The organism is Streptomyces sp. NPDC050528, assembly GCF_044457795.1.
Classification (GTDB): domain Bacteria; phylum Actinomycetota; class Actinomycetes; order Streptomycetales; family Streptomycetaceae; genus Streptomyces.
The window spans coordinates 1-57671 of sequence record NZ_JBITHH010000009.1; the positions used below are offsets into that span (position 1 = coordinate 1).

Below are 57671 nucleotides of genomic sequence, written 5' to 3' on the forward strand. Positions count from 1 at the left end.
GCGCTACAAAGCACCACCCCCGCAGAGGCCACTCAGAAGAACTGCGAAGTCCCAGCCCACAAACCCCAAAGCAACGCAGAAAAACCGAGCGGCGATACCGGGTGGGCCGGTTCTACACGTCCGCCCGCCGTCACCCCTGGGTGCTGGGCAAGGTCGCCGACTGGAAGATCCCCCTCGGCCCGTACACACCCGCGCAGATCGCGGTCGCCGTCGTCGGCGGCTTCCTCCTCGTCAAGACCATCAGCTGGTGGTCGTGGATGGGACCGGTCCCGATCGCGGCCTGGCTGCTGACGGTGTGGGCGGTGCGCCGGCCGAAGGTCGGGGGCCGTGCGCCGATGCAGGCCGCGTTGGGCTGGCTGATGCTCGGCTGGCAGCCGCGCGGGGGACGGATCGGCGGGCGGGCCGCTCGCGACCGTACTCCCCACCCGCTGCTCGGCGGCTTCACCATCGAAGACGCGCCCACACCCGCTAGGGCCCGCACGCCTCGGCGTGCCTCTGGGGCCTCTGGGTCCTCTGCCGACCGGACACCTCGGCGCAGCCCGGTCACGCCGCGCTCGACTCCGCGCCGTCCTACGACGGCGGCTGCCCCGTCGGCGCCGGTCCGTCCGGTGTCGGGTGTCCAGCAGCTGCTCGCCCTCGCCGCGCAGAGCGGGGATGTGCGATGAGGGTGCCGATCCGTCACATCGCCGGACACCTCCTCTGGTCGACGCACGGGAGCGTGTGGGCGATCTACCGGCTCCACCCCGGCCCGGACGCCCGCGGCCGCAGCGAGGAGACCGTCCAGGGCACCTACGTGCCCGCCGCGGTCCGCGACGAACAACTCGCCAGGATCACCCACCTGGTCCGGTCCCTGACGGGTGCGCCCCGGCTGATCGGGCTGTGCGCGCAGGTCGATCCGGGAGAAATCGCCCTGCGCATGATCGCAGGCATCGAGCCGGCCGAGAACATGCCGGTCGACGGCGGGCATCCGTGGGTGGAGAACGTCGAAGCCACCCTGGATCTCCTGGACGGTCAGGAGATGCACCGCCGCACCCTGTGGCTGGCGGTACCGCTGCAAACCGAGAGCGCCGGCCTGCAGGTATCAGCGTCGCTCGGCGCGGCGTGGGCGGAGCTGTCCCCTCTCCGGCCTCTCGAGCCGTAACCGAGCACCTGACCGGCCCCCTCGGCGTCAAAAGCGTCCTGGACCACGGCTGTGGCCGCAGCGCCGACATTGTCCACTACCGCTCGGCGGACCTGGATGCCGAAGGCTTCGACCCGCACGACGACTTCGGCTGGCCCCGCCCCGAGCGGACCGGCTTCGACCTGGTCACCTCGATGTTCGTCCTCAACGTGCTGCCCGACCCCTGGCAGCGGATCCAGGCACTCAAGGACGCGGCGTCCTTCGCCCGCCCCGGTGGCCATGTCGTGGTCGTCACCCGCTCACCGAAGGAGATCACCAAGGCTGCCGCAGACGGCGGCTGGACGGCCCACCAAGACGGCTTCTGGTCCAGCCAAAGCAAGAGGACCTTCCAGCGCGGCATCGATCCAGGCGAGATCACCGCCCTCGCCCGCCGGGCCGGCCTCGCCCCCGCTGCCGGTGCCCCCGTGCTGCCGCTGCCCGGGGCCTGCCATGCCGTCCTGGCCAAGCCCCGGACGTGAATCGCGTACCAACCAACGTCCCCAAACGTCCCCAGTCGCGTACACAGTTGTGCACGAAGTCGTGTACCAACTCTTCGCTGAGGACGGCTTGCGGTCAGCAGTTGCCCGTCCAAACGATCCGGTCGGCGAAGCCGCCCCGCTCACTCGCCTTGGTCTCACGGATCTTCTCCAGCTGATCCGCGTCGACCCCCAGGTCCGCGGCGAGAGCGCGCACGACCTCCAGCACGTCCGCGAGTTCCTCCAGCGCCGAGTCCCTATCCGCCTCAAGGAACTCGGCGACCTCCTCGCCGAGCTTGTCCCTCAGCCGACTGCGGTATTCCTCCCGGCCAGCTGTATAGGTGACCGGCTCGGCCCCGTCTTCCCGGATGATCTGCGGAATCCGGTCCCGCACCAACTTGCCGTGCCTGCTGTAGGGCTCCACCCGTGCTCTCCCGCGCTGTCTTCGTGAGGCGGTCGCCGGACGCCGCCCCTTCATGCCGCCGCAGCCTAGAGAAGTCGCCTCACAACTCGCCATGCGAACCGCCAATCCCACCCGCTCGGAGGACCCCATGTCCCCTCGGCCGTTCGCCACCGCCGTCCCCGCGCCAAAAGCGGGCGGCGGGTCCGCCCGCCGGAAGGGGCGGCCCGCTGCTGCGGTGGGGTGGTGGGCAAGGCCGCGAAGCCCAGAGCGGCATCCCTCGCGGTGAAGGCCTCATCCCGTTCGGCCAAGGCCTCGGCCCGTTCCCTCGCCAGCTGCTCGATCGTGACCGCGTAGGTGTCCGCTCTTGTGCCGGGCGGCCTTGAACTCCGCCTGATGCTTGGCCATGACCCGTGTGTTGCCGCTGCCGGATCGTCCTCCGAAGCAGCAACAGTGGTGCTTGGCGCGGGCCGGTCTCGGCCTCTCATGTCACCGCACCGCTGCTCGGACGGCCGCAGGACAGGCTCTTCGGGCTCCGGACATTTCGCAGGGATGGTCGGCGGGTCTTTCATCTTGTGTGCGGAGGGCGCCCGTGAAGCAGCGGACTGCTTAGCTTGTTCTTTATCAACGACGGTCGAAGCCTCTGTTGCTGTGGTGGTGTTCAGCGAGGCGGGTCCAGGTACGCGTCGTGCTCGGCATAGTGGATGACTGCCTGGCATTTCTCCAAGGGGCTGGGCCGGGCTCCGTGCCGCCAGGACGACCACACTTCGAGGACGTCCTGGGCCAGTACGACTTCGAGTAGATAGGCAAGGCCGTGCGGCGGCGCGTCGAATGCTGCGGCGACCGCGTCTGAGGCAGCCGTCCATGGCTTGGCCGCGTAGATGACCGCTTCGGCAGGTTGTTGTTCAAGGGACTGCAGAAGGTCCAGGAGAGAAGGCACGCAGAGAGAGTAAGGCGCTCGCCTCGAACTGCTCCCCGAACGAGGTCACCCACCTGGGGATTCGCCGGACGTGCTGGCGGCCTTCGTCTGATCATGTGCTCCGACCAAGGTGCAGGTGACCGAGACGAAGGCCGTGATGGGGAGTCTGCTGCCCGATGCTGTCCGGAAGGAAGCGTTCGTGGAGGCGTCACGCTTCCGGGGTGCCTTCTACGCATGTCTGACCGCCCGGCGCGATGAATTGTCCGAGTTGGTGGACGCGGTGCTGTGCGCGGACGGCCCGGTGAAGTCGCCGGTGGATCTGACGCTGGTGCCCGAACACCGCCGTGGGCACGGCGCGTTGTACGGCGCTCTCAACCGAGGCGGGATTGATGTCGACCGTCTACGGACGGCGCTGGCCGGGTTGCCGCTGCCACGTTTCGAGGGCGGGCGCCTGGTGCTCGCGGTCGATGTGTCGCCGTGGCTTCGCTCTGACGCTCCGTGCTCGGACCAACGGCTGTTCAGTCATGTCTACGGACGGGCGAAGTCCGCGTCGCAGTTCATCCCGGGCTGGCCGTACTCGTTCGTCGCGGGCGACCGCCCAAGCACGGGCCGGAGTTCCGCTTCGCCAAGCCCGAGACGTGGCCCGAACCCTCCGCGACCACGGCTACCGACACCACCAACTACGGCAAGGCCCAAGCCCAGGCATGGGACCGGGTCCACCCGAGGCTGACCCACCGCTCGGCCTGGCTGGAGCACGACGGTGAACTCCCCATCGTCGAGGGCACCTTGGTCCGTCTCAAAGTCGAGCACCTCTCCAAGGAGCGGGAGGCGCCGCCGGTATGGCTGTGGTCCTCGAAGACCAAAGCCAACCCGGCGGACGTGGACCGCTGGTGGCAGGGGTTCCTGAGGAGATTCGACCTGGAGCACACCTTCAAGTTCGGAAAGCAGACATTCGGCTGGACCACCCCGAAACTGCGTACACCCGAGGCCGCGGACCGCTGGACCTGGCTCCTGGTCGTCGCGCACAGCCAACTCAGGCTCGCCCGGACGCTGGCCGCCGACCTCTGTCGGCCCTGAGAGAAGCCGACCAAACCCGAACGCCTCACACCGGCCCGGGTCCGCCGGAGGTTCAGGAACATCCGAGCCCACCTGCTGTGCCCGGCCCGTGTTCCCCAACCTCGCGGCACCGGTCCCGGACGGCCGCCCGGGACCAAGAACCGCCGTCCCGCACCCCGCTACGACATGGGCAAAACCGTCAAACGTCCCGAGGCCCTCAAGGCCATCGGCAGACCCGGAAGATCCTGGTAGATAAAGAACAAGCTAAATCTGCAGCACAGAGCCTGCCTGCATCCCAACCACCTCAGGAAGCCCCAGGCCAGATCCATGCCACACCACAACAACAGATCCTGAAACGATCACTAGGTATGCATGTCAGCGCACTATTTACCTAGTGATCGTTAGCTGATTTGTCACAGAACCAAAGCGAAGCCGACCAAGTGATCTACATCCGTACCAGCCAGACTCCTCAGTCGCAGGTTTGGGGAGCAGCCCCCCCATTACCGTCTTCGTAACCCCGTTGCGGGGTTACGAAGACGGTAATGGGGAGGGGGAGCGGCGGGCCCGGCTCCGTCTCCGAGCTTCTCCACCGAAGCGGCACCGTGGTGGTCATCGCCAAGGGCGAGCCAGTTGAGGACGACATCTTGGGCCAGGTGCCGATGGGGGCCGACAGGCGCCGCAGGGTGTGTCAGAGCTCTGCCCTACGCTTCACCCACCGGTCACAGGGCCGGTCGGCCGTGCAGCGGCCGTGCCCTTGGGGGGTCAATTCCCGTGCGTATCCGCACACTTCCGGCTGCCGTCGCGACGGCAGCCCTCTTCAGTTCCGTACTGCTCGGCGCCGGACCCGCGGCTGCCGACTCCAGCGTGCCGATCAGCGTCGGCGACGTCCGCGACACGGTCGTCGACGGCGCGCACCAGCGCCTCTTCATCAGCGGCGACAGCGTGATCACGGTCGTCGACTACACCGGCAAGGTGATCCAGACACTCACCGGCCTGTCCGGGGTTTCGGACCTGGTGCTGAGCCCCGACGGCGGCACGCTGTACGCCGCGGTCACCGGCGCCGACACGGTCGTCGCCTTCGACACGGCGACGCTCACGCAGAGCGCCGAGTACCCGACCGGCGCCGGAACGGCCCCGCGCCACATCGCGCTCACGCAGGGCCGGATCTGGTTCGGCTACGGCGACCAGTGGGATTCCGGGCTCGGCGAGGTGGACCTGACCGCGAGTCCGGCCACCGTGACACTCGACCTCGCCGGCGGCCACGACTTCGCCAGCACGCCGATGCTGTACGCCGACCCGGCCAACCCGGACACCCTGGTCGCCCTGGACGGCGGAATCAGCTCCGGGCCGATCGTCGTCTACGACGTCTCCTCCGGCACACCGGCCATCCGCGTCACCAAGGACGAGGGCGGCTTCTACGGGGACGCCGCGTTCACTCCGGGCGCGCAGTCGATCGTGGTGGTCGGGCAGGGGTACCGGGCGGTCACCGAATACCGGCTCTCCGACCTCGCCAAGGTGCACGAGTATCCGGTCAGGGACGAGCCGGAGACCGTCACGGTGGCCCCGGACGGCACCATCGCAGCGACCACGCTGGACACCGAGAACACCGGCGACACCTACGTCTTCCCCGGCGGCGCCGACGCCCCGGCCAGCGTCCGCAACCTGTCGAACGCCTGGATGCCCTGGGGCGGCCATTCCACCTCCTGGTCCGCGGACGGAACCAAGCTGTTCGTGCTGACCGGATCATCCGGCTCCATGCAGTTCCAGACGGTGAACGAACCACGCAAGTACGTCACCACACTCGCCGTCAACGCCCCGGCCACCGCCCCGCGCGCCAAGACCCTCACCGTCAAGGGCACCCTCACCGCCAGTCTCCTACCGCCTGCCGGGACACCCGTGAACGTCATGCGCACCGACCTGCTCTCCCCCACAGGCAAGTCCCTGGGCACCACGGTGCTGGGCGCCGGCGGCGCGTTCTCGTTCACCGACGTGCCCCCGGCCGGCGGCACGGTCCGCTACACGGTGACGTATCCCGGGGACGCCGCGCACACCCAGGCGTCCGCCTCGGACACCGTCGCCGTCTCCCGCACCAAGCCGGCCGTGACGCTCACCAACAACAAGAAGACGTACACCTACGGCAAGAAGGTCGTCTTCACCGCTCACCTCGGCGCCACCTACACCAACCGCACGGTGGAGATCTGGGCCGACCCCTACGGCCCGGACAAGCCCAACAAGCTGATCAAGAGCGGCAAGGTGGACGCGCACGGCAACCTGACGGCGACCGTCACCATGTCCCGCGACACCGCGGTGAGCGCCGTCTTCAAGGGCGATTCCCGCTACAGCCCGCGGACCGTGAAATCCACCGCGTACGCGCACGTCAAGACCGCCAGCTCGCTGTCCAAGTACTACCGCACCGGCACGATCGGCTCGACCCGCTACCGCTACTACCACAAGAACACCGACGCGATCCTGACCACCACGATGACGTACTACAAGAGCCGCAAGGAACGCCTGGACCTCCAGGTCTACTCAGGCGGCAAGTGGTACACGACCGACTCGGAGTACTTCGCCCTCGGCACGAACGGCAAGAGCAGCGTCAACCTCGGCCACCCCGGAACCACGGGCGTCCGTGCCCGGGTCCGCGCGTCGTACGTCGATCCTGCCTCCGGCGACAGCGTGAACACCACGACCTACGGCGCCTGGCAGTACTTCTACTTCACCAGCTGACCCACGCAGCCCCCGGGTCGGGCGGTGACGCGGAGACGTGTGTCCGTTTCCGTTTCCGTCACCGCCCGACACCCCGCGCACGCCACGCGCACACCGGCTTAGACCTGCACCGATACCGGGTGGCGGTGTGACTTACCGCCCGCACGGGTGAGGTGACGACGGATCACCGGGCGTGGCGGAAGCCGGGCCCGCTACGGAGATCACAGCCATGCCTGCGATCTCCGGAAGGATCCTCGTGCACCCCATCCGCACGGCACGCGCCGTGGCAGTTGTCCTGTCAGCCGTCACCGCCCTGCTCTCACCCGCCAGCGCTCACGTAGCCGAACCCGCACGTGCCGCCGCCCCCGGCGACACCGTGACCCTGCCCGTCCGCGACGCCCTGCCCGCCCTGCCCGTCCAGAGCGAGAGCCGCACCGGCTACGAGCACACCAAGCTCAAGCACTGGACCGACGCCAACCACGACTCATGCAACACCCGTTTTATCTGCACGCTCAGATCGGGGCAGAGCACACCCTTGGTGCATATGGGTCTTAGCGTGGTGACGTCCTTCGAGGCATGTGAGGCACAAGGGGCTCGACGGCAAGAGGGCTAGTGCTCGATTCCTCAAACACTTGGCATGTGAGGACGCTCGTCGAGTGCGGCACCTCCGACGACCTCTACAGCCTGGCGGCGCCCACCTTCACTGGTTTCCACCGCCTGCGGATCAGCTGGGAGATACGCGACGACATCCACGAAGCCTTCCTCACTCTCGGATGCGCACTGCTCTGCCGGCGACGGCTCAACTCAGCTGTCGCCCGCTAGTTTTTCTGCAGTGCGCGGGTGACACCCGCGATGACGGCGGTCGTCAGCACCCAGCCGAAGGCGATCAGCAGGTAGGCCAGCCACTGGAGGCTGCCATTCGACCAATACCAGGCCGTGCGCTGCCCCAGACCACCGATGGGGACCAAGAGGTCGAGTGTGTAGACCAGGGGCTGGAACGGGACGCTATCGCCTTGTTGGACCGGGTTGGGGGTGTGCACGCTGAAGGTCAGTGTGCCCAACAGGGTCAGCGCGAGGAGCCAGACGCCGGCCAGCCAGGGACGGTAGCCGTAGCCGACGGTCACATCGAGCAGATGCCCCCACGCCCGCGTCACCGGATGCAGCGTGCGGCGGCGGTGACGCTGTTTGGCCAGGAGCACTCGGCGGGCATCGTTGTCGTGGCCGGCCTTCCGGTACCAGCTCGCCAACTGCTCGTAGGGCTGGGGGCTGTAGCCGGGGCTGCGTCGTATCCACTCCACACGGCATACGGCAGACTGCCGACGCCCCGTTGCCTCCCCCCGTTCGCCCGCCTCGACCGCCTTGATGGAGCCGTAGACGAAGCCGTCCAGCTCCACCACGTCCGGCCAGCTGTGCTCGCTGTCGTGAAGATAGGACACCTGCGCGCCCCGCAGGTCCACGGTGCCGGACGGCGGTCGGGCGAGGGTGAAGTCGAAGTCGGCTACCTGCATCAGGAGGCCGGCCAGGGCCGGGCCGTCACCGTCGGGTGCTGCGTTAAGGACGGCTCCTTCGAAGGTCAGGCTGTCCGAGACCCGGGCGCCCCGCAGCCTCACCGTCCCGTCCGCGGTGAAGCCCCCGGAGAGGTTGAGCGTCGACGCCACCACGTTGTCCAGGGCCAGGGCCAGCCCTCGCGGACCAGGGCGCCCCAGCGGCACGGGGCACTCCAGGTGTGCACCCTGCATGTACAGTCCACCCGGCAGCTGCGCTCCCAGCAGGCGTATTCCGCCGCGGGCGGTGAACCCGTGCATGCAGAAGACGCCGCCCCCCATGTCAAGGCCGTCCGCGATCACGGACCACCCTTCGGACACACGCACCCGCGTGCCATTCAGCACCAACTCGCCTGCCACCGAGGCATTCAGAAGATCCAGGCACCCCTCCACGCGCGACCGCGACAGGTCGAGGTGCCCCTCGACACGCACCAGAGCGATGTCGAGGCCGGGCAGCCAGCTGTCCACCATGCGGATCGTCCGGGTCGACGCGCCCTGGAGCTTCGGCGCGTTCTCGAACCAGCACTCCTCGATCCGGAGAGCCTGACCGAGCTCCACGTCCGACAGATCCAGACAGCCATTTATCCGTGCGCCGGAGAGCTTCAGGCAGGCGGCGACGCCTTGTTGCGTGGCGTTCGCACCCGAAAGCAGCGCTGCGATCACGGCAGCTCGAACCGTCCGCTCGGGGCCCCACTGCCCACCCTCGACGACACGGTCGTCCTCCGCTACTCCCGTGCGCAGGTCCACGCGGCGTCCCTCGGGGAACGCGTCCCACAGCTCACGCTCCGGTGAAGTCAACTCGTCGTATGAGAGCACTCATGCAGAGTAGTGATCTTCCCTCGCGCTCGCCTTGCCCAACCGCTCGCCGATCGTAGGGGGGTGTCGTGCGCTGCCACCTGCTCTTGCCGCACACGCCGGCGAAGACGAAGCCACGGGGTTCAAGTATCCGCCGCCGAAGCCGAGTTACTCGGCCCATCGAATGGCAGTCTCCTTGAAAGCTGACACAGCCTCAGGCCCAGATCTCGCCGAAACCTTGCCTTTTTCTTACGACTTGAGTGGATTTTCCGTCAAACGTTGATCAAGAAGGCGGCCCACCGGAATCAGGATGGGGCAGCTGCCGGCGATCGCACGCCAGCACGGAATGTCCAACTTTGCAATGATCATCAAAACTGCCACCAAAGCTGAGCCTGGACCCCCTTTGGGGAGATATTGCCCCCGCTTTGCCGTGCGCACAGCGACCACACAAGCCCACGTAAGGGTGATGTAAAGATCTGCTGCTCATAGCTTCACCAGCGGAAAGATCACGGGGTTGTCCGTGCACAGCAGATCAAGATCCCATAGAACCACCAGATCGAGGCGGTCTCGCCGGTCCCGTATACGGGCGATCGGCATGGTGGCCGCCGCCGTCCTGTTCGCCGAGTCGGCTCTGGCTCTCGCCGACACCGGCGCGGCGGTGGCCCTCCCGGGCAGCGTGGCCTCGGACGCCACCACCGCTGCTTCCGCGTCGGCGCAGCAGTACGGTGCCGCCGAGGCGAAGGACGCCACCTCCGCCCTCCTGATGGCCCGGTTGCAGAACCGGAAGATCGAGGTCTTGTCGGAGCGGACCACGGATTCGACGACCTATGCGCTGGCCGACGGCAGCATGCAGACCGAGGCCTACGCCGGCCCGGTCCGGGTCCAGCAGGACGACGGCTACTGGAAGGACATCGACACCGATCTGTCCGATGTCGGCGCCGACTTGGAGCCCCAGGTGGCCGCTGCGGACGTCGCGGTGTCGGACGGCGGTGACACCGATCTCGCCTCGGTCGCCAAGGGCGGCAAGTCCTTCGGCCTCGGGTGGGAGGACAAGCTCCCGACCCCGACGGTGAAGGACGCGACCGCCTCCTACGACCTGGGCGACGGGCAGAGCCTGTCGGCGACCGCGCTGGCGCAGGGCTTCTCGGAGAACATCACGCTGGACAGCCGGCCCACCGACTCCGCCGTCAGCTACCGCATCCCCCTGCACCTCAAGGGTCTGACCCTGTCTCAGGCCGACTCCGGGCACCTGCTGCTGAAGGACACCGCCGGCAAGCTGGTGGCCGAGGCACCGGCCCCGATGATGTGGGACGCGAGCAAGGACACCGCCTCCGGTGAGTCCGCGCACCAGGAGCAGGTGACGACCAAGGTCGAGACGGCCGACGACGGCACGCAGACCCTCGTCCTCACCCCGGACGCCACCTTCCTCGACACGGCCACCTACCCGGTCACCGTCGACCCCACCTCCACCCTCGCCGTGACCACCGACACGTGGGTGCAGACGCCGGACTACACCGACTCCCAGGTCTCCTCGCAGGAGTTGAAGTCCGGCACGTACGACAGTGGCAGCGACATCGCCCGCGCCTATCTGAAGTTCGACGTGTCGAAGTTCGCGGGCACGGACATCACCTCGGCGACGATGAAGCTGTACAACTACTACTCGTCGACCTGCTCGACGTCCGGAGCGGCCACCCAGGCCCGGCGGATCACCTCGTCATGGTCCTCGTCCTCGGTCACTTGGAGCACCCAGCCCTCGACGACCACGACCGGGGTGGCGACCAACACCGGCCACTGGGGCTACTCCTCCTCCTGCCCGGCGGCCTGGTCGAACTGGAACCTGCAGAGCATCGTGCAGGCGTGGGCGGACGGCTCCCCCAACTACGGCCTCCAGCTGCGCAGCGCGGACGAGAGCGACTCGACGACCTGGCGGCGCTTCCGCTCGGCGAACTACACCACGTCCGGGTACGCGCCGATGCTGGTCGTCACCTACAACTCCTACCCCTCGAAGCCGACTTCGGCGGCCGTGTCGCCGTCCGCGGTCAACGCCTACAGCGGCAAGCGGTACGTGACGACCTACACGCCGACCCTGTCCGCGAAGGTCTCCGACCCGGACGGCTCCACCGTCAAGGCCCAGTTCGAGATCACCAACGACCCGGCCTACTCGGGCGAGACCTCGTACTCCTACACCGCCACCTCGTCCTCGGTGTCCTCCGGCGGCACGGCCACGCTGGCCGTGCCGAGCGCGAGCCAGCTGGTCGGCGCGCATCTGCGGCTGCGGGTGCGCGGCTACGACGGGACGGACTACGGAGCCTGGTCGTCGTACGTCTCCTTCGTGCCGAACGTCGCCAAGCCCGCCGCACCCACGATCTCCTGCTCCCCTTATACGTCGGGGAGTTGGACGGACAAGTCGAGCAGCGGCGCGACCTGCACCCTGTCCACCACGTCCAGCGACGGCGCCGGTTACCAGTGGGGCCTGGACGACAAGACCGTCCCCAACAAGGCACTCGACACGACCGACGGCAACGGCGGCGAGTCGCAGACGATCACCGTCAAGCCGGGCAACGGCTGGCACACCCTGTACGCCCGCACCATCGACTCCGGCGGCAACATCTCTACCGCCACCACGTCCTACGCCTTCGGCGTGGGCAAGGCGGGGCTCACTTCCCCGGTCACCGGCGACACCACGGACGACGACGTGACCTTGTCGGCCACCCAGTCCGGCGCGTTCACCGGAGTGACCTACCAGTACCGGATCGGCGCCGCAGATCCGTATGGCTGGCAACCCATCCCCGTGAACTACGTGACCAAGAAGGACGGTACGGCGCTCTCCTCCTGGCCGTTCGCCTTCTCCTCGTCCACGAACCCGGACGACCTCACCTGGGCAGCCACCGACCAGGTCTCCGACGACGGACCGGTGCAGGTTCGGGCTCTGTTCACGGACGGCACCAACACCTACGGCACCGACACGGCCACCGTCACAGTCGACCGCAAGGCCGACAACGCGCCCAGCAGCGCGGTCGGTCCGGGCTCGGTCAACCTGCTCACCGGTGACTTCGGCCTGTCGGCCACGGACACCTCCGCGTTCGGCGCGACCGTGACCCGCGCGTTCTCCTCCCGCAACCCCCAGGGCGGCGCCGGACAGGTGGGACAGGTCGCCATCTTCGGACCGAACTGGACTTCAGGCATCACCGCGCCGACGTCCGACTGGACCTACCTCAGGCAGACGTCGAGCACGTCGGTGTCGCTGCTCGACTCGACCGGGTCGGCCACCGGCTTCACCCTGCTCGACGCGACCGCAGGCACCTGGACCCCACAGCCCGGTTCGGAGGACCTGACGCTGACCGGCTCACCGTCCGGCAGTTCCTTCACCCTGAAGGACTCCTCCGACGGCACGGCCTCCACCTTCACCAAGCCGAACGGGAACTCCACCACCTGGCAGCTGGCCACCACCGCCACCGACGACGACTCGGCGAACACCACCACCGTGGTCTCCAACGCCGTACAGGTCTCCGGGAGCAGCGATTTCCTGGCCGAACCCGAGTACGTCATCACGCCCACCAGCGCGGTCTCCGCCGCCACCTGCAAGGACCATCCGAGCACGGCGGGCTGCCGGGTCCTGGAGTTCGTCTACGCCCCCGCGACCACCGCGACCTCCTCGGCGCTCGGTAACTACGCGGGCCAGGTCAGCCAGATCAAGCTGTGGACCACCACCCCCGGCGACTCGGCCGCGACCGCGACGGTCCTTGCCCAATACGCGTACGACACCTCGGGCCGACTCCGCGAAACCTGGGACCCGCGCCTGGACACCCTCCTCAAAACGGCATACACCTACGACAGCGCGGGCCGGATCGCCACGCTCACCCCGCCCGGACAGCTGCCCTGGACGTTCGCCTACGACACGGACGACGGCAAGCTGCTGTCCGTTTCCCGGGCCACGCTGAAGCCCGGGACCACAGCAACCACGGACGGCACGGCGACCACCAGCGTCGTCTACGACGTGCCGGTCTCCGGCTCCGCCGCCCCCTACGACCTGTCCACCGCCGCCACCGCCAAGTGGGGCCAGAGCGACATCCCCACGACCGGCACCGCCGTCTTCCCGCCGACCTCCGTACCATCCGGCAACGACGGCAGCACGCTGGGCTCCGGCGACTACACCAAGGCCGCCGTCACCTACCTGGACGCTGCCGGACGCGGCGTCGACACGGGCGCCCCGGGCGGTCGTATCGCCACCACCGAGTACGACGCCATGGGCAACACCGTCCGTGAACTAACCGCTGCCGACCGTGAATTGGCCCTGGGGACCACCACCAGCGCCGACCCACTGCTGACCGGTGCCCTGGCGAACACCGCGAGCAGCGCGGACGCGGCCGAACTGCTCTCCACCGTCACCGACTACACGACCGCCGACGACGGCTCCGAGCAGATGACCGACGTCTACGGCCCGCTGCACACCATCACCCTCCAGCACGCCCTCTCCGGTGGCACCAGCGGCGCCGATCTGGCGGCGGGCACCGAGACTCTCGCCCGTACGCACACCGCCTACGCCTACGACGAGAACCGGCCCAGCGACGCCGTCGTCTCCGACGAGCAGACCTCGACGACCACTGGCGCCACCGTGACCGGCTACCCGGCCGACGCCGACCGGCACACCACCGCCACCACCTACGACTGGACCGCCGGCCTGCCCCTGAGCACGGTCACCGACCCCAGCGGTCTGGCCGCCACCACCGGCTACGGCTACGACAGCGACGGCAACCTGACCAAGGAGATCCAGTCGGGCTCCACGGGCAGCGACGCGAAGACGACGCTGACCACGTACTACTCGGCGACCGGCAGCGGCGACTGCCAGGGGCACCCCGAATGGTCCGGCCTCGTCTGTCGCACCGCACCGGCGGCGACCATCACCGGCGGCGGCTCCAACCCCGCCGAACTGCCGACCTCGACGTACACGTACGACCGGTACGGCCAGGTCCACACCCTCGCGGAGACCGCAAACTCCACCACTCGCACCACGACCTACACCCGTGACGCGATCGGCCGCGTGCTCACGCAGTCCGTCTCCGGCGGCACCGGCACAACCACCCCCGACATCACCTACACCTACGACACCACCACGGGCGCCCCGGCCAAACAGACCTCGAACGGGACGACCATCACGGTCACCCAGGACGAACTCGGCCGCCAGGCGACGTACGACGACGGCACCGGCGACACCACGACGACGGCGTACGACAGTTCCGACCGCCCCGTCACCGTCACCGACTCCGCCCCCTCCACCACCACCTACACCTACGACGCCACCACCGGCCTGACCGCCACGGTCACCGACTCCGTCGCCGGCACCTTCACCGCCACCGGCCACGACGCCGACGGCAACCTCACCGCCGAGACCCTCCCCGGCGGCTACACCCTCACCCAGTCCTACGACCCCTCAGGCCACACCACCACCCGCACCTACACCGACTCCGGCGGCACACCCGTGCTGACCGACACCGCCGACTACACGGCCGGCGGCCTGCGAGCGGGCCACAGCGAGAACAACGGCACCACCACGGCGAGCACCTACACCTACGACAACGCCGACCGCCTCACCCAGGCCGCCGACGACACCGGGAACTCCTGCACGACCCGCGCCTACACCTTCGCGTCCGCCACCAGCTGGAACCGTACGAAACTCGCCACCGACACGAGCTCCACGGACTGCGCCGACACAACGACCACGACCACCACGACCGCGACCCACATCTACGACAGCGCCGACCGCGTCAGCGACACCGGCTACACCTACGACGCCTTCGGCCGCACCACCGCCACCCCCGACGGCACCACGCTCGCGTACTACACCAACGACCTGGTCCGCCAGGAGACCACCGCGACCACCCGGCAGACCTGGAGCCTGGACGCACTCCAACGCCCGGCGAGCTGGACCACGCAAACCCTCTCCAACTCCACCTGGACCACCACGGCGACGAAGACCAACCACTACGCCGACAACACCGACCTGCCGGCCTGGACCACCGAGGACACCTCGGGAACGATCACACGCGACGTGGACGACCTCACGGGCACCCTCGCCGCCACCACGGACGCAACCGGCAACGCCGTCCTGCAACTGTCCGACCTGCACGGCGACGTCACCGTCCAGCTGACCATCGCCTCCACCGCGGTCGCCAGCCACAGCTACGACGAGTTCGGCAACTCCACCTCGACCGCCCGCTACGGCTGGCTCGGCGCCCATCAGCGCTCCGCGGAGACCCCGACCGGCCTGCTGCTCATGGGCGTCCGCCTCTACAGCCCGGCCGACGGCAGGTTCCTGCAGACCGACCCGGTCCCTGGCGGCAGCCAGACCGCGTACGACTACGCGGGGCAAGACCCTGTGAACACGTCGGACGTGATGGGGACGAGCTTCAAGTACAAGAACGACGGCTGGCAGTGCGGTCACGCCGGCTGCGTCCACCTGACCCGCAGGTGCGCGGAGCCGAGCGGCTACTGCTCCATCTTCTGGGCCGCGAAACTCACGGGCCACTGGCGCTCTGCCTACTACGTCAACCTGTCCTTCACCATCATGGTGGAAGGCCACACGGTGAGTGCATGGCACGAGTACGGCCACCCCGAGGCCGGCGACTACAACTGGCACAGCAGGTGGGGCGAGCACGAGGGGAGCGACCGCGGACGCTACCGCTACGACCTGATCTTCCACGGCCATCTGGAGGCCTACAGCACCGTGGAGATCGACTTCTCGGCCCCTGTGATCATGCCTGGCGGGAAGAGATACACCCTGTTCGGCTACGGAAAATGGGACTAGTGAGGCCGTGATGGATCTGAGAACGGGAAAGATGCACGTCATGGCAGGCAACAGCCTCGGCGACTTCGTGGCCGTGGCGCTGACGCGGCCACACGACGGAGGCCCACAGGTGTCCACCGTCGTGCTGGTCGGCAACGAGGGCCAGGTCGTGCGCGAGATCGTCGGCGCCCGGGCGGGCGGAGAGGACGGCGTCATACACCTGCCGCCCGCCCTGCTCCAAGAACTCCCCCCGGACCTTGACTGGGTCCAGGCGGCACAGGAGACACCACTCGAACTGGTGCTCCTGGACGCGGAGTTGCCTACCAAGGCCGCCCACGGCGTACTGGCCGCGCTCCTGCGGGAGCGCAGCAACCCGGGTGTCGAGGTGGTGTCGGTCGGCGGCCCGTACCGCTGCGCATGCGGGGCGCAGCCCCGGCTCATGCCACCTGGCAGGTCCGGGGACGCCGTAGAAGCGCTGCTGCCGCTGCTGGACGACGTCACCGTCTGTCTCGTGGGCGCCGGGGACGGTTCCGCCGAATCCGCCGCGCGCTACTGGGAGTTCGTGTCCGGGCTGACCTCGGCCCGGGAATCGAGCATCGAGGAGGCCGCCGCCCACGAGTTCGCCACCGTCGTCGTGCAGGACTGCTCGGACGTGCTGTCACTGGCCTGCGCGGGAGCGCTGGGGTTCGAGGGGTACGTGGCGACCTTTCCCGACGGCGAGATCGCGCGGGCGGACCGGAGTTCGGCCGGGGTGGTCCGGTTCACGACCACTGACGAACCCTTGGCACTGGCATCGCACGAGTGCCCTGGAGGTAAGACACTCGAACGGCTGACGTACCCAGGAGCGTCTGAGCACGCTCCGGACGCGGTGACCTGGCGACGACTGGCCCAGACCATGGGGCTGACCGGCCCAGAGGCGGTCGCGCAGGCTGCCGACACGCTGCGGAACTCAGGAGAAAGACTGATCGCTTTCCCCGTCCACAGAGTGTGAAGCTCGCCGAGAACAGACTCTGCGGGTATGCCCGCCGGTAGTCAGGAGGCATGCCCGCAGAGTCTGTTCGGCATTGAGCCCTGGCCCTGGCGCCCGAACAACGGTCTCCGTCCCGCGCAACGCGCGGGACGGAGACCGCTTTGCGTCCGGCGTCGCGAACAGGGCCGTCTGCCGGCGAATTTCGTCGGCGCACCATATGTCCAGCCCGTGGCTGTGACACGACGAAAGTGGTTCCGCCCCGCAGCTTTCCCCCTGGCGGCGGGCCGGAGTCGCGCTCTGCGGGCGACGGTGACGGACATCGGCCGGTCGGGGCAACCTGCGAGCCAGGCCATCCGTACCGCCGTACTCCGGCCGCAAGCGATCTACAGGGTGATGCCGCTCGCGGCGTCGTCGACGGCCACCCCAAATATCGAAGGGCGGCAGGCCCGTCCGCAGCAGGACCACCAGGACGTCCACCGCCAGCTCCCGTGCCGCTCCTTGGAATGCAGAGCCGTCAGGGCTGACCCGGCCGACGTCGTACTCCGCCCTCCCCGCCACCAGTCACTGTGGTCTGCGGCTACTCCTGCTCCTCCCCGCCTGCCGTACAACACGGTGCCACCTCAGGCGAGTTCTTTGACGACTCAGCCCGGAAGCGTGCGGGATGGAGGTGGGACCTGAGTCAGGTCTACAGACGCTCCCTCCAGGAATGACGAGAGCTCCCTGCGGAACGCCCTGAAGACCTCTCTGAGTTGTTCGTGCTCGCTGAGGGAGCGGCGCCGCTGATGTTGCGCATCCCGCGCCAGATTCTCGGCCAGGTCGAAGTAGGTGCCCATCCCTCGTATCAGCCTGTGTGCTTGATGCGCCACGGCCGGCGGACCGACCAGGCGGACAACTTGGGTGAGATCGAATTCCTCCACGTACTGGCTCCGAAATCGGGCGACGAATGACGCCAAATCCTCACCGTCAGCGGCTGGCAGGATCGGCTCCGGGGCACCTTCCACCAGCGAGGCCGATATCTCTTCGAAGACGCGCCCGAACCTGCTGTACTTCTCTGCCGTGATCAAGCAGTCGATGTACGACTGACGACGTAGATCTGCATGCCACTGCCAGCGTGCGAGAGCGAACTTCAGCTCCTCGCTCCGGTCTTGGTAGGCCGCTTGACGGTCGAGCGCCTCAGCTTGGCTTCTGCGCTGCACCTGCGCTTGCACCACCCCGACGATCCCCGCGACGGCCGCACCTACAGCTGCCCCTGCGACGCCCAGCCAAGACGTGTCCATGCTCCATTTTGACGGGAGTTGCTCCCGCGCGGGATCGCCGGTTGGCCAAACCGGCGATCCCGCGCACCATTGGTAGTCCACCGCCACACCCTGCCGCACGTCTAAAGGCACCGCTCTACGACCACAGAGCAGCTAGGAAGCAAGCACGGCCATGAGGCCGACAGGCGATCACGCCGCCGCGTAGCTCGCCCGGAACAGATCCTGCGCCCGCTCCACGTCCTTCGGTGTACGGAGCTGAACCTCCAGATCTCCTGTCCCGTGGTGGCCGAGCCCGGACACGTCCCGGGTGAAGCCCGGAACGAGGTCGACGTCCTTCGGGTCGACCTTCAGGTAGACCAACAGCTTGCTGCGCTGCGGCGGGCAGAGACAGGCGAAGTTCCGCAGCCGCTGGTACGCCCGATACTGCTTGCGCTCGACACGGTTCACACCGTCCCCGAGCCCAAGCAGCGCCTCGTCGACCGCGCGCGCCAACTCCACCATCGACGCGTTCCGCACGTCAGCCGCCGCCTGGGCAACCGCCTGGCGCCGCGTCCGGCGGGCCACCTGCATGCCGCCGCTCACGGAAGCCACGGCCTCAAGGCCAAGCAGGTCGCTGCCGAAGAGTCGGTAGCGGACCAGGTCGATCGACCTCCGATGCTCGCGCACGGCATGCACGTCGTAGCGGGTGAAGTCGCCTGCAATGCAGATCAGGCGCGGTCCGCCTCGACAGGACCTGGGACGCGGCCGTCACCCCGAGCCGGTCGCGGACCAGGTGCTCGAACTCGGCACGATGGTCCATCAACCAGGCCAGGCAGAAGAGACCCTGGTTGATGACGCCGGCATCGACACCACGCTTGTACTCGACGATGACCGGCGAGCCGTACTCGTCCAGCCCAAGCGAATCGATCCGGCCTCCATGCACCGGCCCCGTGCTGCACTCGCTCGCCATGAACCGGACGCCCGGCAGAGTCTCCGTGTGCGCCTCGACGAGGCCCTGCACCTCGACCTCAGCGAGCCGCGGCGCCAACTCAGTCACGCCGCCATTCGTCGTGCGGAACAGCTTCAGGCCCGACACCTTCCCCTCCTCGGCTCGGAGATCACCAACGCCGATGGGGTGCGGGATGTTTCCGGGAGAGCCTGCAGAGGCGTGAAGACAATGTGAGACGCTGTACGCGGCCCGGCCGGGGGAACGCCTGCCTCCCCCGGTCACAGGGAATCCAAGATTCCCCCATGCGTCCCCCGCGCCCCGGGGGACAGCGCTAGGAAGCTGCGTTTTCGCAGATCAGCCCCCATAGCTCAGTGGATAGAGCAGGTGCCGTCCAAGCGCCTCCTCTATGCGGTATTCCCTGCCAGTTTGCCAACACCTTCAAGCCCTGGCAGACCAGCTCCGTCGCGCCTTCACCCTCGCCTGAAGCGAGCGCCGCGGCCCCGCCCCCCCTGGAGAGGGAGTTGGCCTCGCCGACTACGCGACGGCAACGGTTCCCGACGGATGGAATGCCGCGCGAACTCGTGGGTGTGATCGGCCGTCGTGTGCCCGCACTGTCAGGACTGGAACGCCTTCCGGTACAGCTTCAGCACGTCGCTGTCGAAGTAGGGCGAGAAGTTCTCGCCGGGGAGATTGCCGTCGTCATAGCTCTGCACGCCGTTGGCGTAAAGGTGCCCGGGGACCAGCCACGGGCCACCGCTGGACCCCGGTGTCAGATTCCCTTCCTTCCCGATGGTGTTCAGGGCGGGCTGGCGGGTGAAGCCGCCCTGGCAGCTCCACATCCGATGCCCGTCGAACAGGTAGCCGGGTACGGCGACCGCCGGGTAGCCGAGGACGTCCCACTCACGGAGCTCGGGCCGGTCGACGAGGAGCTCGAAGTGCCCGGTCACGTTGCCCAGCACGCTGAAGCCGTTCTTGCCGCCCAGTCCGACTTTGCTGAATCCGTAGTCCCAGGCCCGGTTGACCTGAGCCTTCCACGCGTCGGGCACGACGGGCTCACCGAACAGGGGCCACTGGCCCAAGGGCTCCTGAAGGTCCCGATAACCCGGCACGTAGGCCGCCTTGGTCGGATACTTGCGCACCTTGCTCCCGTACAGGCAGTGAGCGGCGGTCAGGATGCCGTTGTGGGTGATGGCCGACGCGCTGCCCTGAAGGTCCACTCCTTCGCGGACGTAGAACAGGGCACCTGCCCGCCGGTAGTAGGAGCTGGTGGCCGGGTTCTGCACCAGGGTCGTTTTGAATGCGCCGGGCAGGGCGGACGGCGGCGCGGGAGTCTCCTCGGTCATGGTGGGCACGTCTTCCGGTATGGCCGCGGCCATCCGCTCGGTGGTCCAGTACTCGCTGATTTCCAGCCAGCGCTCGTGGTGGGCTCGCGCAGTGTGTGTCGTCGACATGAGAAGTGTTCCTTCCGCTGAGTCTTTCTCCGTGGTGGTGTTGGCGGGCGCGGCGGACATATGGCCCCCGGACGAGATCGTCGTGTCTCGTCCGGCATAGCGCCTCGCCGTCTTGCTGTTCACCGTCCCGTTGGCTGACGGCCGGTAGCCGAGATCAGGCTTCAGGCATCGCCGTTCCCGTCCCTGACGCGGTTCTCCTGGTACCGGCCACGGCGTGACCACATCCGTTGTCCGCCGAAGTACGGCGCCGGACGATCGCGTCGTGGAGCAGCCGGTCCCAGGCGGCTGCCACGGTCGGCCAGGCGAGCGCAGGGTCGAGCGCCCGGGCACGGGCCCGGAGGCCGTACTCGTGCAGCGTGGCCGGCTCGGTGGCCAGCCGGAGCAGTGCCGTGGTGAGCGCGGCCGGCATGGCGTCCTCGCCGGTGGGAAGGATCAGGGCCGCCTCGCCCCAGATCGCCCGCTGTCCGGCGTGCCCGGGCACGATCTGCGCGGCGCCGGCGCAGGCGTGCTCGAACGCGACGAAGCCCCAGCTCTCCCCGTCGGCAGTGTTCACGCCGACGTCGGCGGCGCGGTACAGGCGTCGCAGTGTGGCGTCGTCGACGTCCGGATGGTTGTCGTCCGCCGAAGTGCAGATCACCCGGTCGGCCACTCCGAGCCGTCGTGCGGTGGCGATCACGTCGATTCCGAAGTCCCGCCGCCCCATGTGCAGCACCAGCCAGGCGTGTTCGTGCCCGGCTCGGACCAGCCCGGCGAACCCGGCCAATGTACGGTCGATCCGCTTGCGCCCGGTGTTGCGGTTGGCGTTGAGCACGATGAAGGCCGAGGCGAGGTCGGGACGGCCGGGCCACAGCCGGGCCCTGGCCCCGGCCCTGGTCTGCACCGGGCCGGCGGTCGGGAACCCAGCCGTCGCCAGGCCGTGCGGCACCACATGCAGGGCCGGACCGGACCCCCGCGTCGCGGCCAGCGCGGCGCGGGCCGGCTCGTGGGGGACGACTACCAGATCCAGGCCGTCCAACCAGGGCGCGATCTCCACGACGTCGGCCGACCGCTCGACCTGCACCGCCGCCACGGCCGGCCTGCCCCCTCGGCCGGCCAGCCACTCGGCGTGCAGGCCGGGGAGGAAGGCATCGTGCAGGAACAGCAGCGCGTCCGGCGCCAGACGGTCGGCCAGCCCGGGGATCTGGGCCAGTCCGTAGCTGTCGCCCTCCACCTGGCTGCGATGCACCTGCCAGGGCCGTGGGATGCGCTGTCCTGCGTCGCGGACCTCGAACTGGTGGATGTCCCACCGGTCGGCCAACTCGCCCAGCAGTCCCGCCGCGTGCCGCGCGTACCCGGTGTACCGCTGGGACTCCCCCACCACCAGCAGCCGCCGGCGCGGCCGGCGCGGCGGGGCCACCTCAGGCCCCGGCGGACCCGGCCGATCCGGCGGCCGGTGCGTCACCGGCCGGTGTCTGTGCGGGCAGTGCCTCGGTGGGCAGCGGCGCCGGACCGAACGTGTACGGCTTGTCGTAGGCCAGCCGGTAGAAATAGGCGTCCAGGTTGAGCCGGGCGGTCTTGTCCCAGCCGGACGAGAACGCCTCCAGCCCGCTGTCGGCGCCTTCGTCGAACACGCCGATCAGCGCGTAGCAGGCGTTGTTGGCGTTGCTGCTGCCCGGGGTGGCGTTCTGCACCCAGCGCTGCAGCGTCTCGCCGCCGCCAGCCGAGCGCAGCAGGCCGTAGAAGTCGCTGTTCGGCGAGCAGTTGTAGTTCAGGCCGAAGGCGCACGCCACCAGGATGTGGTTCTCGTCGGCGTGCCCCGACTCGCGGATGTCGCGGGCCATGGTCTGGTAGACCTTCTGGAACGATGCCGGCCAGTTCCTGTCGAACGTGTAGTAGCGGTCGAACACCACCTTCGACGGTGTGCTCACATCGCGCCGGTCCAGGATCGCCATCTGCCAGCCGGACAGCGTGTCCGGCGGCGTGGACGGCTTCACCTGGTAGCCGAGCGTGATCGTCGGGGCCTGAGCGGCCGGGCTGGTCGCCTCGATGGTGATCCGCGGGTGCATGGCCCTGCCGAACAGCACCCACGCCTGCTGCACGACCGCCTTCTTGTCTCCGCACAGGTTCCAGACGCCGTTGAGCTTGTACTCCGACACCGCCGGGTTGTCACTGATCGTCTCCAGCCAGCCGTTGAACGCGTCCACCGTCTTGGCACTGGGATTGCGGGCGTCGACGGACTGCAGGTGCGCGGCGCCGATGGCGTCGCCGCCCGTCGTCGCGATCGACAGGGTGGAGTTCTCCGCGTAGGTCTTCCACTCCTTGCTGGCCAGGATGCCCGCCGAGATGGTGCCGCTGCTGAACAGCCCGGTGTACTGCACCTCCAGCATCGCGCTGATCTGGGCGACGGTGTCGGTGGTGGACTTGCTGACGCCGTTGTAGAACTCCAGTGAGGCGCCGAGCGAGACCTGGCTGGTGTAGTAGCCGCCGAACTGGGCGAAGAAGTCGGCGAAGACGGGCAGGTTCTGGGCCGTCACCGTGTCCGGCAGCTTGCCGACCGCCTGGCTGAAGTCCGCGGTCAGGAACGTGGTGTCCGGGTTGAGCTGGAGGTGGCCGAGCCGGGTGTAGAAGTTCTTGAACGAGTAGTAGTACTCGCTGCTGCGTGCGTAGTCGGTGGCGAACGCCGCCTTCAGTTCCCCACTGAACTCGCCGTACTTGCCCTCCACTCCGGCGAACACCGCCACCTTGCTCTGGAAGCCCTCACGCGAGGTGAAGGTGCCGCTGTTGTAGGTGGACGAGGTGTCCTGCACACCGCGGACGATGGACGGGATCTGGTAGTCCCTGCCCAGGAACGTGAAGACGCTGGTGGGCGTGTCGTCCAGGTCGAAGATCGGCCGCAGCAGGCTCTCGGCGCCATAGACGCCGTAGACGTCGAACCCCTGCCCCAGGGCGTTCGCCTGAGACAGGAACGGCAGATCCTGGACAGTTGGTTCGTTGGTCACTGATTCCCCCAAGGACGAGACTTGCGGACGGCCCGGGATCGGCCCGCACCGTCCTGCTCACGCGGCGGCTTGTCGGCCGCCAGGGGAAGGAGCCGCCGCCGATCCCGCTGATACAGCCGGATTCGGGAAAGACAGCCGACCGCCCGGCCACGCGGCATTGAGCGCCAACCGCGGGAGTGCCGCGCCCACCTGGGGAGATGACTCGGGCAGAGGGCGTCCCCGTCCCATGCCGACTACGGCAGATGACCGGCCGCAGACGCACCCGGGGTTACGCACCAGATACGTCCACGACACCGGCTACGGCAGGACCAACAGGCCCGTCCCACGTATGCACACGGCTGAGGATCAGGTCATGACCAAGCATGCGCCGGGCCACGTCCACGCCGGCTTCGTGCACGCATCGCAGGCACCCGGAGGGCGGACGGCCAACGATCTGCCGCCCCTTCGGCGTTGCGCACACTTGACGCCAAGAGACAGACCCGCAGCCAGCCTCCGCAGCCGGATGCAAGAATGCGCCCCTTGGGTGAAGAGCGTGTCGGCTCACGGCGGAGCACGAACGCCACCTGGGACGGGAGAGCCATGAGTCTGGCCATGTGCCCACTGTGCAGCAAAGACGACGACATCGAGGCGGTCCGTTCCCTCGACGACGGACGCCGGGTGGTGAGGCACCGGTGCGGCTACGAATGGGAACACGGGGAGCCCGCTTCGCCCCAGAAGCGGCTGCCCCATTCCTTCGACGACCTCAAGACCCGCTTCCCGAAACCCGAGGAAGTCGAAGGCTAGCGGCTGGAGCGCGCCACCCGGCTCAAGGCACAGTTCCTCGCCACCAGGCCCGACTTCGAACCCGAGGTCGCGACCTACTGGGCGAAGTACCAGAAGATCTTCTCCCCGGACGGGCTGGGGACATGCGACCCCAGGGCCCTCAAGGACTTCGCCAACTCCGACATCGGAGCCCATCCCGGCAACCAGGCCACCTTCAACTCCGCCTGGAACGCCGTAGGTGACGCGGCGGCCGGCGAGTCGACCCGCCAGACCATCGAGTACCTCCTGTACGGACCCGCCGAGATACCGCTCGCGGACCGGCTCCAGCACCTGCTGACGGGTGCGAAGCCGTTCGCCATGACCGGTTTCAAGGAAGCTCTCCTCACACGGGTTCTCTGCGTGATGCAGCCCGATCGCTTCCTGTCGATCCTCAAGTACACGACGGAGGCGGGCGGCAAGCGCGAGATCGCACAGCTGGTCTACGGGCTGGAGCTGCCGGCGCCCGAGACGGTGAACTGGACCCTCGGACGGCTCATCCTGTGGAGCAACGCATCAAGGATGATCCCGTGATGGCCGCTCACATCCATGAGTGCGACGCAGACTTCTTCGGGCTGAATCCCTGACCGGCGAGCGCGATATCGCTTCCCAAACTACCGCTGGCCTCGGTACGGCTGACTGCTCCCATGCCATCAGGGCCGTGCGAGTTCGAGGAATTCGTCGACTCGTTCGGCTCCGCGGTACTTCTGGAAGGCGGGCAGCATGTCGTGGACGAGGGCGACGCAGCGCGGGGCGCCGATCTGTGTCGCCAGCCGGAGAGACTCCTGGGCCGTGGCGGCGGCGTAATCGACCTCGCCGGCCTCCAGGAGGGTGTCGGCCTCGTAGCTCAGGAACACCACGGCCGTCTTCCTCCGTGCGCCCGGCAGTAGCTTCACCCCTTCGCCGATGAGCTGGTGGCCGCGCTCGGGCTGACCGAGGTCGCGCAGGCACTGGCCGGAGTCCACCAAAAGGTCGGCCGGGGACATCCACGCGCACCACGCCGGTGCTTCGCCCGCCGACCGTGCAAACTCCTGTTCGGCAGTGGCCAGGGAGCGGTGGCAGGCGTGTGCCTCGCCGAGTGCGGCCTGGGCGCGTGCGAGACGCAGGTACAGCAGGGAGCGGGCGGTGGGGTGGCGGGTGCGCGCGACGGCGTTTTCGAGGATCTCCGCCGCGGTCTTCGGGTCCTTGAGCCAGGTGGCCTGGTAGGCAAGGTCCGACATGACGCCGGCGCCGAGGTCGCGGTCGCCGGAGGCGTGGGCGCTGTGCAGGGCGCCGTGCCAGAAGCGGCCGGCCGCAGCGTGTTTTCCCTGGTCGAAGCGGTGCCATCCGACCGTCGTGGACATCCGTGCCGCCAGGACGTGCAGGCGTCGGCCGACGGGTTCGGTGTAGTTGTGCCCGTCGATGAGGTCGGTGACGGTCGTCAGGTGGGCGTCCAGGAGCGTACGCGTGTGCTGGCGCTGTTCCGTGACGAGGCCGGTGAGCTTGTCCCCGGTGGCTTCCAGCAGATCGACGAGTTCAGCGTCGACCGCTTTGCCGTCCAGGGCGGCGGCCAGGGCCCGGGGTTCGGTGGCGGCCCACTGATGAGCGAGGCCGACCAGGGCGGCGGAGGTGTAGGCGACGAACGTGCGGCGGTCCATGGATGCTCGCAGGGCCTCTCGAAGGGCGGGAACGGTGCTGTGGGGCCCGATCGGTATGGAGTTGTCGCGGCCCGGCAGCCAGTGCGGCCAGCCGAGTGCGGCAACGAGGCTCTGGTCGATCTCGAACACGTCGGCGAGGAGCATCTGGGAGTGGTCGTCAGGGGTGGCCCGGAAGTTCTCCCAGGCCCAGATCCGTGCCCGGTCCGTGCCGGAGCGCAGTCTGCGCCGGAGGGCGGCCCGCTGTATCCGGCGGGCGAGTTCGGGCTGGGACCATCCGCGCTCGATCCGGGCATGGGCGAGCGGGTGGCGGATCAGGTCGTCCACGGGACCATCCCATCATCCTGCGTGACCGGAAGCGTACTGCGCGTACGGCGGCACTACACCCAACTCCTGTTCCCGCTCGAACAGTTGAGCTGCACTTCCCGCAGACCCCCGCTCACGGGGCGGGGCCTGGAGACGGGAGAGGAGGTATGCGATGAAAGAGCCGAAGAAGGCCGCGCCGCCGCCGGTGGTGGTGAACGCGGAGTCGGTACGGACGCTCCAGCGCCGAGTGCAGGCGTTCGCCGCGACCGGCGCCACCAGCCACGCGCCGACCACCTACCACCGGTGACCCGCGCCCGCTGGTGAAGGCGGCCGGGGACGCCGTAATCGTCCCCGGCCGCTTCACGGCCCGCACCATCCACGACCACGCACGAGGAGACGCATCATGGCCGCTCCCACTGGGCTGGAACTGACGTTCCTGGGCCACCAGACGTGGCACATCACCGACGGCCTGTCCACGGTACTGCTCGACCCGATCCTCGCCGAAGGCTTCGGCGCTGGGAACCTGGGCTTCTCCATCTGGCCGCCCCGCAGCATCGACGTGACGGCGATGCCGGCGCCGGACGCGGTGATCCTCAGCCACGAACACCTGGACCACTTCCACCTGCCCTCACTCGACCTCCTGCCGAGGACCGTCGCGGTGTACACCGGCATGACGACTCCGGGCGCCGTCACGGACGCCATCGCCGTCCTGGACTTCACCGTTCACCGCCTCGACCACACCACGCCTCTGACCGTCGCCAGTCGCCCTACGAGCGCCTGACACGTGTGCTGCCCGGCGTCCTACGAGACCTGGAGGCCGTGCAGCCCATCCCGTTGGCTGTCGGACATTACCGCCGCTGGTGCACCGAGTTGGCGCGCTACAGCTTCCACACCCGCGACCTCTTTCCAACGGCGGACGAACCTCCCACCGACCGTGAACCTATTGATAGATAAGCCGAGTTCGGCGATGACACGGGAACCCGCGTGGTCTCTCACACCTCCCCCTCCTGGGCAGCCAACGGCTCGTAGCTTGCCTGCCGCTGACCGGCAGATGGACAGTCACCTCCGGCCAGTAGAGCCCTGGGCATGGAAAGCGACGGCAGATGGCACCGGACGGGAAGCCGACTCCTCTACGCCGGTGGTCCCCGAAACAGCGTCGAACTGAGGGTTGATCAAGCGCAGCGGCCCGACGGCGTCACCGTGGACTATCCGCACGCGGCCGTGCCCGACTTCTCTGAACTACTCTGATTTGGCGATACGGACCTTCGAATGCGCGGGGCCAAAGCTTGTCTTAATACGTCGAACCCGTTGATCGGCGCTAACGGCTCCAACTGGCCGTCTTCGTCACGTGCTGCTTCTTTTCTTTCTATGCGGTCGTCTGGGCCATTGCTGCGGGGCTGCCGTACACGACATAAGCCAGCCACGTCGGATCGCCGCCGTACAGATCGCGGATGGTCTGCCGTGCCGCAAGGGAAGCCTGGCCAAGCGGTTGCCGACGGGCGATCAACTGGTCGTAGAAGGCTTCGGCGAACTGCAGAGCGGATTGCGACCGCACCGGCCAGAGGGTGCCGACGAACGCGCCCGCACCCGCGTTGAGGAACTGCGGTGCCCACCCCAGGCTCTCGCCGAACCAGTCGATCTCGCCAGCGCTCCGGCAGGCGTTGAAGAACACGAGAGGACGCTCGGAGCGCAGGGCACGCAACTGTGCCGCCGACGCCAGATCGATGGGGTCGAAGGGACCATCGGCCATGGTCACGCACGAGCCAGTCCCCGTGAACGCGTTGTGGCAGGCGAAGTGGAGCAGGCCCGCATGCCCGCCTTCGATCAAAGCGGTCAGCGCCGCCCGCTCGGTCAGTACGCCGTTATCGGTCACCTTCGCGCCCAACAGGGCACGCAGGGACCTGACTTCTTCCCCTGCGTCGGCAGGGGAGCCCGGCGGAACAACGAACGCCACGCCCGGCAGGGCGATCTCGCGGACGCGGTCCTGCCCGAACACACGGCGCACTACGGGGAGCCACTCGGCCAGGAATCCTCTGTCTTCTTGCCCTTCGTTCAAGGGATACAGCAGCTCCCAAGGGACGATGTCGTGCTCCCCCAGCACCGTGAAGGCCGTCACCTGGTCGACTTCGTCCCAGAACTGGCTCTGGACGGCTTGCGGAACCGCGGCGGTCCACAGTTGTACGCCGTGATTGCGCAGGCGGTCCCGCAGACGCTGCGCGTCCCTGTCGCCCCCGCCGGTCGTGGCGGCCTTCGCGGCGTTCCTCAACTCGGCGTAGATCCGCTCGGTGGCCTGGCGAGGGTCACCGGCGCGGAAGTGAAAGACCTCAGGTGCGTGGAACGTCTCACCGATCAGCTGGAAGCTGAAGGTGCCGGCCGCTTCGTCCTTGAGTACCTGGAGCGTGACTTCTCCGGGATCAAACGCCATGGATGGCAGCGGTGCGTGACGCTGAGAACCGTCCACCGTGACGCTGCCGTGGGCCACCGATATCTGGCAGTTCACTTCGCCGAGGAAGGTGCCGCCCCGGAATGCCCGCACGGTCACCTGGTGCAGTCCCGGTGTCGGAGCCTTCAACCGGAACCGCAGTACGTCCGACTCCTGACCGGGTCTGACGTGCAACTCCTGCTGCAGGTCGTCGACGGCCACTAGACCAGGAGCGTGAATCGTGACCAACACCCGGGCCCCTTCAGGCGGGAGAGCGAAAGGACGCAGTGACCCTCCCCTTCCATTGCCTCGGACGATCTGCACATGCAGGGGTACCACGCGCCCGGGCGAGGTCTGGTCGGCCAGCTCCGCGACCAGCGACCGCGGCTCCATCGAGCCGCCGTCTGTACGGCGGACTGCCACTGGCGGAAGCGACGGCGGACCGCTGGCCATGTCACGCGGGTCTGCACGGGAGGCGGCCCGCCGGCCCGCCACTCCGAGTACCTCGTCGATGGCCTCCAGGCTGAGCCGGTCCTCCCGGGCAGCCGACGCCGCGATGATCAGTTCTCCGCACAACTCGATCTCGGCGAGGGACACCGGGTCCTGAACTGCCGTATCCTGATGGGCATTTTCGGCGGCCAGCATGGAGCTGTGCCGCTCGAATCGTTGAAGCTGCCGCATGAGTCGGAGCGCATCCTGACGCCCGCCGATCAATAGCTCGGCCTGGGCCAGGTTGGTCCGCTGCATGTCCCTGTCTTCGTCCGTGTGGCTGTCCGCCTCCAGCCGGACGGACAGCCGCACGCGCAGGCCGAGTTCGGCGCCCAGGTCATACCAGCGACCATTGGCGTACTCACGTAAAATGGCTCGGTTGGCCTGCTCGGCCTCGGCCACGCCGTAGGCCGAGGTGACCTCGCGCAGCCGCTCCAGTACCGGCGCGGTGAGCCGCTCGCCGACATCTGTGACAACCTCGACGGCGACCAGATAGGGGTCGGTGACCGTCCACTTGATGTCCACCTCGGCCTTGAAGAAGGCAGTGGCGCCAGCGGCCGGCAGCTCCATCCGGATCGTTGTCACGAAGGTACCGAGCGCGATCTCACAGACTTTGTACGGCCGGGCCAGCACCGTCCGTTTGCCGACGTGCCGGGTCCCCGAGACAGTGACCACGCTGTAGCCGCCGGTCGGGTAGAAGAGCACGAATGCCCGGCCAGTGGCCGCATGCCGATACATGCCTGTCGGCACGTACTCCCGCAAGAACGGGCCCGCGGGTCGCGCGCCTCCAGCCGCCGCATCCTTGTCCTCGGTCATGCTTCGCCTTTCTGCATGTCGGCGTCAGGGAGCGGTCGCCGAGACACCTTTCATGACCTCGGCAATGGTCGCGGCGACATCGGGCAGGTCCCAGTAGACGGAGTGAGTCCACAGACCGGTACTGGCGGAGTGCGGCACAGGTCGGTCGACTGGGCTACTGCCGTCGCTGAGCCGGAACACCTGGGAGGCCGCGAACGCCAGCATGTCCAACGGCTCCCAGAGATTGGTCCAATGGCTGAGTGAGGTGGGCAGTTGGACCGGCGCATAGCCGGAGTAGGGCAGGAGTTGCCCACCGCGTGGGTCACAGATATGGAAGAACGCCGCTTGGGACCCGAAGGTGACCAGCTGGTCGGTCCACAGGGGATCCTGTGCGGTGGCCATGTCCACCGCGATGACGCCCCCAAGGCTGTGGGCGACCACCCGCACGGGGTGCTCCGGACTGCGCCCCAGCCTCGGGTCGACCTCATCCACCTGGGCCCTGACACGGGCGTGAATCGCATCGCGGTGACGTTGGTAGACCAGCACGTCGCCCAGGAAACGCGTGGTGCCGGGTCCGAAGCGCGTGCGGACGGCGTCGTTGATACGGCCTGCGACGGCGCCGATCGCCGCGCCCGCGACCCGGTCGAGGTCGCGGAGCCGTCGCCGCACCAAGTGGCGCAGGCGTCCCGGAGAGCCAGGCTCGCTGCGCAGACCGTCGTATCCGTGCCCGTCGTAGTCCTGAATGTCCATGTCCAGGAGCACCTGAGCCAGGGCGCGGCCGGTCTCGGTGAGCAGGGCCGGGTCGTCGACGCGGCTGAGCCAACGGGTGTCCTGCCACTCGGCAGCAAGGCAGTCCATGATGTCGTCCGGAGTGGGGCCACCCGAGCCCGGGCTGTCACGCAGGGGGCCGGAGTCGGTATCCAGTTCCTCACGCAGTACGGCGTCGATGATCTCCAACTGGTCGGCCGTGCGCGACTCGTCGGGGAAAAAATAGGGCGGAAGGGCATCGGGGGCTTCGTCGCGCAGCACGCCGTCGGGTCCGATCGCGGGCGCGTATGCCGCGTCCCGGGTGGGAAGGGCCGCGGTGATGAAGCGGTCCTCGGCTCCGAGGTCGCCCCAGTACACCGGCACCATGGACGTTCCCGTGGCGGCTTGGAGGGCCGCGACGGCGGCAGTGAAGTCGTCGCGGTCACGGTTGGCGACACCGTGGATGACGAAGACCTTATCTGTCATGAGAAGTTACTCCTTCGCGGATAGCTGGGTTGTCCTGACGCGAGGTGTTGGGGCAATGGGCGCGGATCGCGCCGGGCGGAGAACATCGGCTGTGCGGACGTCGGCCCACTCGCCTGGCGGTAGCGCTCGTTGATCAGGAAACCCTTCGGGTCGTTGCCGTGGCCGCGGGGCTCCCGTATACCGCGTACGCGAGCCAGGTCGGGTCGCCGTCGAGGTCCCTGATGGCCTGGCGGGCCGCGAGTGAAGCCTGTCCCAAGGGCTGTCCGGCGTCGAGGAGTTGTCCGTAGAAGGTCTTCGCGAACCGCATGGCAGAGTCGGACCGGACCGGCCAGAGCGTGCCGATGAACGCGCCGGCCCCGGCCTTCAGGAATGTCTGGGCCCAGCCGAGGGTGTCGCTGAACCAGGGAATCTCACCTGCGCTGCGACAGGCGTTGAAGAACACGAGTGGTTGCTGGGCACGCAGGCTGTGGGTTTGCGCGGCGGTCGCAAGGTCGCGGGGTGTGAAGTGGCCGTCAGCCATGTGAACCCGGGACCCGGAGCGGGAGAAGCCGTTGTGGCAGGCGAAATGCAACAGGCCGGCGTGACCGCCCTCGATCAGGCTGGTGAGTGCCTCGCGTTCGGTGAAATCTCCGACGTTCGCCACTTCCGGCCCGAGCAGATCGCGCAGTTCGTTTATCTCAAGTTGCGCCTCCTCCGGTGAACCCGGCGGCATGACGAAAGCCGCGCCCGGAAGGTTGATCCGGTGGACGCGGTCCTGACGGAAGACGCGGCGCACGACGGGCAGCCACTCGGCGAGGAAGCCGTTGTCGTGATCCGCGTCGAGCGGGTAGAGCAACTCCCAGGGCACGAAGTCGTGTTCACCCAGCACCGTGAAAGAAGTGATGCGGTCGGCCTGTTCCCAGAACTGGCGCTGTACGGCCTCCGGAACGGCCGACGACCACAACTGCACGCCCTCGTTCTTCAGACGCTTTCGCAGCCCGGCCGCGTCGGCAGACGAAGCACGTCCGGCCCGGCTGGCCGCCTCGCGCAGCTGATCGTAGATCTGCTCGGTCGCCTCGGCGGGGTCGCCACCGCGGTAACGGAACAGCTCAGGCGGATAACAGGTCTCGCTCAGCAGCTGAAAACTGAACGAGCCGTCCTCGGCGCGGTGTACCTGCAGCGTGGCCTCTCCCGGTTCGAAGGCGATGCCCGGCAATACCGCGCGCCGTTGGGGCCCGTCCCTGGTCACCCCACCCTCGGTGACTGAGATCTGGAGGTGCACCGCTCCTAGATACGTGCCCTTGTGGAAGGCGCGGACCGTCACGTGGTGAAGGCCCGATGTCATCGTGCGCAGGCCGAAGTACAGGACATCGGAGTCCCGGCCCGGGTACACCATGAGTTCCTGCGTGAGGTCCCCCAGTGCGCGCAGGCCCTGCGCGGTGACGGTTATCGTCAGCTGCGCACCCTCCTTGGGCACGTGGAACGAGCGTATGAGGACACTGCCTTGCCCTTGGCCGGGCTCTCGGGTGATCTGTACGTGAAGCGGGACCTCTCGGTCCGGGGCGGCTTGCTCCGCCAGTTCAGCGATCAGGTGGTGCGGTTCGGAGAGCCCATCGTCTCCTGCCGCGGGGGCGATAGGTGCCGACTCGTCGTCATCCTCATCGATCAAGAAACCACGCATCGGTGACGGGGACGGGCCCTGCGGGCGGATCGGAGCCATTGGCTGGGTCATCGCGGGGGACATCGGCTGCTGATCGCCGTAGGACCGAGGTGAGAAGGACGGAGCTCCGCGCGTAGTAGGCCCAAACTCATTCCCGGGACGCTCTGAACCCGATCCGGCGCTGTCGAGACCCCCATCTTCCGTGTTCTGGCGAGCCTCAGCCAGAGCAGGGAAACCCTGGTCGTTCATGTCAGTTGCTGCACTACGCCCCTGTGCGATGCCCCGACGGAGATTGGTCAGTCGGCCGCGTACGTCGTCAGGCGCACGGGAGACCTGCGGACCGGTTTGGTGCTGTTGCTGTTGAGCCGTGCCCGGTATGAGGTTCGCCCTGGGCACCCGGCGCGGCAGGCCGGAGGTGGTGACGTCGCCCGCAGCCGGCTGTCGTACGCGCTCTGCCTGCCGAACGAGGTCGTCGTTCGGCGAGCTGCGCCAGGCACCGTCCGTGGGACGCTGGGGGGTTGCCGGTGCCTGCGGCTGCGGGGCGGGAGCGGAGCCGTTGCCCTGCTGCTGTTCCGCCTGCTGGCCGTGGAACCAGTTGGTCTCCAGTGCGTCGTACAGCGGCGTCCTGCCGTCACCGGGACCCGTGGCAGGCGGCAGCGCTTCGGGCTGCTGGCGGGTGGGACGCTGCAGGGCGCCGAAGTCGGCACCGTTGGGGGGCCCGTTCGCCTGCGGGCGCTCGAATTGCCCGTTGGTCGACGGAGTCGACGGTTCTGCCGGATTCTGACGGCCCGGCAGATTGTGCTGCCCGGTGGAACCGTTGTCGTACCCCGGCGTCGCGAACTGACCGGGGGAGCTGCCGTCGTACACCTGCGGAGCGGCGAACTGGCCCGTGTCGGATTGGCTGGTCGGACCGAAGAACTGGCCACCGTTCTGCGGGGTGTTCGCGTCAGGAAGCGGAGCGTCGAAGCCCAGACGCCGGAACTGCGGGAACTGCCCAGTGTCCTGCGGCCTGTGGGCACCCGGAGGGGGGAACTGCCCGCTGTTCTGGGAGGTGTTCGCACCCTGACGCGGAGCGTTGAGGTCCGGGCGGGGGAACTCCGAGGTGGCTGCGGGACCCTGCTGCGCGTCGGGCCGGGGAGCCACCGGCATCTCCGGCGTGGAGCCGGGGCCCTGACGGTCGTCGACGCGCGGCATCCGGGAGGTCTGCTCCGCGTCCCGCTCGTCGTGGCCGAGCTGGGCGTCGAGGTTGCCGCGGCCCAGCGGGGGCTGCGCGTTCTCGTCGCTCCAGCTGGGGCGCTGGTTGCCATCCGCCTGCTCGAAACGCGCACCACCACGCGGCGGAAGCTGCGGCTGGCGCCCGCGGCGCCGGCCACCACCGCGCGGCGGCTCGACCTCCTCGTTCTTATGCGGCGACGGAACCGCGCCGATCTGCTGCGGGTTCCCGCCACCGAAGGTGTCCTGGCGACCGTCACCGAAGCCCTGCGGCGCCGACGGACCCTGCGGCCCATACGCACCACCCGGAGCACCGGGACGTCCACCGCCCGCGCCGGGCAGCGCGGCCCGCGGGCCCTGACCGGCACCGACCTGGCCGCGCGCAGCGGCCCCGGCGCCGAGAAGGCCACCGGCACTGCCAGGCCACTGGGGCGGGCCCACCGTTGGATACGGGGCGGGCCCCGACTTCGGTCCCTTGGGGAGGGTGTCGAAGTCCGTGCCCGGCTCACCGGGAGGCTGGCGCTTTGTCTGTGAGAATCCTTCTGCGACGACCGCCGCCAGTTCGCGGTACGCGTCCCGGGTTGCGTCCTGCATGCCCTCCAGATCCACGCGGCCACCGTCCGCGAGCCGTTCGTCGAACGGCACGACGACAACGCTGCGGCAGTATCCGCCCAGATACTCGGCAGCTTCGCGGGCATCGGCCATGGTGTCGCGGTCGCGCACACCGGTCAGGACCAGGTGAGTGTGATCGGCAAGGTAGCGATACGTGGCCAGTGCGTGAGCGGTGGCGGCCAGACTGGACTCGGACAGGCTACTGACGAAGATCTGCTGGTCAGCCCCGGTCAGCGCGACAAAGGTAGTGAGCCCATCCGCTCCAGTAGCGCAGTCGGTGAGGACGACGCCATACGAGCTGAGGGCAGTGAGGAGGGCACTGTAGGACACCCCGTCGAGCGGCTCGCTCGGTGCGGTGGCGACCGCGGCGCCCGCAAGAATCTCCAGGCCGGAGGGCGCACGGGAGGTGAACTCCCTTATGTCAAAGCCGCCTTCGGCGAGGCGAGCGGCCAAGTCCCGCAGAGTCACCGCGTTGTTGAGGGCGGGGGCAAGACGGCCCAGCATGCCGTCATTGGCATCCACCGCGATGATCTGGTCGTCCCGCTCGGAAGCAAGCACGGCGCCAAGGCCGGCAACCGTCGTGGTCTTTCCGGTTTTGCCTTGCGCGCTGACGACCGCGACGAGATGCGTGCTCCCGGACGGAACTGGCGTGCGGATAGCCTCGCCGATGCCAGTGGCGTCGTGTTGGGCCGAGATCCTTCCCACCCGCCACCACCGTCGACGTATCGCCGACATGGGCCACCTCCCCCGAACACGCTTTACTCTGACCCGATCTGCCTTCGCGTCGATCAGTTCGCTTGGACGTGCCCAACCATCCAAGCCACACCAGGCGCCATGGGTGAACAGCGACCCACCTGAACTTGCCGAGCCACGATGCTAGTTCGGGAAGCACTTCGCTACGCGGCGCTCCGACCAATCGCTACGCAAACCACACCTGTCTACTCGCGCTCGGTGCGTTAACTGCGGACGAGCTCGTAGTCCGGGGCTGTGCACAGGGCTACCCCGCGATGCTCGCCTCTCCGGCTCCAGAGTGGTCGGTGCTCGGTTTCACTCGCAGGCGATCTTCCGTTTCTGCCGCCGCTGCAGGTCTTCCTGCGAACCCGCTCACTCCGCGCCACCACGTCAGGGGCCGTGGTCACACCAGGGTGGCGCGAGCGGCGGGACTCCCGTACACGGCGTAGGCGAGCCACGTGGGGTCGCCATCATGGTTCCGGATGGCCTGGCGGGCCTTCATCGACGCTTCCCCCAATGGGAGTCCGCTGGTGACCAGGTGGGTGTAGAAGGCGTCCGCATAGGCCAGTGCAGAGTCCGAACGCACGGGCCACAAGGTGCCGATGAACGCCCCGGCGCCCGCTTCGAGGAACTGCGGTGCCCAGCCCAGGGAGGCGCTGTACCAATCGATCTGGCCAGCGCTGCGGCAGGCGTTGAAGAACACCAGTGGGCACGTGGCGCTCAAGGCACGGGATCCCTGTGCGGTGGCGAGGTCCAGTGGGTCGAAGGGGCCGTCAGCCATGCTGACCTGGGAACCGGCCTCGGTGAACGCGTTGTGGCACGCGAAGTGCAACAGTCCGGCCAGCCCCTCATCGAGGCGGCTCTGGACCTCCGCGCCCCGGGTCAGGATGCCGCCGTCGCCCATCGCGGGACCGAACCGGGCACGCAGAGCGGTGACCTCGCGCTCCGCCTCGGGTGGCGATCCGGGTGGTACGACGAAAGTGGCTTGGGACAGGAGGAGTTGCCGAACCCGCTCCTGACCGTGGACACGACGTACCACGGGAAGCCATTCGGCGAGGAAGCCGTCGCCCTGCTGTGTTCCGTCGAGCGGGTACAACAACTCCCACGGCACTACGTCGTGCTCACCAAGCACGGTGAAAGCGCGAACCTTGTGGACTTCCCGCCAGAACTGCCCCCGCACCGCGTCGGGTACAGCAGCTCGCCAAAGGGCTACTCCCAGGTTTTTCAGACGTCTGCGTACCTGTTGGGCATCCGCGCCGACGCCGGCCACCGCTGCGATCCTGCGCAGTTCCCGGTAGATGTTCTCCGTGGCCTGCCGGGGGTCGCCGGCCTTCAGCTGGAACGCCGGGGCATAGCTGGTCTCGCTGAACAACTGGAAACTGTAACCGTCGGCGGCTTTGAGTACCTGTAGCGTCACCTCGCCCGGGTCGAAGGCGAGTGAGTCCAGCGGTGCCGTGCGCGGCGCTCCATCACGGGTGGGTACGTCCGCCTCGACCGAGATCTGCAGCCGCAACTCCCCGAGAAATGACCCCCCTCTGAACGCACGCACCGTGACCGAATGCAACCCAGGCCGGACGGTACGTAGGCCAAAGCGGAGCACATCAGAGTCCCGCCCTTCCTCGACCCGCACTTCCTGCTGCAAGTCACCCAGCGCCAGAAGCCCCGGCGCGTGCACCGTGATCAACAGCCGAGCCCCCTCGGCCGGTATCTCGAACTCCCGGAGGAGTGCACCTGCCTTGCCGCCACCGCAGGTGACTTGGACCTGCAGCGGTACCTCGCGCCCCGGTGGTGCCTGCTCGGCGAGCTCAGCTTTCAGCCGACGCCGTTCCGGGGGGTCATCCTTCTCGCTGGCAATGGGGCCATTGAACGTCCCGTCCCTGAAGTCGGGGTGGTCACCGGCCAGGGGGGCAGCGTCGACGACGTGATTGCGCCTGTCCCGGCCCGCGCGTACACCGCTGATGGAGCGGAGTCGACCGTGACCTCGCGCCCATCCCGTTCCAGCCGGTTGGTGAGGGCGAGGAAGCGGGCGCGGCGGGGCACCGGGACCAAGCCGCGGATCATGAGGTGCCACATCTCGGCAACCCTGCGGGGCTCCTGCGCGACGGGGTCGAGGGAGCGACCGACGAATACGGTGCCGACGAAGAACCTCACGAGAGAGTGGGCCGCGGCGTCGATGTCGGCGTCCGTGAGGATGTCGGCTTGCGCGGCGGCGCCGTGGAGTGTGCGGGTGGCGATGTCGAGCAACTCGGTGAAGGGGTCCCGCAGTGGCGGGCGTATCACCACGCCCCCGGTGGCGAGGCGCAGGCCGGCCCGGAGAACCGGGCTCTCCACGGCGAGGCGCGTGAGGCCGAAAGTCGTGCGTATCAGCACCTCCAGCGAGGAGTACCCCGCGTCGTCCACTTCCCTCGCAACCTGGCGGAACGCTCTGGACTGAATCTCCATGATGGCTAAGGCGAGGTCCTCTTTCGAGGCGAAATGGAAATACAAAGCGCCCTTGGTTACCTGGGCGTGATCGACGATGTCACTGAGCCTGGTGGATTCGTAACCGCGACGGTCGAACAGATCAGCTGCGGCTATGACAATCGCAGTGCGGGTCTGGTCGGCGCGTAACTGCCTCGACATTGGCTGGACACTCCTGGCGCTAAAAGAGCGGGTCGTGCCGTTGGTTTCCTGCTCCGTGGACACGGTATCTGACCGTGTCGCGCCAGCAGCCGACTCATCCGCCCGTCCATCGTCTCGGCGGGCGGAAGGGCCCCTGATGGATCGCCTCCGTTGATATCTTCCGCCAGCTCATGATCGGTGAACCCCCGGGGCCCGATGTCGATGATCGCCGAACAGTAAAACCTCACTCCTCCATAAACACGCACTCGGGGAAGCTGTGCCGAATCCGGGAACCCCGCCGCGGGCACCGCGATCTCCAGATCGCCGTGTAGCCGCGGCTGTTTCCCACGGAACAGCTCCAGCGCGCACCCGGTCGCGACGCAGGGCGCACCGACCCCGTCCAACCGCTCCGCGACTCGTTCCGGACGCCAGGCGTCCGCCCAGCGGGCCTCCGATTCGTCCACATCGTGCACAGCGCCGCCGGGCGGCAGGGATTCGATCATCGGCACAACTTACTGCCGCAGCCCCACCCGGGTAGGGCTCTTTGTAGGCACCGGATCCACGCCCGCTACCAGGACGGATACGACGTCATCGCCTTGGTCACTCTGGCAGAGCAGCACCCGTCTGATCACTTGTTGCAGCCGCATTTGACGCCCTCCTATCCTGGATTGCAACGCGTCGAAGGAAACGAGTAGCCGAGGGATCACGCGAGCAGAGAGAGCTGCCGGTAGCTGTGAAGGCGGTCTCGCGCCCTTTGGTGAAGACCCTCCTGAGCGCGGGGAGGAGCGGCCCCTGTGGCCTAATGCCCCGCCGGCTGGCCCCCGTCATCCGGCATGAATGAGGCCGCCGCTGTCTGGCGGTGGCAAAGGCGTGGTGGCACCACGAGTACCCTTCTCGCCCACGCTCCCAAGGGATCATGACGACGCCCCTTGGAGGGCTGCGATGATCCACACGACTAGCCGTGTATTGGTCTCTGAGCTGCGGCAACACGTAGGTGAGACCGTTTCTGTCTCCGGCTGGGTGAACACGCTCCGGCTGCAGGCCAAGATGCAGTTCGTGGTCGTACGCGACCACACCGGCATGGTGCAGGTCACCCATCGCCGTGGCGGTGAGGACGACGAAACCGAGGCCGCCCTGGAAAGGCTGACCACCGAGTCCGCAGTCCGCATCACCGGGCGCGTGGTCGACAACGCGATCGTGAAGCTCGGTGGCCTGGAGCTCATCCCCGAAAGCGTTGAGGTGCTGAACCGGGCTGAGACGCCGCTCCCGATCGACGAGCAGACCGGCAGCGAGCACCGTCTGGACTGGCGGTTCCTCGACGTACGGATCCGCCGCCAGACACAGCTGCTGTTCGCGACGCAGACCACCTTCGAGCAGGGCATGCGCGAGTACGCCTACAGCCAGCGCTGCACAGAGATGCACACCCCCAAGCTCATGGGCACCGCCTCGGAGTCCGGCGCCGAGGTATTCGAGCTCGGCTACTTCGGCCGCTCCGCCTACCTGGCGCAATCGCCGCAGTTCTTCAAGCAGATGGCGATCGCCGCCGGCATCGACAAGGTCTTCGAGATCGGCCCTGTGTTCCGCGCGGAGCCGTCGTTCACGTCCCGGCACGCGACGGAGTTCACCGGCGTGGACGTGGGGCTGGCGTGGATCACGGACGTCGAGGACGTCATGGGCTTCGAGGAACGCATGCTCGCGCATGGCCTGGCCAAAGTCGCCGAACAGCACGGTGAAGCGATCCGCGAGGCGTTCGGGGTCGAGGTGGCCGTACCTCGGGTGCCGTTCCCGCGCATCACCATGACCGCGGCCCAGGAGATCCTGCGGGGCAAGGTCTGGGACACGGAGGGGGTGAAGGAGGACCTGGACCCTGAGGGCGAGCGTGGCGTCACGGCGCACGTCAAGGAGCAGACGGGCCACGACTTCGTGTTCATCACGCACTACCCGACGAGCATCCGGCCCTTTTACCACATGCGCCCCGCGGACCGGCCGGACCTGACGCTGAGCTTCGACCTTCTGTGGAAGGGCCTGGAGATCACCACCGGCGCGCAGCGCGAGCACCGCTACGACGTGCTGGTCAAGCAGGCCGCCGAGAAGGGCATGAGCACCGAGCCGCTGCAGGACTATCTGAACGCCTTCCGCTACGGCTGCCCGCCGCATGGCGGTGTGGGTATGGGGCTGGGCCGGGTGCTGATGGTGATGCTCGGGCTGGACTCGATCCGTGAGGTCACGTTCTTGTTCCGCGGCCCGAACCGCCTGACCCCGTAGGCACGTTCACGCAGGAGTGAGGTGCCCGGGTGGCGGGGTAGCCAGGTATGCACCGCCACCCGGGCAGTGTTATGCGGTGTCCGCCTCCGGCTTGCGGGTGGTGTTCGGCTTGCGGCGCGGTCCGTCACCGGCTCCGTTGAGTGGGAGTAGGGATTCCAGGGGTGCGCCGCTGTTCCAGGCGCCGAACAGGTCGCGGTTGACGGCGATGATGTCGTGCCGCACAGCGAGATCTCGGGCGGCTTTCCCGAACGGGCAGGTGGCGACGAACAGCGCCACATCCGCTCTGTGTTCGAGTTTCGCGGTGCCGACGAACTTCTGCATGTCCCCGCTGGGGACGTACCGGTGGGGTACGTAGTGCTTGACCTGGGCCACCAGGTGCCGGCCATCGGGAAGTGTGCCAACGACGTCCGCTCCGAGATCGCCCGAGCCTCCCGTGACGGCGACGTTGGTGCACCCGTCGCGGCGGCACAGTTCGGCAACGTAATGCTCGAAGTCCTGCCAGCTCATGGCGTCGATGGAGACCATGGAGCGTTCGAGTTCCATGCGCCGGTTCTGCTCGCGCCAGACGCGGTCCCCCGTCCGCTCCCGCCGGTGCGCCTTCCACAGCACCCATCCCAGGCCGGCGAGCGCGGTAGCGCACAAGATGATGATCAGGAGCCAGGGTGACTGCCACAGCACGAACAGGACCGCCGCCACGACGACCGCCGCGAAACCGATGCGCTGCTTGGCTTCGCGGCGTCGTGTGACCTTACTGCGGCGTCTCTTTTTCGCAGCCATCGCGCCCCCTCTTTCGTGATCTTCCGGACAGTGTGGAAGCGGTCCGACAGGTGGCCAAGAGGGCCTTCTCAGCCACCTCAGTGGCGAACGTTCCGAAGGTCGGTCAGCTACGGCTGACGCTCATGCTGAGCGCATCTGCTCGGCACCTGCCGTCAGCGGCGCGCTGCGTGGAGAAAGACGACCAGCGAGAGTTCGTGCCGCGAAACGTCGAGGCGGACCATGCGGCTTCTGAGGCACACTGACCGAGCCCACGCACTGGGCGTATCGCTCCCTGGCGTTGAGTTCGTTCGGAGGAACGCGATTGACTGAGTCCGGTCAGCCGACGGCCCGGTGGAAGAGCGAACCGATGACAACGCGGCTCATCGCTGCCGTTCTCGTCACACATCCTGACAACGGCAGACTCCTCACCCTGCGGCGGAGCTGCCACTTGGATTTCGCGCCTGGCGAGTGGGATGTGCCCAGCGGCAAGGGCGAACCCCGGGAACCGATCACCGCGACCGCGGTACGGGAATTGAAGGAGGAGACGGGCGTCGTGGCCGCCGAGGCGGACCTGCGCCTCGTCCACGTCGTCCATGGCTCCTGGGGAGCGGAGGCCCCGGGGATGTTCATGGCCCTGGTCTTCCACACCAACGAGTGGAGCGGTACTCCCCACAATGCGGAACCGCACAAGCACGACACCATCGCCTGGGTGCCTCCGGACGACCTTCCCCAACCCTTCACCCACACCACCCTGGTCGCCGTCAAACGGTACCTGGACGGAGGCCCGATCCTTTCGTTCGACGGCTGGCCAGAGGCCGGATGACGGTCAGTCCGGGCAGCTGCCGCAGGGCCGTCATCCAGAGGCGTGAAGCTCAGCAATGAGCCGTGCGGCTTCCCTCCTGGCCGGCTCCAGCCGGGGATCCTCGGGGTGCGCGTGCGGTCCTGCGACCTTCGCGCAGACGAACAATGCCATCAGCCGGCCGGACCTGCTCTCCAGGTCCGGCCGGCGCTCGCTCCACACACGCTCCGCCAGGTCCGGGACGGCGAGGGAATGGCCCCATAGAGTTGCCGCGTCCAACCCTCGTGGCGCCGTGCCCCAGTCCTCCCAGTCGATCATGCAGAACTCCGGGCCGGTCACGTTCGCCCACGTCAGGTCGGCATGCGCCGGCCGCCACTCCGCCACCGTGGTGTCGGGTACCTCGGGAAAGACCTTCCCGAGGGTTGCCGTCACCAGCTCCTGCGTGATGGTTTCGGTGTCAGGTGTGGCGATGCGGGGTGCGGACTGGGCAGCGAGCGCGTCCAGCGAAGTGTTCAGCGCGGACCACCACGCATCCGGGAGACGAGGGTCTTCGATCACGAGAGCGGCTTGCCCGACCGGCGCGGCGTTGACCAGTTCCATCTCATCCGCCCGCCACATCACCGGCTCACCCGGCTCACGCCATGCGAACCCTGCGTACCACCAGGGCATGACGACCCCGCTCAGGACAGCGGCGGATTCGGGACCGTTCCACCCCTGGGCACCGATCCGGTCGAACCCCCGCCGCTCGATGCGCACCCACGTCCCGCGGTCCGTCCGCGCCCCGACGGTTCGGCGCTTGCGCACCAGCGTCTCCCGGTCGAGACGCACCTGCAGCGACCGCTCCACACGGTCCAGCACGCCGTCAAGCGATTCTCTGCGTAGATCAACAGCACGAGGCACAGGCAGCGTCATACGCGGGACCGTAGCAACCACGCGGAGCCGGATCCCACCGGTCAGGTCAGACCGGCGAGCACCTCGGCCATCGCACCGTAGGTCTCGCCGCCCGAGTCCTTGCCCAGCCTGTGGCGCTCAAGACGGATCGCGCCCAGGTGCCGGGCCTCGTAGACCCGCCCCCTCCACACCGCCGCAGGTGAGCGGTCCAGGGCGCCGTAGGTCTCCCAGAACGCGGTCCGCTCGTCGTCCTTGGCCGTCGCCATACGGATGGTCCAGTCAGCGGAGCTGTCACCGAAGAGGCAGCGATCGAAGTCCAGCACACCGGTGATCACCGGCTCGGGGGCTACCGCGTCCAGCAGGGCGTTGACGGTCCACAAGTCCCCGGTCAGCAGACTGGGTTCGGTGACCTCATCCAGTACGGCGCTCTCATGCACGACCACTGCGGCTACCTTCCGCACATCGGCTGCGTCCAGGCCGACCCTGTCCAGGTCGGCGGCGATCTCCTCCAGCGACGCGATCACCGCCTCGCTCCAGGTGGCGTACCCCGGGCCGTTGAGAGGCCCGAAGCGCGGTCCGTGCACGTCGTGCACGGACCGGGAAATGCTGCCCAGCTGCTGGAAAAACGCCGACCAGACCGTACGTGGATAGCCACTGAGGCGCTCGGGAGCCGGGACGCCACCGAGGAGACTCTGAACCATCCAGTCCCGGCCTATCACCTCGTGCGACCAGTCCGCTGCGATGACCCGCGGCATCAGCGGCGCGATCACCGAGAGGTAGGGCACGGACGCGAACTCGTTGCGCATCAGCTGCTGCTCGGACCGGAACTGCCGGGCGGGTTCCGGGGCGACCCGGAGGATCACCGGCCGCTCCTGTCCGGCCACTGTCACGCGATAGACGTTGTTGTACATACCCGTGCCCAGCTCAAAGGCCGAGGTGACCCGCGCATCGGCACCGTAGACGCGACGGAAGATCTGCTGGATCGCACCGGCCGTCACCGACTGCTGGAACGCGCCGGAAGCGCGATTGATCGGCCGGAATTCCATACTGGCATCTCCGAACTCGTCCGTGGGCAATCCCAACCACCCTGGGACCGTTCTGCGATTGATGCTAACGCGGTCGTCACGCTGCCAGTGAGCAGAGACGCCGTACAACACCTGAGCGCTGAGACAGGTTGACAGATTGCATAACTTCGCGCACAACACCACCTCCCGCCGCGTCTCACAGAAGTTCGGATACGCGTCCAACGGCGTACGGCGCCTTGCCGTCGACCAGCACCTCGTCGAAGCCCACGAGGCCGTCCTCACCGTCGAGCGATGGCACGGTCAGGCCCAACAGCCCATCATGGTCGAAGGGTTCGACGCCTGCCGCCATATGTTCTGCGCTCCCGGCGCAAAGCGACGGCCTGCTTGCCGCAACCTGGGCGGCCTACACGGTGGTTGCACTACGTGACCCGATCGCCGACGACCGGCTGAGCCTGGTCTGGCTGGACCTCGCTACGGGCGGATTCGCCGAAGGCGCGGTGATCCCGGCCGAACTGGAAGCAGCCTACGAAGGCCCGGACAGGGAACAGACATGAAAGCAAGCCGCCCATCGGTTCTGGTCTCTCACCCGGCCAGTGTGACCACGGCGGGCAAGGTAAGCATCAGACTCCTCGCGAGTCTTCCGCCTGGGCTACTTAAGCAGACCTTTGTGATCCGGCTGACGGTCCGGCGCTTCATCTGCGGATCGGCCGGCTGCCGACGCCGGACGTTCGCCGAACCGTTCTCCCGGCTGACCGCCCCGTACGCACGGTTCACCACGCGGCTCGACCGCGTCCTGGAGCGAGTGGGCTCGCCCTGGCGGGGCGGGCCGGCGCCCGGCTGGCGGCCCAGCTGGGCTTCGCCGTGGGACGGATGACCATGCTGCGCAGGGTCATGGCACTGCCCGATCCGTCGTTCAGTACTCCGCGGGTGCTGGGCGTGGACGACTTCGCGATCCGTCGCGGCCAGACCTACTCAACCGTCTTGACCAGCGTCGAAGACCGTCGCGTCGTCGATGTGCTCCCGACACGGGAAGCCGGGCCGCTGGCTGGCTAATCCGCCATCCCGGCGTGGAGATCATCTGCCGCGACCGGGCCGCCGCCTACGCCGAGGGCGCCCGGCGCGGCGGCCCCGACGCTGTGCAGGTCGCCGACCGGTTCCACCTCTGGCAGAGCCTCGGCCGAGCCGTGGAGACCTGCGTCGCCGCCCACCGCGACTGCCTGCGTGGACCCTCGCCCAGCGACATGCCACCGCAGGGCACCCGACCGGCTCCCGGTCGGCCGCAGGACGACTCGGATCCCGTCGGCCGGCGGGCCGAGCGGAAGAAGGCAGCACACGCACTGGTCCACGAGATGCTCGCCCAAGACCACTCACGCCGGGCGATCGCCCGCCACCTGGGCTGGGGACTGAACACCGTCCTCCGGTACGCGAACGCCGCACGCTGGCAGGACACCATCCGCGAGAACCGGCCCCGGCCCAACAGGCTGGATCCCTACAAGCCCCACCTGGAGCGACGATTCGCCGAGGGATGCACCAGCGTCACCCAACTCCACGGTGAGCTGGTGGCCGAGCAAGCGTCCGTCACCTACGGCATGGTCCGCGCCCACGTCGTCACCTTGCGCGGGGCTCCGTCCGCCGCGCCGCCGCGGCCGCCGACGGTGCGGCAGGTGACCGGCTGGATCACCCGGCACCCCTCGGCCCTGGCCGAGGAAGACCGGGCCAGCCTGAGGGAGGTCCTGGCCCGCTGTCCCGAACTGGACACGGCGGCCGGGCACGTCCGCGACTTCGGCGAGATACTCACCGATCGTCTCGGCTCCACGCTCCCCACCTGGATCGGCGCAGTCGACGCCAGCCAGCTACCCGGGCTCACCGGCTTCGCACTCCACCTGCGCCGAGACCTCGACGCTGTGACCGCCGGGCTCACTCTCGACTGGAGCTCCGGCAGCATCGAGGGCGCCGTCAACCGCATCAAGAAGATCAAGCGGCAGCTTTACGGGCGCGCCGGATTCGAACTTCTCCGCAAGATGATTCTGCTGCAGTGACCCTCCGCGATCGCGACCCTAGATGTTGCGCCAGGAACGCCTTCTGACCCCACTCGTCAGAAGCGCGGCCCGACAGTGGGATGCGAGACCAAGGCACAGGCCGCGATCCGTAGTTGTGCTTCCCATGCCGCCTCGTCGAGCCCCAGCGTGTACTCGATGCAGCACGCGCATGGCGGGAGTAGCGCAACGAATGCTTGCTCCTCAGCGGTCCCGCCCTCCATCTCCGACCACTCGTCCGATGCCAACTCGGCGAGATCCACCTCCCCGGCGGTGAATCGCGTGGCCAGCCTGCGCAGCGCGTATCGCCGGGCCAGATGGTGATCGGGCAGAAGGATCCCCAATTCTTCGAGAGCCTGCTCGAATGCGTCGCGGATGTCCCGGGGGTCCGCATGACGCGGCAGGCCGGCGAGCTCACACAGGGCTGGCGTGTCCATTCCCATTGCGAGTGCCTGGGCAGCGGTCATCGGCAGGTCTTCCGGACACAACTGATCCGCCTGATACAGCCACACTGCCGCCACCAGGGGCGGATAGCCGCTGCGGACAGGGCTGTCAGGTTCGGATGTGTCGTCTATCGCTGCCATGGTTCATACGATGCCAGCACGGCTCGCGAGCGCACCCGGAAATTTGAACTGTCCCGGCAAACCGCCCTGCGGGCTGACCCAGCTCATGCTGTCGTCGCGGTGACACTCCGCGACCGCTCCCCAAGATCTGTGCCAGAACCCACTACTCGTGAATAAAGCCACCGGGCCACCGCCCGAGCTTCAGCAGCCCGGACTTCGGGGGCCCGAACACCAGGCGGAGTGACCAGACCGCATACGGGGCAGCCCCTGGTCGACGGCATCGTCCTCCTGATCCGGTCCGATGGGAACCTGAGCCTCCACCACCGGGGCCGACTCATCGAGGGCGGGGTGCGCGCCTTCGGCGCGGTGTACGGCATCGCCGTATCAACGACAGTGGCCGCCACCGGACCCTCGCCCCACGCCCGGCAACCCGGCCGGACGGTGGACTCCCTGGCCGGATCGGCGACGGCCATCCACAAGGCCGTGTTGGCTCCGCTGTCGTCCTGGGGATTGTTGGGGCGTGACGCCGAGTCAGTAGGAGACTTGGAGCTCCTTGTCGTGTCCGCTGGAAGAGGCACGGCCGGTCCCCAGCGGTGTGCGCGATGTCCGTGCCGACTGGCAAGCCCCGTGCGGCCCGTCCAGAGGCGGGCGGGCTGGGCGGGAGACGGCTGGCCGACTACCTTACTGCGACGTAGACCGGAATTTTTGATACCTCTGGTCAGCCAATATCCGATCTGCCTTACTGGTTGGGATCCGCGGACTCTACCGCGGCACCCATCAGCAGGGGGACTGCTATGGCTGCCAAGACCGGAGACGGACGAAACAGCTCCGACTCAGCAAAGTCATCCTCAGACGCCGCGCAGGACCTAACCCTCGAATACGAGGAGTGCGTCACACTCGCTCCAGATTCGAAGCGTTTCACGTCGGCATTCCGGCAACTACACCCCCGGTCGATCGACGAGGTCCGGGAAGCCCTGGGAATCAACTCACTCGGAGAGCAGGCGAAGCCGATCCCGGCGTGCTGCCTTCCGTCGGAACTCGGCCGTACGCTGATCACTCCAGCACAACTGGAGTCGGATGATCCGGAGACCCGGGCGGATGCGCGAGCGCTGGCATACACTGCGGCGCGGCTCTACACGCAGAGCCTGGACCCCTCCAGTCTCCTTCAGTGGAAGCCTGTGCTGGACCGCTTCATCGAGCTCACAGGGGCTGTCATCAACGCGGCCATGCTGCGAGACATCGAGATCGCAGACCACGCGACGCTGACGCTAAGCAGGACCACGCACACGCTGATTGCGCGGAACATCAAAATCCATGGCAACGGGCGACTGGTGTGCCAGGGGCCGGTGAAAATCAAGGCGTATTCCGTGGAAGGTCTGCAGCCGCAGAAGGCCTCCTCAAAGGTCGGATGACCTGTTATCGCGTGTCGCTGGCTTTTCTCACTCAAATCGTCACAGCTCGATCGGTAAGGAGGCAGCCATGCCCGATATCGTCGCGTCCGGCACTGACGGCAGCAACGGGATCAACGGGACACCGGGAAACGCGGGCGCGGCTGGACAGCCAGGCGCGAACGGCATCGACCACTGGAACGGCGACGATCCCCCCGGCAATGGGGAGACCGGACACAACGGGCAGGACGGCTCCCCGGGCACGGCGGGCCAAAACGGCAGCAGCGGAAGCAACATCACCATTGAGGTCGACGACTTCGTCGTCGGTCTCAACGTGAACACCCACGGCGGAGCGGGCGGCATCGGTGGTTCAGGCGGCGCGGGCGGCGCCGGCGGGCCCGGGGGCGTCGGAGGCACCCCGGCCGATGAAGGTGACCGTCACGGCAACGGAGGAAACGGCGGCAACGGCGGCCTGGGCGGCGGCGGGGCCTCGGGTGGCCGTGGTGGCGACGGCGGGAGCATCACTATCGTCGCCAACCGGATCACCACCGGAACGCTCCACGCGGCTGCTGAGGGCGGGCGAGGGGGCCTCGGCGGAGCAGCGGGTCCGGGCGGCGGCGCCGGGCCGGGCGGCAACGGCTGGCGGCAGGGCCCGAACGGCGAGGTCGGCCCCAACGGTGCCACAGGACCGACCGGAGCACGCGGTCTGGACGGCTCGGTCGACATCATCCAGAGGGCTCCTTGAAGGCTCGCTCCGAAGCCGCTCGATACCCAGAAGCCGTCCGTATGCCGGAGGACGCGGCGAGGCCGCCGCTGTCGCTGGCCGCCCTTGTGTCCCGTCAGCTTGCCGCGCTCACGCAGTGGAGCGGCCTTGCCCGACCGACGGACGCCCTCCTGGCACACGTCTTCCAGACACTCACCGAAGAAGCTCTGGACCAGCCTCTCGGCGAGGCATACCCCGGGCTGTCGCAGATCAACTCCAATGGTCTGCCTTTCCAATGGTGCCTGTGCTCGGGCAGCGACCGGCCGTCGGTCCGGTTCCTGTGCGAGTCAGGACGCCCCGGAGACAGCCCCCGCAGCCGGTTAGCACACACGCTCGGCCGACTGGATCAGGCATGCGTCACCGCGGGACATCCCGGGATGCCCGGGTGGTTCGCGGACGACGTACTTGCGCACGTGCTTCCCATCGAACGAGCGTGGCCAGAACACTGGCGCAGTGCACTGTGGACGGGCGTGGGCGCCGACACACGCGGCATCCTTCTCAAGCCCTACCTCAACCTCAACCGTGATCGCCCCGTCGACCGCTGGCGGCGCGCAGGCCGGGTCCTGGCCTCGCTGGGGCGACACCGTGGCCTCGAGACCCTGTGTGCCATCTCCGGCCAGGTCTCCGAGCAATCCTGGCCCGCGGCCCTAGCCGTCGACATCCTCCCAGGCGGTCTGCCCGGCAGAGTGAAGATCTACTTCCGTTCCGGCTCCGTGGACCTGGGGTGGCTCGCCCGCTGGTACCGCACCCTGCACTGCCACCAGCACGCACCCGCTGTGCGCAGCCTGCTGGACGCCTTCCCTAAGGGGGGCCGCGCCCCCTACCCCCCACAGGCGTTCGTTGTCACCCTTGAGATCCATCCCCAGGGCGAGGCCACACTCAAGACCGACCTCGCGGTAACCCGCTGGCCGACAGGCAACCGCCTGGACTGCACCCGGCAACTGCTCACGCGGCTGGACATGGACGCACGACAGTTCCAGCAAGCGTGGTCGGCGCTCGGCGGACAGGACCCTTCCGGCACGAACGCGCAGTACGTGCGCTTCGTCGGGCTCGGCCATGAACCCGACGCCTCCCGGCACGTCAATGTCTATGTCGAACCGCCTCCCCCGACGCCCCGCCGTACCACCGGCGCACCGTCGTCGTCCTGTGACCTGTCAGACGCAATCACCAGTGGACTTCAGTTCCTGCTCGCCGCGCGCGATGACGGCCCCTGGAGGGACTTCCACCTCCCCGTCGGCGAGGCAGACCAATGGGTCACCGCCTATGTCCTCGCCGCTCTCAGCAAGATCCCCGCCCGACTTCGCCCGGCCGGACTGCATCACGCCACAAACCGCGCACTGGACTGGCTGATAGCCACGCGCACGCCGAGGGGAGGATGGGGTTACAACGCCACCACCGGCGACGACGCGGACTCGACAGCCTGGGCTTGCGCCGCCCTTCAAGGCCATGGCCACCACATCCCCACCTCAGCACGGGCACTGCTTCTCAGCTGCCTCTCCCCGTCCGGCGGCGTCACAACGTATCCGCCTGGCACCACCCCCGGCGAAGCCTGGAGTGCACCCACGGTCGAAGTAACACCGCTGGCGCTCACGGCACTCGCCGACACTGCCCCGCCCGAACACCTCGACGCTGCCCGGAAGTTCATACGTGCCCGACAGCCAGCAAACGGTCTGTGGCTCTCCTACTGGTGGACTTCTCCGCTGTATGCGACACGTGAGGCCCTGAGCAGCATGGCAGGCCACTCCGAGAAACCTACGGCTGCCACGATCACCGCCTTACGCGCCTACGCGGCCCACACTCCCTACGAGAGAGCGCTCCTGCTCCAATGCCGGCTCCTGGCAGGCCTCCGCCCCGCCGCGCTCGAACTCGTCCGCCCCCTCCTGCACCAGCAGCGGCCCGACGGTTCCTGGGACGGCACGGCCTGCCTGCGCCTTACCCATCCGCACGTCTACGAGCCGTGGGCCACGATCGACGCAGGTCCGCTCTTTTGCGACGTACGCCATGTCTTCACCACAGCTACCGTCCTATCGGCCCTCCTTCGGCTGTCGTCAGCCCAGGTATCCTCGACCAGCTGCTGGTGAACGATATGGACAGCGGCCGGCACAGGCTCGGCACACACGAGCGACAGGACCGTGCACGGCTGTCCGGGCGGGGCGGTCTGCATCTGCCCCAAGGACGCGGACACCCTCACGAGCACACCGACGGACATCTTCTACAGCTACGGCGCCCACAATCTGAGCAACCAGCTCGTCTACCACAATGTGCTCAACAGGTTGCACCTGCATCTCCCCACAGAAAGCGGGGCAGCATTTCCCCTTGGAGCACCACCGTTCCAACGTCTCGCGTCCCCTCCCCCTCGACGATGGAACAGACATCCTGAGCTGAGCAACTACCAGATAGCCCACCGGAAGAGTTATCCGCTCAGAGCTGCGCACGGTGTCATGGCGATCCGTGTGGATGGTCGTGAATCCAGGACAGGCCTCCGAGGTCGAGGCGGGAGCGTGTGCGGCTGACAGCAACGTAGGCGAGACGGGCGTCTGCGTCGTCGATGGGTCCAGGTACGGCCCGGCCTTCGACATCTTGCTGATCGGTGTCCCTGGGCGGGGTGAAATCATCCGCGATCTTCACGCGGGGCCATTCGCGACCTTTGGCCTTGTGCGCGGTCGCCACGGTCACCTGGGCGTGCTGCTCGGGCACGAGCCGGGCGACGGCGGCGAGGATGGCGCGTCGGTGCCGTGGGTGTCGACGAGGTCGACCAGGGGCTGCAGGTCTTCCACGGCGGTCAGCTCGTCGGCCGACCGGATGTCCTTCTCCGCGAGCCGGCCCTCCGCACTCCCCGACGCGAAGCATCTGCAGGCCGGACGGCCGAGCCCCGTACCGCGCCAGAGGCATCGGCCACATGGTCCGTCAGGCTGTTCGATCAACTGGCGCTGCGCCGGGTCCGGCATCCGGTCCCACCTGATCTCGGCCTCTGCGGGGCGCGGGGTACGCCACCCCGGCGCAGCAGCTTCTGACGGGCCGCGTGACCGTGTAGCACGGCATCCACCACCAGTCCGGCTCAGATCGAGGCAACACACCGGGCTCAACTCCCTTGCCGGCACGAGCCACGCGGCACGGCCTGGCCCGCACGGCCGGTCCGCGGACCGGCCGGACAACGCCGGTGTACCGGAACAGATCCCCCGGATCCCTCCGGCAGCAACCGCTCAACTGTCCCTGTACGCAGGCCAAGGGGGGCTACGGCCAGTCGATGCCCTGTTCAAACCGGGCCTGCAGCCAGCGCCGCGCAGGCCCGTTCTGCCGGGCGTCGTCCGCCGCGACGGGCGCGTTCGGCAGTGCCGACAGGACACCGGCCTTGGCCTGCCACTGGTTGAACACTCCGTGAAACAACGGGTGGACCTGGGCCGGCATTGCACTCCTCACCAAAACCACGACAGCCTCCTTCATGCGTTCGTCGGTGCCGGCCAGCCATCCGCTGTGTCGGCACAATCGAAGCTACCGAGAAATGGTTCGCTGCTACCGTCCAATGGCATGCGGGTATCACAGACCAATCTGGCCGGGGATCTTCTGCTGCACCTGGGACACCCCAGCGACGGAGCACTGCACGAGCGGCTCAAGCGGGCACTGCGCAACGCGATCAGGAACGGCCATATCGAGGTCGGCACCGCCCTGCCGCCCAGCCGGCAGCTCGCCACCGACCTCGGCTGCTCGCGATGGGCAGTGACGGAGGCATACAGCCAACTCATCGCCGAGGGCTACCTGGAGGCACAAACCGGCTCAGCCACGCGGGTGTGCTGGTCGAACACCTCCGACGCGGACTCCCAGCACCTGACCCCCCGCCACGCTCCCGCGGCCCGCTTCGACCTCGCACCGGGCCTGCCGGACCTGCGCGCGTTTCCGCGCCGCCGGTGGGCCGAGGCCGTCCGCACGCAGGTGACCACCGCGGCGTTCACAGAATTCGGCTACCCGCCGCCCGGCGGTCACATCCGGCTCAGACAACTGCTCGCCGAATACCTGGGCCGCTCCCGCGGCGTCTCGGCAACGCCGCAGGACGTGACCGTGTGCATGAGTGTGACCGACGGGGTACGGCGCATCTGCCGTGCCCTGCGCGCCGACGGCATCACCGCCGTCGGCTGTGAGGAACCGGGCTGGACACGGCTGCGCGAGGTGATCCGGGCGGCGGGCCTGGACCCGGTACCCATCCGCACGGACAGCGGCGGCCTGCGCACCGACGACCTCGCCGCACACACCGGCCTTCGGGCCGTACTGACGGCCCCGGCACACCAGTTCCCCCTGGGCAGCGTGCTTGCCCCCGAACGGCGCGCCGCCCTGCTGCACTGGGCACGCCAGGTGGACGGCGTCGTACTGGAAGACGACTACGACGCCGAGTTCCGCTACGACCGTCGTCCGGTCGCGACAGTCCAAGGCATGGACCCCTCCCGCGTCGTCCTGTTCAAGTCGCTCAGCAAGATCCTCTCCCCCGCACTCGGCATCGGGTGGATCGTGGCACCACCACACTGGACCAACCACCTGCACCAAGCCGACCAGACAGCAAGCCAACCCCCGCCCCTCGACCAACTCGCCTTCGCCGCACTCCTGGAATCAGGCGCCTACGACCGCCACCTCCGGGCCTGCCGAAAGCGGTACCGCAACCGACGCGACGCAGTCGTGCAAGCCCTCGCCGAACAGCTCCCCCATGCCCCGATCTCCGGCATCGCAGCCGGCCTCCACCTCATCCTCCGCCTGCCCGCCACTCTGGACACCGCGGCAGTAGTCACAGCGGCAGCCGCCCGGTCGCTGCGCGTCGCCGACCTCACCACCTACCACGCCACCAACGACCACGCCGATCACGGTCTGGTCCTCGGATACGGGAACCTCGCCGACAACGCGGTGACCGAAGCCGTCCGCCAACTCCACCAAGCAATCCAGGACAGCCGCTGACACCCGATGCCCACACCCGCCCCTCTGAGATCCCACAGCAGCGGGCGCATCGCAGTTCGTGTCCTTCGACAGCGAAGTTAGTCCTGCGCAGCACGCTGACCTGCGTCGACTTGATTGGACGTCAACACGGGGGCGATAGCATGGAACATCGTGTCGGAGGGGGACGCTGGATGCGGATTGTGCGCGACATCTGCCGTGTACACACACTGTGCGCTGCCCACGCGTCCGCATCAGCCGCTGCGTCGGCGAGCGCGGAGGGCGGCCCAGTGGCGTAGCCGTTCGCTGATCTGGGCTTCGTAGCCGTTGCGGGTGGGCTGGTAGTACGTCTCGTGGTCCATGTCGTCGGGGAAGTAGTCGTCACCGGAAAAGCCGTCGGTGGTGTCCGGGTCGTACTGGTAGTCCTTGCCGTAGCCGAGGTCCTTCATCAGCCGGGTCGGGGCGTTGAGGATGTGCGCGGGTGGCATGAGTGAGCCGGTGCGGCGGGCGGCGCGGTGGGCAGCGTCGAGGGCGCGGTAGACGGCGATGGACTTGGGGGCGGCGGCGAGGTAGACGACCGCTTGGGCGATCGCCAACTCGCCCTCGGGGGAGCCGAGTCGCTCGTACACGTCCCAGGCGGCGAGGGCCTGCTGGACGGCGTGCGGGTCGGCCATGCCGATGTCCTCGTTCGCGAAGCGGACCAGGCGGCGGGCTACGAACAGGGGGTCCTCGCCGCCGTCGAGCATGCGGGCGAGCCAGTACAGGGCCGCGTCCGGGTCGGAGCCGCGCATCGACTTGTGCAGCGCGGAGATCAGGTTGTAGTGGCCCTCCTGGGCCTTGTCGTACAGCGGGGCCCGCTGCTGGACGTGACGGACGAGTCCGGCGGTGTCCAGGGTGGTTTCGCTCTCCGGGAGGGCTTGGAGCTGTTCGGCCATGTTGAGGAGGTAGCGGCCGTCGCCGTCCGCCATGGCGATCAGGGCGCGGCGGGCGTCGTCGTCCAGGGGCAGATGGTGGCCGGTGAGCTGGGCGGCGCGGTCGAGGAGCGTGGACAGCGCGGCTTCGTCGAGGCGTTTGAGGACGAGGACCTGGGTGCGGGAGAGGAGGGCACCGTTGAGTTCGAAGCTCGGGTTCTCCGTGGTGGCGCCGATCAGGGTGATCGTGCCGTCCTCGACGTAGGGCAGGAAGCTGTCCTGCTGGGCACGGTTGAAGCGATGGATCTCGTCGACGAACAGCAGGGTGCCCTGACCGATGCTCCGCCGGCTTCGTGCTGCGGCGAAGACCTTGCGCAGATCGGCCACACCGGAGAAGGTGGCCGACACCGGTTCGAAGGCCAGGTTGCCGGCGTCCGCGAGGAGCCGGGCGATGGTCGTTTTCCCGACGCCGGGCGGGCCCCACAGGATGGCGGAGCTGAGGCGCTGCTGGGCGACCATACGGCCCAGCGGCGCGTCCCGGGAAAGGAGGTGGTCCTGCCCGACGACATCTTCCAGCCGGGTGGGGCGCAGGCGGTCGGCGAGGGGCCGGGAGGGCTCCTCGTCGAAGAGCGGCAGGGTCGGTTCCATCGGTCTCTCGGGTTGTTGAGTGGACGGGTGCGGACGGGGCGAGCCTTGCACGGGCCACTGACAGGCGTCGGCTCAGCCGCTCGCGGGGAAGCTCGCGGCGCTCATCGGGCGCTGGGGCGGTCGCGTCGCGGCAGCCGCTCGGCGACCAGGTCGTAGGAATCCTCGACCGCGTCGGTGATCAGCCGCTCGGTGATGCCGGGGCCTGGCCCCAGGGAGATCCAGTGGCGTTTGTCGAGATAGCGGCCCGGGGTGATCGAGGGGTAGCCGCGTACGTGCGCGCCGGCGTGCTCGGGCTCGCACTTGACCGTGATGATCTGGTCGTCCGGGTCGTCGGTGACGATCAGGAACACCCTGCCCGCGACCTTGTACACGTCGAGTCGAGGGGTGAAGGGGAATCCGTGGCTGACGTCGGGGAGGGCCAGGGCCGCCTGGCGGGCGGTGTCCTGGAGGCGGTCACCGGCCGCGCTCACCGGGCCGCCCGCCTGCCGGTGCCGTAGGTACGCGGGTCGACAGGCCGCTCGGCCCTGGGCAGATGGGCGACGACGAGCCGGTAGGAGTCGATGACGAGCTCCTCGACCAGTTCCTTGTCGACGCCCTCTCCGCTCTCCAGAGTGATCCAGTGGTTCTTGTTCATGTGGTAGCCGGGAGTGATGTGGCTGTACTGCTCCCGCAGGGCGGCGGCCTCGCCGGGGTCCGCCTTGAGGATCACGACGGGCCGCCCGGGGACCTCGGTCATCAGCATGAACACCTTGCCGCGCACCTTGAAGACCTCCCACTCCGGGCCGAAGGGATGCTCCAGCTGCGCGCCGGGCAGTTCCTCCGCGCAGTCGGCGGCGGTCTTGTGCAGGGTCGATGCGTTCATGGGCGGTGGGCCCTCTCGGGTGGTGACGGACTGCGGCATCGAAGGAGGTAGGGGGCGCGCCGCGCGGGCGCGGTGGCACGTTCCATCCTTCCGTCGAAACCGACGAGAAGGGCGGTAGGCTGCGGACACGTGATGGTCGACAAGCGACACCCCGACGCGAGCGGAACCGCGGCCGGTCCTGCCGCGGTTCGGCTGTACGGTTTCCAGCCCCCGGTCGGTACGCCGTACGGCCTTGAGGTGAGTACCGTCGAGGATTTCTTCGCCCAGCACGACGACTGGCCGTGGAACCCGCCCCGTCCGGGCCGCGCCACCTTCCACTACCTCATCGCGGTCACCGAGGGTGAGCTGCGGCACGACGTCGACTACGTCACGCGGACCATCGCCCCCGGCCAGTGGTTGTGGGTGCGTCCCGGGCACGCGCAGTGCTGGCATCCGCCCGGCGCGGCCCGCGGCCCGTTCATCCTGTTCGAACCGGACGTCCTGCGGCCCGACCTCGCCCGTCTCCTGGCCCCGCTCACCGCGCACGAGGCCCCCGCCGTGCTCAGCCCGCACCCCGACGACACCGCCTGGCTCCAGCAGACGGCCCTCCAGCTCCTGGACGAACACCGCGCCCTGGGGCGCCGCCCCCTCGACATCCACCACGCCCTGCGGCGCAGCCTGCTCGAATCGCTGCTGCTGCGCCTGGCCAACTCCCCGGGCATCGCCCCCCTCGGCACGGCCACCGCCGGCACCGGCCGCGCCGACAGGTACGGGCGCTTCCTGGACGCCCTGGAGCTGCACTTCCGTGAGCTGCACCAAGCGGCGGACTACGCCGAGTTGCTCGGCTGCTCGGTCCGCACCCTCAGCCGTGCCGCCCGGGACGCCACCGGCAAGGGAGTACGTGAACTCATCGACGAGCGGCGCCTCCTGGAAGCGCGGCGCCTGCTGGGCGGTGCCCGGTGGAATGCCCGGACTGTGGCTGCCCACCTCGGCTTCACCGACCCCGCGAACTTCGGCCGCTTCTTCCGCGACCGCACCGGTCTCACCCCGGCCGCCTTCGCGGCCGGCGAGGCCCCGGCCCTCCCCCCTCCTCCCCTGGGTTGACGATCTCGGTGGTGTCCGGCCGGGTCTCAGTCGATGGCCTCGATGGTGATCTCGACCGCGCCGTCGTACTTCTTGAGGGCATCGGCCCCCGAGTCGATGGTGGCGAGGATGACGATGCCCGGGTCGGGGATGGACTGGCCGTCGTGGGCGTAGAAGATGGCGACGTCGGGACCGGGTGACCAGTAAGCGATGTCGCCGACCTCGTAGCTGAACCGCGGCTCGCCTCCCTCAGCGAGAGACCGGGGGAGGCGACCGTACTTCTCGCGCTTGAACAGGTCGTCCGTCTGAAGCGTCAGCGGAAGCAGCGAGGCGAAGTCGCGTGCCGTCGCGTTGTCGGCGAGGGCTGCGCTGAGGACGGTTTCTCCGGCGGTCAGCCGGATTCTCATAGGGGTTCCGCTCTCCAGGGTGTAGTTGGAGTGATCGTCGGCGGCCGATACGGACGCCGCGTTCATCGGGTACGCGCGTCGGTTCGGCACGGACGCCGTGAAGGCAATCTCGGCACCCCAGCGATGGCAAGTCGATTAACTTACCATTCTGGGTTGCCCGGGTCTCAGTCGTCCAGGACGACGACGTGCTTGCCCGGCGTGGTGGCGGACTCGATGTCGGCGTGGGCGTCACGGATCTGTTCCAGGCCGTGGTAGACCTTCGCGACCGGGACGTTGAGACGCCCTGCGGCGATGGCCTGGAGCTGGTGAGCGAAGATGTCGGCCGGGAGGTCGGCGGCCTGACCGGCGTAGGACGTCAGCCGCACCCCGCCCGGGATCATGAACGGGCTGAAATCGGGGATCGTCCACTGGCCCGCCAGGGCTCCGGTGAAGCAGACCGTGCCGTACCGACGGACGGCGTTGAGGGTGTCGGCGAGGACCGAGCAG

The 57671-nt window shown here is 68.2% G+C and carries 45 protein-coding genes and 6 pseudogenes (1 of these 51 running past the window's edge); 23 read left to right on the top strand and 28 right to left on the bottom strand.

Going from position 1 to position 57671, the window contains the following annotated elements:
- Window positions 1-101 precede the first annotated feature (101 nt).
- From ACIBK4_RS29210 to ACIBK4_RS29220, 3 genes and pseudogenes are all read left to right on the top strand, one after another.
- Entirely contained in the window at window positions 102-665 is a 564-nt protein-coding gene (locus ACIBK4_RS29210; protein ID WP_398999239.1) for a hypothetical protein, read from the top strand.
- A pseudogene (locus tag ACIBK4_RS29215) lies at window positions 662-1123 on the top strand (ATP/GTP-binding protein); the annotation flags it as partial. The gene ACIBK4_RS29210 and the pseudogene ACIBK4_RS29215, both read left to right, overlap by 4 nt.
- Entirely contained in the window at window positions 1102-1638 is a 537-nt protein-coding gene (locus ACIBK4_RS29220) for a methyltransferase domain-containing protein (protein WP_398999241.1), read from the top strand. The pseudogene ACIBK4_RS29215 and the gene ACIBK4_RS29220, both read left to right, overlap by 22 nt.
- Before the next feature lie 94 nt (window positions 1639-1732).
- Here ACIBK4_RS29220 and ACIBK4_RS29225 read toward each other — a convergent pair whose 3' ends face one another.
- Complete coding sequence (locus ACIBK4_RS29225; protein WP_398999243.1) at window positions 1733-2059, bottom strand: nucleoside triphosphate pyrophosphohydrolase; 327 nt, start codon at window positions 2057-2059, stop codon at window positions 1733-1735.
- A 637-nt stretch (window positions 2060-2696) separates the two neighbouring features.
- Window positions 2697-2975 carry a hypothetical protein gene (locus ACIBK4_RS29230; protein ID WP_398999245.1) on the bottom strand — a complete coding sequence of 93 codons (279 nt, stop codon included), beginning with the start codon at window positions 2973-2975 and terminating at the stop codon, window positions 2697-2699.
- A gap of 136 nt (window positions 2976-3111) precedes the next feature.
- Between ACIBK4_RS29230 and ACIBK4_RS29235 the strand changes: the two are divergent.
- The 4 genes and pseudogenes from ACIBK4_RS29235 (at window position 3112) to ACIBK4_RS29250 (ending at window position 7538) form a co-directional block, all read left to right on the top strand.
- Window positions 3112-4262, top strand: a pseudogene (locus ACIBK4_RS29235) (transposase).
- A gap of 519 nt (window positions 4263-4781) precedes the next feature.
- Window positions 4782-6737 carry a YncE family protein gene (locus tag ACIBK4_RS29240; RefSeq protein ID WP_398999246.1) on the top strand — a complete coding sequence of 652 codons (1956 nt, stop codon included), beginning with the start codon at window positions 4782-4784 and terminating at the stop codon, window positions 6735-6737.
- 208 nt (window positions 6738-6945) lie between these two features.
- Window positions 6946-7329 carry a hypothetical protein gene (locus tag ACIBK4_RS29245; protein WP_398999248.1) on the top strand — a complete coding sequence of 128 codons (384 nt, stop codon included), beginning with the start codon at window positions 6946-6948 and terminating at the stop codon, window positions 7327-7329.
- A 26-nt stretch (window positions 7330-7355) separates the two neighbouring features.
- The gene (locus ACIBK4_RS29250; RefSeq protein WP_398999250.1) at window positions 7356-7538 is read left to right on the top strand and encodes a hypothetical protein; all 183 of its coding nucleotides are present in this window, start codon (window positions 7356-7358) and stop codon (window positions 7536-7538) included.
- On the opposite strand, the gene ACIBK4_RS29255 is transcribed toward ACIBK4_RS29250, so the two are convergent.
- A complete protein-coding gene (locus ACIBK4_RS29255; RefSeq protein WP_398999252.1) occupies window positions 7535-9076 on the bottom strand; it encodes an oxidoreductase in 1542 nt (513 codons plus the stop codon). The two genes, ACIBK4_RS29250 and ACIBK4_RS29255, sit on opposite strands and share 4 nt — an antisense overlap.
- A 574-nt stretch (window positions 9077-9650) precedes the next feature.
- Here ACIBK4_RS29255 and ACIBK4_RS29260 point away from each other — a divergent pair.
- Window positions 9651-15860: a DNRLRE domain-containing protein gene (locus ACIBK4_RS29260; protein WP_398999254.1), complete on the top strand. Its 6210-nt coding sequence runs from the start codon at window positions 9651-9653 to the stop codon at window positions 15858-15860.
- Between the two features lie 40 nt (window positions 15861-15900).
- Window positions 15901-16830 (top strand): hypothetical protein, encoded by a 930-nt coding sequence (locus ACIBK4_RS29265; RefSeq protein ID WP_398999256.1) that lies wholly within the window; start codon window positions 15901-15903, stop codon window positions 16828-16830.
- A gap of 620 nt (window positions 16831-17450) precedes the next feature.
- Here ACIBK4_RS29265 and ACIBK4_RS29270 read toward each other — a convergent pair.
- The 5 genes and pseudogenes from ACIBK4_RS29270 to ACIBK4_RS29290 all read right to left on the bottom strand — a co-directional run bounded on the left by ACIBK4_RS29270 (window position 17451) and on the right by ACIBK4_RS29290 (window position 23422).
- Entirely contained in the window at window positions 17451-18086 is a 636-nt protein-coding gene (locus ACIBK4_RS29270; protein WP_398999258.1) for a hypothetical protein, read from the bottom strand.
- A 168-nt stretch (window positions 18087-18254) separates the two neighbouring features.
- Window positions 18255-19140: pseudogene (locus tag ACIBK4_RS29275) on the bottom strand (DUF5655 domain-containing protein).
- Between the two features lie 467 nt (window positions 19141-19607).
- Window positions 19608-20444 carry a trypsin-like serine peptidase gene (locus ACIBK4_RS29280; protein WP_398999260.1) on the bottom strand — a complete coding sequence of 279 codons (837 nt, stop codon included), beginning with the start codon at window positions 20442-20444 and terminating at the stop codon, window positions 19608-19610.
- Window positions 20445-20598: 154 nt separating this feature from the next.
- A complete protein-coding gene (locus ACIBK4_RS29285; protein WP_398999262.1) occupies window positions 20599-21840 on the bottom strand; it encodes a hypothetical protein in 1242 nt (413 codons plus the stop codon).
- A 1-nt stretch (window position 21841) separates the two neighbouring features.
- On the bottom strand, window positions 21842-23422 hold the full coding sequence (locus ACIBK4_RS29290; protein WP_398999264.1) for an MAC/perforin domain-containing protein: 1581 nt from the start codon (window positions 23420-23422) through the stop codon (window positions 21842-21844).
- A gap of 579 nt (window positions 23423-24001) precedes the next feature.
- Here ACIBK4_RS29290 and ACIBK4_RS29295 point away from each other — a divergent pair.
- The gene (locus ACIBK4_RS29295) at window positions 24002-24205 is read left to right on the top strand and encodes a hypothetical protein (protein ID WP_398999266.1); all 204 of its coding nucleotides are present in this window, start codon (window positions 24002-24004) and stop codon (window positions 24203-24205) included.
- A gap of 74 nt (window positions 24206-24279) precedes the next feature.
- Here ACIBK4_RS29295 and ACIBK4_RS29300 read toward each other — a convergent pair whose 3' ends face one another.
- On the bottom strand, window positions 24280-24459 hold the full coding sequence (locus ACIBK4_RS29300) for a hypothetical protein (protein WP_398999268.1): 180 nt from the start codon (window positions 24457-24459) through the stop codon (window positions 24280-24282).
- A gap of 82 nt (window positions 24460-24541) precedes the next feature.
- On the opposite strand from ACIBK4_RS29300, the gene ACIBK4_RS29305 reads away from it, so the two are divergent.
- Window positions 24542-24754 carry a hypothetical protein gene (locus ACIBK4_RS29305; protein ID WP_398999270.1) on the top strand — a complete coding sequence of 71 codons (213 nt, stop codon included), beginning with the start codon at window positions 24542-24544 and terminating at the stop codon, window positions 24752-24754.
- 119 nt (window positions 24755-24873) lie between these two features.
- On the opposite strand, the gene ACIBK4_RS29310 is transcribed toward ACIBK4_RS29305, so the two are convergent.
- A complete protein-coding gene (locus tag ACIBK4_RS29310) occupies window positions 24874-26181 on the bottom strand; it encodes a helix-turn-helix transcriptional regulator (protein ID WP_398999272.1) in 1308 nt (435 codons plus the stop codon).
- A 151-nt stretch (window positions 26182-26332) separates the two neighbouring features.
- On the opposite strand from ACIBK4_RS29310, the gene ACIBK4_RS29315 reads away from it, so the two are divergent.
- Window positions 26333-26467, top strand: a complete 135-nt coding sequence (locus tag ACIBK4_RS29315; RefSeq protein WP_398999274.1) for a hypothetical protein — start codon at window positions 26333-26335, stop codon at window positions 26465-26467.
- Between the two features lie 96 nt (window positions 26468-26563).
- Complete coding sequence (locus ACIBK4_RS29320) at window positions 26564-26941, top strand: MBL fold metallo-hydrolase (protein ID WP_398999276.1); 378 nt, start codon at window positions 26564-26566, stop codon at window positions 26939-26941.
- A gap of 585 nt (window positions 26942-27526) precedes the next feature.
- On the opposite strand, the gene ACIBK4_RS29325 is transcribed toward ACIBK4_RS29320, so the two are convergent.
- From ACIBK4_RS29325 to ACIBK4_RS29350, 6 genes and pseudogenes are all read right to left on the bottom strand, one after another.
- Window positions 27527-29035: a CHAT domain-containing protein gene (locus ACIBK4_RS29325; RefSeq protein WP_399000055.1), complete on the bottom strand. Its 1509-nt coding sequence runs from the start codon at window positions 29033-29035 to the stop codon at window positions 27527-27529.
- Between the two features lie 876 nt (window positions 29036-29911).
- Window positions 29912-31099 (bottom strand): hypothetical protein, encoded by a 1188-nt coding sequence (locus ACIBK4_RS29330; protein WP_398999278.1) that lies wholly within the window; start codon window positions 31097-31099, stop codon window positions 29912-29914.
- A gap of 133 nt (window positions 31100-31232) precedes the next feature.
- Window positions 31233-32987, bottom strand: a complete 1755-nt coding sequence (locus tag ACIBK4_RS29335) for a CHAT domain-containing protein (protein WP_399000057.1) — start codon at window positions 32985-32987, stop codon at window positions 31233-31235.
- Window positions 32988-34568 (bottom strand): annotated as a pseudogene (locus ACIBK4_RS29340) (hypothetical protein); the annotation flags it as partial.
- A gap of 1129 nt (window positions 34569-35697) precedes the next feature.
- Entirely contained in the window at window positions 35698-36969 is a 1272-nt protein-coding gene (locus ACIBK4_RS29345) for a CHAT domain-containing protein (RefSeq protein ID WP_399000059.1), read from the bottom strand.
- A gap of 308 nt (window positions 36970-37277) precedes the next feature.
- Window positions 37278-37916, bottom strand: a pseudogene (locus ACIBK4_RS29350) (ScbR family autoregulator-binding transcription factor); the annotation flags it as partial.
- Window positions 37917-38837: 921 nt separating this feature from the next.
- On the opposite strand from ACIBK4_RS29350, the gene aspS reads away from it, so the two are divergent.
- Entirely contained in the window at window positions 38838-40160 is a 1323-nt protein-coding gene (gene aspS, locus ACIBK4_RS29355; protein ID WP_398999280.1) for an aspartate--tRNA(Asn) ligase, read from the top strand.
- 69 nt (window positions 40161-40229) lie between these two features.
- Here the strand turns inward: aspS and ACIBK4_RS29360 are convergent, their stop codons facing one another.
- Entirely contained in the window at window positions 40230-40937 is a 708-nt protein-coding gene (locus ACIBK4_RS29360; protein WP_398999283.1) for a restriction endonuclease, read from the bottom strand.
- Between the two features lie 346 nt (window positions 40938-41283).
- Here ACIBK4_RS29360 and ACIBK4_RS29365 point away from each other — a divergent pair, with 346 nt between their 5' ends.
- Window positions 41284-41739: an NUDIX domain-containing protein gene (locus ACIBK4_RS29365; protein WP_398999285.1), complete on the top strand. Its 456-nt coding sequence runs from the start codon at window positions 41284-41286 to the stop codon at window positions 41737-41739.
- A 30-nt stretch (window positions 41740-41769) separates the two neighbouring features.
- Here the strand turns inward: ACIBK4_RS29365 and ACIBK4_RS29370 are convergent, their stop codons facing one another.
- The 3 genes from ACIBK4_RS29370 to ACIBK4_RS29380 all read right to left on the bottom strand — a co-directional run bounded on the left by ACIBK4_RS29370 (window position 41770) and on the right by ACIBK4_RS29380 (window position 43980).
- Window positions 41770-42627 carry a hypothetical protein gene (locus ACIBK4_RS29370; RefSeq protein WP_398999287.1) on the bottom strand — a complete coding sequence of 286 codons (858 nt, stop codon included), beginning with the start codon at window positions 42625-42627 and terminating at the stop codon, window positions 41770-41772.
- Between the two features lie 41 nt (window positions 42628-42668).
- Window positions 42669-43652: a phosphotransferase family protein gene (locus ACIBK4_RS29375; protein WP_398999289.1), complete on the bottom strand. Its 984-nt coding sequence runs from the start codon at window positions 43650-43652 to the stop codon at window positions 42669-42671.
- Window positions 43653-43827: 175 nt separating this feature from the next.
- On the bottom strand, window positions 43828-43980 hold the full coding sequence (locus tag ACIBK4_RS29380) for a hypothetical protein (RefSeq protein ID WP_398999291.1): 153 nt from the start codon (window positions 43978-43980) through the stop codon (window positions 43828-43830).
- 61 nt (window positions 43981-44041) lie between these two features.
- On the opposite strand from ACIBK4_RS29380, the gene ACIBK4_RS29385 reads away from it, so the two are divergent.
- From ACIBK4_RS29385 to ACIBK4_RS29395, 3 genes are all read left to right on the top strand, one after another.
- Window positions 44042-44185 (top strand): hypothetical protein, encoded by a 144-nt coding sequence (locus tag ACIBK4_RS29385; protein ID WP_398999293.1) that lies wholly within the window; start codon window positions 44042-44044, stop codon window positions 44183-44185.
- A gap of 316 nt (window positions 44186-44501) precedes the next feature.
- Window positions 44502-44684 carry a hypothetical protein gene (locus tag ACIBK4_RS29390; RefSeq protein WP_398999295.1) on the top strand — a complete coding sequence of 61 codons (183 nt, stop codon included), beginning with the start codon at window positions 44502-44504 and terminating at the stop codon, window positions 44682-44684.
- Window positions 44685-44698: 14 nt separating this feature from the next.
- Window positions 44699-45670: a transposase gene (locus ACIBK4_RS29395; protein ID WP_398999297.1), complete on the top strand. Its 972-nt coding sequence runs from the start codon at window positions 44699-44701 to the stop codon at window positions 45668-45670.
- A 56-nt stretch (window positions 45671-45726) separates the two neighbouring features.
- On the opposite strand, the gene ACIBK4_RS29400 is transcribed toward ACIBK4_RS29395, so the two are convergent.
- Complete coding sequence (locus ACIBK4_RS29400) at window positions 45727-46251, bottom strand: hypothetical protein (RefSeq protein ID WP_398999299.1); 525 nt, start codon at window positions 46249-46251, stop codon at window positions 45727-45729.
- A 773-nt stretch (window positions 46252-47024) separates the two neighbouring features.
- On the opposite strand from ACIBK4_RS29400, the gene ACIBK4_RS29405 reads away from it, so the two are divergent.
- The 3 genes from ACIBK4_RS29405 to ACIBK4_RS29415 all read left to right on the top strand — a co-directional run bounded on the left by ACIBK4_RS29405 (window position 47025) and on the right by ACIBK4_RS29415 (window position 50462).
- Window positions 47025-47642, top strand: a complete 618-nt coding sequence (locus tag ACIBK4_RS29405) for a hypothetical protein (protein WP_398999301.1) — start codon at window positions 47025-47027, stop codon at window positions 47640-47642.
- 67 nt (window positions 47643-47709) lie between these two features.
- Window positions 47710-48363 (top strand): hypothetical protein, encoded by a 654-nt coding sequence (locus tag ACIBK4_RS29410; RefSeq protein ID WP_398999303.1) that lies wholly within the window; start codon window positions 47710-47712, stop codon window positions 48361-48363.
- A gap of 41 nt (window positions 48364-48404) precedes the next feature.
- Window positions 48405-50462, top strand: a complete 2058-nt coding sequence (locus tag ACIBK4_RS29415) for a hypothetical protein (RefSeq protein ID WP_398999305.1) — start codon at window positions 48405-48407, stop codon at window positions 50460-50462.
- A gap of 358 nt (window positions 50463-50820) precedes the next feature.
- Here the strand turns inward: ACIBK4_RS29415 and ACIBK4_RS29420 are convergent.
- Together ACIBK4_RS29420 and ACIBK4_RS29425 are read right to left on the bottom strand one after the other, a co-directional pair.
- Window positions 50821-51161, bottom strand: a pseudogene (locus ACIBK4_RS29420) (3'-5' exonuclease); the annotation flags it as partial.
- 454 nt (window positions 51162-51615) lie between these two features.
- Entirely contained in the window at window positions 51616-51825 is a 210-nt protein-coding gene (locus tag ACIBK4_RS29425; protein ID WP_398999307.1) for a hypothetical protein, read from the bottom strand.
- An 84-nt stretch (window positions 51826-51909) separates the two neighbouring features.
- Here ACIBK4_RS29425 and ACIBK4_RS29430 point away from each other — a divergent pair, with 84 nt between their 5' ends.
- Complete coding sequence (locus ACIBK4_RS29430; RefSeq protein WP_398999309.1) at window positions 51910-53319, top strand: PLP-dependent aminotransferase family protein; 1410 nt, start codon at window positions 51910-51912, stop codon at window positions 53317-53319.
- A 230-nt stretch (window positions 53320-53549) separates the two neighbouring features.
- Here ACIBK4_RS29430 and ACIBK4_RS29435 read toward each other — a convergent pair whose 3' ends face one another.
- The 3 genes from ACIBK4_RS29435 to ACIBK4_RS29445 form a co-directional block, all read right to left on the bottom strand.
- A complete protein-coding gene (locus ACIBK4_RS29435) occupies window positions 53550-54854 on the bottom strand; it encodes a replication-associated recombination protein A (RefSeq protein WP_398999311.1) in 1305 nt (434 codons plus the stop codon).
- Between the two features lie 101 nt (window positions 54855-54955).
- Complete coding sequence (locus ACIBK4_RS29440; RefSeq protein WP_398999313.1) at window positions 54956-55324, bottom strand: MmcQ/YjbR family DNA-binding protein; 369 nt, start codon at window positions 55322-55324, stop codon at window positions 54956-54958.
- Complete coding sequence (locus ACIBK4_RS29445; protein WP_398999315.1) at window positions 55321-55716, bottom strand: MmcQ/YjbR family DNA-binding protein; 396 nt, start codon at window positions 55714-55716, stop codon at window positions 55321-55323. The genes ACIBK4_RS29440 and ACIBK4_RS29445 overlap by 4 nt, the downstream gene beginning before the upstream one ends.
- A gap of 129 nt (window positions 55717-55845) precedes the next feature.
- Between ACIBK4_RS29445 and ACIBK4_RS29450 the strand changes: the two genes are divergently transcribed.
- The gene (locus tag ACIBK4_RS29450; protein ID WP_398999317.1) at window positions 55846-56799 is read left to right on the top strand and encodes a helix-turn-helix domain-containing protein; all 954 of its coding nucleotides are present in this window, start codon (window positions 55846-55848) and stop codon (window positions 56797-56799) included.
- A 26-nt stretch (window positions 56800-56825) separates the two neighbouring features.
- On the opposite strand, the gene ACIBK4_RS29455 is transcribed toward ACIBK4_RS29450, so the two are convergent.
- Both ACIBK4_RS29455 and ACIBK4_RS29460 read right to left on the bottom strand, forming a co-directional pair.
- Window positions 56826-57275: a cyclophilin-like fold protein gene (locus ACIBK4_RS29455; protein ID WP_398999320.1), complete on the bottom strand. Its 450-nt coding sequence runs from the start codon at window positions 57273-57275 to the stop codon at window positions 56826-56828.
- Between the two features lie 74 nt (window positions 57276-57349).
- Window positions 57350-57671, bottom strand: partial view of an alcohol dehydrogenase catalytic domain-containing protein gene (locus ACIBK4_RS29460; RefSeq protein WP_398999322.1) — the 3' end only. The gene runs 701 nt beyond the window's last position; 322 of the gene's 1023 nt are visible here — the last part of the coding sequence; the start codon falls outside the window, past its right edge; its stop codon occupies window positions 57350-57352.

What these genes read in the sequence shown, in the direction of transcription:
- ACIBK4_RS29445 (WP_398999315.1), bottom strand. Translation starts at nt 55,716, where the DNA reads ATGAACGCATCGACCCTGCACAAGACCGCCGCCGACTGCGCGGAGGAA.
- ACIBK4_RS29390 (WP_398999295.1), top strand. Translation starts at nt 44,502, where the DNA reads ATGACCATGCTGCGCAGGGTCATGGCACTGCCCGATCCGTCGTTCAGT.
- ACIBK4_RS29315 (WP_398999274.1), top strand. Translation starts at nt 26,333, where the DNA reads ATGAAAGAGCCGAAGAAGGCCGCGCCGCCGCCGGTGGTGGTGAACGCG.
- ACIBK4_RS29370 (WP_398999287.1), bottom strand. Translation starts at nt 42,627, where the DNA reads ATGACGCTGCCTGTGCCTCGTGCTGTTGATCTACGCAGAGAATCGCTT.
- ACIBK4_RS29330 (WP_398999278.1), bottom strand. Translation starts at nt 31,099, where the DNA reads ATGACAGATAAGGTCTTCGTCATCCACGGTGTCGCCAACCGTGACCGC.
- ACIBK4_RS29365 (WP_398999285.1), top strand. Translation starts at nt 41,284, where the DNA reads ATGACAACGCGGCTCATCGCTGCCGTTCTCGTCACACATCCTGACAAC.
- ACIBK4_RS29430 (WP_398999309.1), top strand. Translation starts at nt 51,910, where the DNA reads ATGCGGGTATCACAGACCAATCTGGCCGGGGATCTTCTGCTGCACCTG.
- ACIBK4_RS29335 (WP_399000057.1), bottom strand. Translation starts at nt 32,987, where the DNA reads ATGAACGACCAGGGTTTCCCTGCTCTGGCTGAGGCTCGCCAGAACACG.
- ACIBK4_RS29400 (WP_398999299.1), bottom strand. Translation starts at nt 46,251, where the DNA reads ATGGCAGCGATAGACGACACATCCGAACCTGACAGCCCTGTCCGCAGC.
- ACIBK4_RS29295 (WP_398999266.1), top strand. Translation starts at nt 24,002, where the DNA reads ATGAGTCTGGCCATGTGCCCACTGTGCAGCAAAGACGACGACATCGAG.
- ACIBK4_RS29265 (WP_398999256.1), top strand. Translation starts at nt 15,901, where the DNA reads ATGGCAGGCAACAGCCTCGGCGACTTCGTGGCCGTGGCGCTGACGCGG.
- ACIBK4_RS29260 (WP_398999254.1), top strand. Translation starts at nt 9,651, where the DNA reads ATGGTGGCCGCCGCCGTCCTGTTCGCCGAGTCGGCTCTGGCTCTCGCC.
- ACIBK4_RS29245 (WP_398999248.1), top strand. Translation starts at nt 6,946, where the DNA reads ATGCCTGCGATCTCCGGAAGGATCCTCGTGCACCCCATCCGCACGGCA.
- ACIBK4_RS29280 (WP_398999260.1), bottom strand. Translation starts at nt 20,444, where the DNA reads ATGTCGACGACACACACTGCGCGAGCCCACCACGAGCGCTGGCTGGAA.
- ACIBK4_RS29425 (WP_398999307.1), bottom strand. Translation starts at nt 51,825, where the DNA reads ATGAAGGAGGCTGTCGTGGTTTTGGTGAGGAGTGCAATGCCGGCCCAG.
- ACIBK4_RS29380 (WP_398999291.1), bottom strand. Translation starts at nt 43,980, where the DNA reads ATGGCGGCAGGCGTCGAACCCTTCGACCATGATGGGCTGTTGGGCCTG.
- ACIBK4_RS29435 (WP_398999311.1), bottom strand. Translation starts at nt 54,854, where the DNA reads ATGGAACCGACCCTGCCGCTCTTCGACGAGGAGCCCTCCCGGCCCCTC.
- ACIBK4_RS29320 (WP_398999276.1), top strand. Translation starts at nt 26,564, where the DNA reads ATGGCCGCTCCCACTGGGCTGGAACTGACGTTCCTGGGCCACCAGACG.
- ACIBK4_RS29375 (WP_398999289.1), bottom strand. Translation starts at nt 43,652, where the DNA reads ATGGAATTCCGGCCGATCAATCGCGCTTCCGGCGCGTTCCAGCAGTCG.
- aspS (WP_398999280.1), top strand. Translation starts at nt 38,838, where the DNA reads ATGATCCACACGACTAGCCGTGTATTGGTCTCTGAGCTGCGGCAACAC.
- ACIBK4_RS29405 (WP_398999301.1), top strand. Translation starts at nt 47,025, where the DNA reads ATGGCTGCCAAGACCGGAGACGGACGAAACAGCTCCGACTCAGCAAAG.
- ACIBK4_RS29360 (WP_398999283.1), bottom strand. Translation starts at nt 40,937, where the DNA reads ATGGCTGCGAAAAAGAGACGCCGCAGTAAGGTCACACGACGCCGCGAA.
- ACIBK4_RS29270 (WP_398999258.1), bottom strand. Translation starts at nt 18,086, where the DNA reads ATGGACACGTCTTGGCTGGGCGTCGCAGGGGCAGCTGTAGGTGCGGCC.
- ACIBK4_RS29325 (WP_399000055.1), bottom strand. Translation starts at nt 29,035, where the DNA reads ATGGCCAGCGGTCCGCCGTCGCTTCCGCCAGTGGCAGTCCGCCGTACA.
- ACIBK4_RS29305 (WP_398999270.1), top strand. Translation starts at nt 24,542, where the DNA reads ATGACCGGTTTCAAGGAAGCTCTCCTCACACGGGTTCTCTGCGTGATG.
- ACIBK4_RS29415 (WP_398999305.1), top strand. Translation starts at nt 48,405, where the DNA reads ATGCCGGAGGACGCGGCGAGGCCGCCGCTGTCGCTGGCCGCCCTTGTG.
- ACIBK4_RS29410 (WP_398999303.1), top strand. Translation starts at nt 47,710, where the DNA reads ATGCCCGATATCGTCGCGTCCGGCACTGACGGCAGCAACGGGATCAAC.
- ACIBK4_RS29300 (WP_398999268.1), bottom strand. Translation starts at nt 24,459, where the DNA reads ATGGTCTGGCGGGTCGACTCGCCGGCCGCCGCGTCACCTACGGCGTTC.